A 57,297-nucleotide genomic window follows, 5' to 3' on the forward strand; every position below is an offset into this window, starting at 1 on the left:
CGGTGCAGCCACAAATGCTTCCTCCCCATGATCAGTCGATCATGTTTGAGAAGCTCCACGAAAGCGGGGGGAACTCACCGAAGGTGCTTCCAAGCTTTCGGGTCAGCGACAACACATGAGCGAACACTGCGCGAACGAGGAACACCCGGTGATACGCGGTTTCGAGCCGGGTGAGACGTGGCGCTGGTGTGTCGTGGACGGCGTTCTCAGTTAGTCGTCTCCCCGTGAGTCTTGACCCTGTTCGAAGAACATGGTGTCTCCTGGGTCGGCCGACCCGATGAAAGGAACTGACTTGAAACCCACCATCGTTCTGGTTCACGGCGCGTTCGCCGAGTCCGCCAGCTGGGGCGGCGTCATCCAGCGGCTGCTCGACGACGGCTGTCCGGTCATCGCCGCGCCCAACCCGTTGCGCAGCCTGTCCGGTGATGCCGCCGTGGTCTCCAGCCTGCTGAGCACGATCGAGGGGCCGGTTGTGCTGGTCGGTCACTCGTACGGCGGGGCGGTCATCTCCAATGCCGCCGTCGGGCACGATCACGTCAAGGCGCTCGTATTTGTTGCCGCGTTCGCGCCCGAGGCCGGTGAGAGCATCGGCGCGTTGTCCGGCAAATTCCCCGGCAGCACCCTCGGTGGGACTCTGCAGGAGGTTCCCCTGCCGGACGGCACAATTGACCTGTACATCCGGCAGGACAAGTTCCATCAGCAGTTCGCCGCCGACCTTCCGGCCGGGCGGGCCGCCATCGACGCGGCTGCTCAACGTCCGCTGAACACCACCGCTCTCAACGAGGCCTCCGGCGAGCCGGCGTGGAAGAGCGTGCCGTCCTGGTTCCTCTATCCCGAGCTGGACTACAACATCCCGCTCGAGGCCCACCGGTTCATGGCCGAACGCGCCGGCGCCCGCGCCGCCGTGGAACTCGCCGGCGCGTCGCATGCTGTTCCTGCCTCGGAGCCGGTCGCGGTGGCCGAGCTTGTCCTTGACGCCGCTCGCTCGATCGGCTGACGGCGATGGAGAAGACGTGGCCCCGGTTGCGTGTGGCCGACTGGACCGAGACCCGTAACACCCTGCACATGTGGACCCAGATCGTCGGCAAGATCCGGATGGCGTACGCGCCGACAGCGAACCATTGGTGGCACGTCACGCTCTATCCCACTGCCCGCGGCCTGACCACCTCGGCCGTTCCGTACGACAATGGTGTCTTCGACATCGAGTTCGATTTCGTCGACGAGCGGCTGCGCGTGCGCACCAGTGACGGCGGCTCCCGCGAGGTGGTCCTGGAACCGAAGTCCGTGGCGGCGTTCTACGGCGAGGTCTTCGAGGCGCTGGCCGCGCTCGGTCTGGAGCCGAGCATCCACCCGGTGCCCAACGAGGTCGAGCCGGCGATCCCCTTCGCCGAGGATGACCGGAACTGCTCGTACGACGGGCAGGCCGTGCGGCTGTTCTGGCGGCAGCTGCTGCAGGCCGAGCGGGTGCTGGGCCGTTTCCGCTCCGAGTTCGTGGGCAAGGCCAGCCCGGTGCACTTCTTCTGGGGTGCGATGGACCTGGCGTACACCCGTTTCAGTGGCCGCGAGGCTCCGCAACACCCGGGTGGCGTGCCCAACTGCCCACCGTCGGTGATGCACGAGGGCTATTCGCACGAGCTGGCCAGCTTCGGTTTCTGGCCGGGCGGCGGTGAGGAGGGCGCCTTCTACGCGTACGCGTATCCGGAGCCCCCGGGCTACCGGGAACGCACGAAGGCGTTCTACGACAAGGATCTGCAGGAGTGTGTGCTTCCGTACGAGAGGGTGGCCGACTCGGCCGATCCCGACGCGACACTGCTCGATTTCCTCCGCGTGACGTACGCGGCCGCCGCCGATCTGGCCGGCTGGGACCGCTCCGCCGCGGAGGCGTGACGCTCCGCCCGGAGCCAGTGGTTCTCGGCCAGGACAGTGATGGACGTCGGATCCGACGGTCTCGCTGACCGGGCGGGTGGGGACCACTGCGGTCGCGTCCCCTGGATGGGGGGTCCAGGGGACGCGACGACCTCATCGCGTGAGGGAGCGCATCAGCCCTTCCAAATCACGTTCCCCGTCAACCGTCTGGGCACCCTTGGCCACAGCGTCCGCCATCAACTGCTGGGTCTCGGGACGGCTGATCAACGCACCCCACGCGGACTCCTCCCGTGCGAAGCCCTCGGTGAGGTCCTCAGGAGGCAGCACACTCTTCATGCCGGCGACGACGCCTTCGGGCAGCGCGGCGATGCTGTGAGCCACCCGCTCGACGTAGGAGTCCAGTTCCGCCGACGGCACAGCGCGGTTGATCCAACCGTAGGCGGCCGCGGTCGGCGCGTCGAACAGGTCGCCGGTCAGCAGAATCTCCAGCGCCCGGTTGCGGCCCATCCGCTGACGCAGGTATTGGGTGGCGCCGCCGCTCGGGACGATACCCATCAGAGCCTCGATCTGACCCAGCCCAGCGGTCTCGGCCGCAGCGAAGGTCATGTCGGCGGCCGCGACGAACTCCGCGCCGCCCCCACGTGCCTTGCCGGCCAGCTTGACAATCGTCACCTGCGGCTGATGCCGCAGGAGCTCACCGACGGCCTGGAACACGTTGGCGCCGGCAGGCGCCTGAGCCGCCATCGCTTGCAGCTCTTCCATCTGCTCGACCACGTGCATGTCCACGTGGGCGATGAAGATCTCCGGGTTCGCGCTGGAGAAGACGATCACCTTCGTCGCCGGATCGTGGCGAAGGGCGTCCAGGACCGTGCGCAACTCCCGCATCATCGTCACGCTCAGCGCGTTCACCGGCGGGTTGTCCAGCACGATCTGGGCCACGCCGTTGTCGACGCCGACGCGCAGCGTCGAGTAGAGGTCGGACATGAAGAAACTCCGATCAGGTAACCGCGAGGCGGCTAGGTTTGCCTCGTATACCTAGAATCGGCGAAGACGCATGACGCGACAAGAACGCACTTGAGGAGAACCAGGGATCGTGAGTGATACCTTCCGGTTCGAGACCGACGTCGACGGGCAGACGGTCTTCCGCGTCGACTGCCCCAGCCGGCCGATCCTCGATCAGATCGCCGACAAGTGGTCGATGATGGTGATCGCCGTTCTGGAGCGCCCGACCCGGTTCAACGAGATCAAGCGTCGCCTCGACGGAGTGACTCAGCGCGTCCTTACGCAGTCGCTGCGCCGCCTGGAGCGCAACGGGATGATCGTGCGAAGGGTGTTGCCGACCTCGCCGGTGGGAGTGGAGTACTCCCTGACGCCGCTGGGGGAGTCGCTGCGTGAGCCGTTCATGCACCTGTACTCCTGGACGGTCCAGCACAGCGGCCAGATCCAGCGTAGCCAGCAAGCGTTCGACGACCGCTCCCGGAAGGCAGCGGGCGACGGCATCACCCCTTGATTCCCTCGACCATGTGGTGAGAACAGAGCTTTCGCGGACTGACCCGGGGAAGGCTGACGCATGACGAGCGCATCAGCCGTACGTGTTCGTGCCGCCCGCCTGACGCGGCGGTAGGCGGCGGCGTGCGTCGTGTCCCTGCTCACTGCGAGGGGCGAGCGCAGAGTTTGACCTTGTCCTGAGAACACGGTCTTCACTCGTATCAACGCATCCCGCCAGCGAGGAGCCGGTCGTGAACCCCATCGAAACGCTCGTTGAGAACTTCCGGGAGCTGGTAGCGCAGGTGCCTGACACCGTCCAGCCTTTCATCGTCATGCTGGCCGGCGCGGTCCCGTTCATCGAGGGTGAGGGAGCCTCACCGATCGGTGTCGTCGGCGGGATCAACCCGGTCGTCGCGGGGATCGCGGCAGCTTCGGGCAACTTTCTCTGCGTCTTGATCGTGGTGCTGATCAGCTCGCGAGCCCGTGCCGGCGCCCTGGCTCGCGGGCATCGAACCGAGGACCATGAGCAACGAAAGCCCGAGTCGAAGGGCCGTCAGCGCCTCCGCCGGTACCTGGTCCGATTCGGCGTCCCCGGAGCGAGCTTGCTCGGGCCGATGGCCGTACCGACTCAGATCACGGCAGTGATGCTCGTCGCCTCGGGCATATCACGCGGTTGGGTCCTGCTGTGGCAGGCGATAGCGATCGTCCTGTGGACGACGCTGACCACGACGGTGGTCTGGGGCGTCGTCTCTTCGGTGGTGGCTTGAGGCTCATGGTACGCGCCCGCTCCGACTTCCGTACCCATCGGATCTGATGTGCTAGCTTCCCCGGTAAGGACCGCCCGGCACGTGCCTGGTGCGATCCGGAAAGGGGCTGACGTGGCCTGGAGCACCCAGGAGCTCGCCGAGCTGGCCGGCACCACAGTCAACACGATCCGGCACTACCACCGGATCGGCCTGCTCGAGGAGCCGGAGCGCCGGCACAACGGATACAAGCAGTACGGCGTACCGCATCTGGTCTGCCTCCTGCGTATCCGGCGTCTGGTGGAGCTCGGGGTGCCGCTGTCCGAGATCGGTGTGGCCAGGTCGAACGGCGATGTTCCCCCGGAAGTGTTGCGCCAGGTCGACGCTCAGCTCGCCACCGAGATGGAACGCCTGCGCGCGGCCCGGGCCGACATCGCTGTCCTGCTGCGCGACGGCGCACCGGCCGACACGCCGGCCGGTTTCGAGTCGGTCGCGTCGCGCCTGTCCGAGGCCGACACCTCACTCATCCACGTCTACACCCGGCTGTACGACGAAGACGCCATGAAAGACCTGAAGCGCATGGCGGAGACCGACACCGACCCGGTCAACGCGGAACTGGACGCTCTGCCGCCGGACGCGGACGAGGCCACCCGGCAGGACGTGGCCGAGCGGCTCGCGTCGCTCATCGCCCAGAACCTCAACGATTATCCGTGGCTGAACGATCCGGCTGGTCGCCTGTCCAAGAGCAAGAACGTCACCATGCAGACCTTCGTCGACGCCGTGGTCTCGCTCTACAACACCGCACAGATCGACGTGCTCACCCGGGCCAGCCTCCTCGCGCACGAGCCACGGCGCCTCGCCCAGCCGGACGAGGACGGCGCCGGCGCCGGTTGACCCCGGATGGGCGCTCCGGCTCCTCGGGCAGGCCGAGCCGGTGGTAGTCCGCAGAGCGAGGCGATGGGGGAGCGCCCGGTCAGTAACGGCATCAGCGAAGGTTCGCTCGGACGGCCGCGGCTATCGGCGTCGAACCCTGGTTGAGTTCGAGGATCTGCCGACCGATCCGCGGCTCGTGAAGCAATTCCGTCAGAGTCGCGGCGACGTCCTCGCGGGGGATCTCGTCGTGCGGTTGTGCCGGGCCGAGGGCAATCGCACCGGTTCCAGCCCGATCGACGAGCATGGACGGCCGGAGGATCAGCCAATCGAGACCGGACTCGCTGACCGCGACGTCGACGAGCTTCTTCACCGCGAAGTAGAACTCCTTGGCGTCGTCGACGTGCCGCCCGCGCTCAGCTTCGGGCAGTACGGAAAGCAACGCGAAGCGTTTCACACCCGCTCTGCTCGTCGCCTCCAGAGCTTTCACCACACCGTCACCGTCGATGGCGGCGGTGACCTCACGAGACCCTCCGTTCGATCCGGCGGCATACACGACGGCGTCGAATCCGCTGATCATGGAGGTCAGGGAGTCGGTGGTAAGGTCCGCGATCTCACCGACGTACGCATCGACGCCCTGCGCGGCTAGTGCGGCTCGCTGATCGTCGCGGCGCACCAGACCGGAGACCACGTCACCGCGATCGGTAAGGTTACGCGTCAGCAGTCTTCCGACGCCTCCGCTGATCCCGAAGATGAAGACTCTGAACAGGTGCGTCATTCCGTTCCAGCCTTCTTGGGGATCGGCACTGCTCGTGGGGGAGGGCAGTGCCCTCAGGTTCGCACCGGCGCCGGCCCCTTCGCGTCGGTAGAAATCCCTTATTCAGCGCAGGCGCAGTTCCTTGAGCTGCCGGCGGGAGGTGATGCCGAGCTTCCGGAAGATGTTGCGCAGGTGCGCTTCGATCGTGCGCGGGCTCAGGAACAGCTGAGCGCCCACCTCCTGAGAGGTCGCCCCGGTGGCCACCAGCCGCGCGATGTGCAGCTCGTGGGCTGTGAGGGTGTCGGCCGTCGACGTCTTCCGTTTACGGGGATGCTCGCCGGTGGCCCGCAGCTCTCGCGCGGCGCGCGCCGCGAAGGCCTCCAGGCCCATGCCCGACAGCAACTCGTGCGCGGTGCGGAGCTGTTCGCGAGCGTCCAGGCGCCGGCCCTCGCGGCGCAGCCACTCGCCGTAAACCAGGTGGGTGCGGGCGAGGTGACCGGCCATCCGGCAGGCCTGCAGCCATGCGATCGCCTCGCGGTAGTGCTTGTCGGCGGTCGGGCCGGTGCTTGTCAGCGCTTGCGAGCGCGCCGCCAGGCCGAGCGCCCATGGGCTGCCGCTGGCCCGGGCCCGCTCCTTGAGCAACTCCACGGCGGCGGCCGCGCGCTCCGGGTGACCCGCGCGGGATGTCGCCTCGATGAGCTCGGGCAGCGTCAGATTGCTGTACAGCGTCTCGTCGGTTCGGGCCGCGCTGGCCGCGGCGTCCAGTGCGGCGGGATAGTTGCCCAAACCGTTGTGCAGCAGGGTCAGGGCGTACTGGGCCATCGTCACCGCGGTGCCCTCGCCTCGTGCGGTCGCCTGTTCGACGCTTGCCGCATGCAGCTGGGTGGCTTCGGCCTCGCGGCCGCGCCATGCGGCCAGCACGAGCTGGGCGTGCAGCAGATGCACGCCCCCGGTCGCCTGCGAAATGCCGACCTCCTCGGCGGCCAGCTCGTCGGCGTGCTCGATCTCGCCGGCGAACACCAGCACGACGGATTGGAAGAGGAGCGCGGCCGGCAGCACGGCAAGGGCGCCCGCTTCGCGTGCGAGCCGGACGTTGCATTCGGCCAGCGCCAGGACCGAGTCGTCGTCGAACAGCGCCAGGGCGATGCGGCTGGCCAGCCAGAGCCACCGGTGGTTGTCGGAGTCTCCGTCGTCCGGCTCGTCGAGGAAAGCCTTGATCGCGCGGCGCAGTTCCGGCACGCCGGGTTCGTACCCTTGGATGAACGCGGTCACCAGCGCATCGAGCAGCATGTCGGCCGGCCTCGGCGGCCCGGGCGGGGCGGGCGCGGCCTTGGCGCTCAGGGCAACCTCCAGCACGCCACGTTCCTGGCCGACCTCGCCGGTGATGATCGCCGCATCGAACGCGTGCAGATAGGTTTCGCGGGCGAGCGCGGCGTCCAGCGGGCCCAGTGTCCTGGCCGCCTCCAGCAGCATCCCCGGCACGTCGCTGCCTCGGGTCAGGTAGAAAGCGATCCGAGCGCGAGACAGTTGCAGTCGACCGCGTTGCCGGGCGTCCAACGGACCGGCCGCCGCCACCGCCAGCAGCTCCAGCGCAGCCTCGGACGCGCCGGCCTCATGCTTGGCATCGGCGGCTTCCAGTGCTCGCCGGGCCCGGTCGGCAGGATGGGGAGTGAGCTCGACCGCCTGCTGCAGGAACGCCGCCGCGGCCGCCGACCCGCCACGAGCACGCGCCCGGCCGGCCGAACGCTCCAGGCCCGCGGCAACCTCCTCATCGGGTCCCAGCACCGCCTGCGCGAGGTGCCACACCTGCCGGTCGGGATCGACCAGAGGGTCGATGGCGGCGGCCAGCGCCCCGTGGGCGCGGCGGCGGTCCGGTGGTGAGGCCGCCCGATAGACCGCCGACCGCACCAGTGGATGGCGGAACCGCACCCGTGCGCCGATCTCCAGCAGTCCGGCGGCTTCCGCGGGTGCGGCCGCCTCCCGCGCGATGCCCAAATTCTCGCCCGCACGCCACAGCAGCGCCACGTCGCCGGTCGGCTCTGCCGCCGCGACCAGCAACTGCATTTGACTCTCGGCCGGCAGGCTGCCCGAGCGGAGCTGGAAGCTTTCCTCGACGCGGCGCGGAACGCTCATCACGTCGGGTAGCTCGAACCCGCCGGCCAGCCGGCTCGGCTGTACGCTCCGGGGCAGCTCGAGCAGCGCCAAAGGGTTGCCGCGCGCCTCCGCGACGATGCGTTCGCGCACTCCGTCGTCCAGAGGTGCCGGAACCGCACCGGTCAGCAGCGCCCGCGCGTCTACCTCGTAGAGTCCGTCCAGGCGCACCTCAGGCAGCCCGTCGAACACCCGGACGTCACTCTCACCAGGGTCCCGCAGCGCGAACAGCAACGCCAGCCGTTCGGCCGCCACCCGCCTTGCCACAAAGGCCAGAACCTGGGCGGACGCCTGATCCAGCCACTGCGCATCGTCGACCAGACACAGCAGCGGCCCCTCCTCGGCCACCTCGGCCAGCAGGCTGAGAGTCGCCAGCCCGACCAGGAAGCGGTCCGGCGTCACGCCGCCCTGCCGCCCGAACGCGACACCGAGCGCGGCCTGCTGAGGTTCGGGAAGCGACCCGGCGCGGTCCAGCAACGGCCCGCACAGTTGATGCAGGCCCGCGAAGGCGAAGTTGCTCTCGGACTCCATCCCGACCGAGGTTTCCACCCGGAACCCCGACCCGCCCGCGATATCGCGGGCATGTGCCAACAGCGCGGACTTGCCGATGCCGGCCTCGCCGCGCACCACCACGGCCCCGCTGTGTCCGGACCGCGCCCGAACCAGCAGCTGTTCAACTGCTTCGCGCTCCCTGCGGCGGCCCAGCAGGTCCACGAGTTCCGCTCCCGTCCAGATCCGGACGGCGCGCCGTAGCACGTCGCTGCACCCCAGCGCGGCTGATTTAGGTACCGTCCGGTACTTAAGAGACAGCAGCCTATCAGCGTGACCGTGTGCCAGGAACACTGTGTGACTCAGCTCGGTCGGGCAGTTGGCACTGATCGCCCAGAAGCCCCATATGGCGCCCGTGGTGTCCGGTGCCCACACGTAAGGGTGTTTCACCGACGCGAACGTCGCCGTGCCGATGCGAGCGTGGAGTCACAGCCGTACAAGGGGGAGGAGCTGACGTGGCCTGGAGCACTCGGGAGCTCGCGGAGCTGGCCGGCACGACAGTCAATACCATTCGGCACTATCACCGGATCGCCCTGCTCGATGAGCCCACGCGCAGATACAACGGATACAAGCAGTACGGAGTGCTCGACCTCGTCCGTCTGGTGCGCATCCGGCGCCTGTCCGAGCTCGGCGTGCCGCTGTCTCGGATCCGCGAGATCTGCGCGGACGGCGCTGCCGCGCCGGACGTCCTGAAGCAGGTCGACGCCGGCCTCGCCTCGGAGATCGAGCGATTGAGCAAGGCCCGGACCGACATCGCGACCATCCTGCGCACCCGTGCGCCGGTCGGGGCCGACCTATTTGACTCTGTGCCGGGAACACGGTCTTCAATTGCCGGAACGTAAGTCGCGCCCCTGAGCGGCCCATCGCGTCGAGGTGAGAGGGGAGCACGGTGGCTGAGCGAACCCGCGAACCCGCGCTCGGGCCCGCGATCCTGGCGGAAGATCTCCTGCTGGTTCTGTTCCAGCCGGAATCGCCGGCGCGGGACACGGGAGTCGTCGTCGGTGAGAGCACACTTTCCGACGTCCTCGCGGGGGCGGTGCTCGCCGATCTCGGGCTCGGCCGGCAGGTGCGAATGCTGCCTGGCGGGGGCGGGTCGACCATGGTGGAAGCCGTCGCGCATCGTCCCCCGACGGACGACATCCTGCGATCGGCCTGGGATTATCTCGCGGCCGGGCCCAAGGGGTTCCAGGCCGCTCTCGCCGCGATCGGGCCGGCCCTGCGTGGCGTGCTGCTCGACCGGCTCGTCGAGCGCGGGGACATCCGCCGTTCCAGTCGCACAGCGCTCGGCCTGGTCCCGGTGGAGGTCCTGGAGGACGGCGGAACCGGACGCCGGGCCGAGCTGCTTTCCGCCGTACGGTCCGTGCTTGTCGAAGGTGTGGAACCGCAACCGCGACTGGCCGCCCTCGCGGCTCTGCTGTCGGGAAGCGGAACGCTTCCGCAGTTCGGCCCCGGGATCCCCTGGACGGCCTCCGTGATCGCCCGCGCCAAGAGGATCGAGCAGGAGAACGGGGGAGCCGAAGCCGCTGCCGAAGCAATCGCCCGCACGGTCGCCTCAGCCATCGACAGCACCGGCATGGCCGCCGCGACCGCCGTCCCGAAGCAGCAGTCGCACGGACCCTCAGGCTCCGCCGGATGACTCCCGTGACGCACCGTCAGGGTGATCGCCGGTCGTTGTCGTGACGGTGCTCGGACTCGTCCTCCAGCTCGATTCGCTCCTTGCGTACTTCGCCGCTGACCGTCTCCGTGCCCGCGACAGTCTCCTTGCGCATCCGTACGCGTTCGACCGGCACGGCCTCGGTGGTGACGACCGGCCGCTCCGCCCACAACGTCATCCCGGGATCCGGCCCGGCTGGGCTGTCCTCGACGGCCCGGGTGGTGGCGCCGGAGGCGGGCTCCTGCTCCAGCCGGACCTCTTCCCGGGTGACCGGCACGCTCACCTGCTGTTCCTCGGTGACCGTGTATTTGCGGAGTCGTGCCTTGCCCGTCTGCTCGGTGCGGGTACGGGGGACGAGTCGTTCCTCCGAGAGGGTCATGGCGTCGTCGTCGGTGCGGCCGGGCGCGTCCCGGCCGTCGGATTCGTCGGCGCCGTGGTGGTCCGTGTGGTCCGGCCCCGACTCGTCGTAGTAGCGGTACAGCTCCTCCTCGTCGTCCGGGCTGAGTTCCCGGTCGTGGTCGATGCGGGGCGCGTGCTTGACCTTGTCCTTGCTGAAGGGCACCTCGAGGCGGTCGCCGTCGAGGGTGGCGTCCCGGACGGGGACGAAGGACTCCTTCTTGCCGAACAGGCCGGTGCGAACCGCCACCCAGGCCGGGTCGCCGGTGTGGTTGTCGAGATACACCTGGCCGGCCGAGCCGATCTTGTCGCCGTCGGTGCTGTAGACATCGGCGCCGTACACGTGACGGACAGCGTCGCGATTGATCATGAGTCCTCCTCGCTCGGGTGCGGCGGTCAGCGTCCGAGGCCGGCCTCGTCGACCTTGCGGTGGTACCGCATGCCGGCGAGCCCGCCCAGAACGGCGCCGACCAGGGCGGCGACCAGGGCGATCACGACGGCGACGATGCTGCCGGTCGTGACGTTTTCGCCACCGATCGGCAGGCGGGGGAAGCCGCCCACCCGGTCGAGCAGGTCGTACTTCTCGCCGAGGGCGGCGCCCGCTACGGCGACGGCGGCGACGATGACGATCGCCCAGATCCACACGGCGATGCCCTGCTTGACGCCGCTGAACCGGGCCATCCGCCCGGCGACGTAGCCGCCGCAGAAGTAGGCGACCAGGATCACCGCCAGCAGGGTGAGCCCGCCGACGAGTCCGATGGTCGCGGCGTTGTCGCGCGTGTCGCCGGCGTCGGCGGCGATGCCCACTGTGGCGCCGGCCGCCACGAGCAGGCCGGTCAGGATGACGGCGGTGCCGGTGGCGGTCAGCCAGCCGAAGAACGCCGAACCCCACTTGATGCCGCCGTAGCGGTCCTTCTCGCGGGCCACGACCTCGCGCCGATCGTTCGAGGCGACGGTCGCGCCGCTCCGCTGCGACGGAGCCGAGGCGCCGCCCGCGCGATCACCGGCTGAGTGAGCGCCGGCTGGATGAGCGCCCGCGGTTTCCGCGGTACTGGATGAAAGGGGACCTTTTCGATCAGGCGATGTGCTCATGGCAGACTCCGACTCGGGCGCAACCATCGACTCATGTCAGTCGTGCAGGCGGGTGGATGCCCGTCGGCTTCTCCGGTAAACGCCGGTGGCCTCGCCGGTATCGCTGTGTCAGCTGTCGAGGTTTTCATCGGAGCGGGCAGCCCTCGGCCGGCCCGGGAAATGATCGTTCAGGAATCGCCCGGCCGGTGCCGAGTCTCGTTCCCGGTTGCGTCGAGGAGATCGAGCAGGTGCCGGGCCATCGCGGCCCGGTTCGCGAAGAGTGGGCGAAGGCTCTTGTCGGCGTCCGTGGCTGGGTGCTCGTAGGGGATCGACGGGACGGCGTGGAAGATCGTCATGGCTATGGCGTGCGCCCGTCGTACTTCGTGGATCGGGATGGTGCGTCCTTCGTCGCGCAGGCCTTGTGCGTACGCCGGTAGGCACGCCTGCTCCAGTTCCAGGAACGTATCGGCGGGACGCCGTCCGAGCTGGATGTCGCCCAGCAGAAGCTGGCCGAGGTCGAACCCGATCGGTGCCGTGCCCCAGAAGCCGAAGTCAATCATGACGAGGCCGGGGTCGTGCTCGGTGCGGAGCAGGTTGTCGGTGCAGGCGTCGCCGTGCGCGGTCATAGTGGGGAAGGACTCCAACTCGTCGACCAGTGCGGGCAGGGCGGCTGCGGCGCGTTCGATCCTGCGTCGAAGGGGCTCGTCGAACGTCACGGCGACGCACGGGTGGCGCCAGAAGCCGTCCTCCGACAGCGCCGGAACGATGTTCACCGCCAGCCAGTGGTCCGCGAACCGGCGCGCAGTCCGCCCGACGGGGATGTCGGCGGCGAATGGTGCGACGGAGCGGCTGGCCGCGAGGCGCCCGAGGAGATAGGCCGCGTGACGGTGTTGCTCGACGTCCCACGGGACGTGGCGCACCGGCACACAGCCGAGCCATATGGCTGCTGACTGCTCGTCCAGGTCGGCTACGTGGTAAGCGCGCGGAATGCTGAGCCCAGGGGGAAGACACCGGCGAAGATCTCCGCGGTAGATATCCGGCTCGGTACGCCAGGGCATGAGCGGTGCGAGCTGCGAGCGCAGCGGCTCGGGCACCTCCCGGAAGAGCGGTGACCGGCTCCACGCCTGGACGAGTTTGACGAAGAAGGCGTACTCATGGGTCTGGCCGGTGTTGTCACTCGCGGTGCCGCAGACCAGGTACCGGCCGGCCGTCGTCAGGGCGGGCCGATCGTACGGGTGGGCTTGGACCTGCGCGGTGAGTACGCGTACTCGAGAACGGCCGAGCTGCGCCGCCACCACGTCCTCGAGCAAGGCCGTCGGCCGCCGGCCCAGGCCGAGAGCGGTCAGGTCAGTACGGGTGGCTTCGTCGAGCCGCTGGTCTGCGACGTCACCGGTCTCCCGCACGGCTCAGGCCACGATTCCGCTGCCGTGGGGCGGGAACGTGTCCGCAAGCCTCGGCACTCCGGGCCCCGTCACGTCGCGCAAGCCGGCGGGCCGGCCGGACACCACCAGGAGCAGCGCGGCGATCGGTCCTTCAACCCGGACACCGGCACCGGCGCGCCACGGCGCGTCGGTCGCCGACAGCTCGAAGCCTCGCAGCCGGCGTCGCGCCCGGAACGGAAACGACCGTGCCCAGATGTGGTTCGCTGCCGCCACGGCGGCGGCAGCAGGCATCGGATGAGACCGTCCGATCGGGCGGGCTATGTCCTGGGTGTGGCACAGGATGTCGATCAGAGGCTCGAGCGCGGTGAGGAACGGCGCGGTGCGGCGGGAGCCGACCATGGCGCGCAATCGTCGCGGGTATTCCTCCACCGGCAGGCGTGCCTGCCTGATCGCGGTGTCCCGGATCATCCGGTTGAAGCCGCCACCGGCGCGGACCAGGGAGATCGTCGCAGAGAGCGGCCCCGTGTGGGCGAGCGTCAAATGGGCGGCGACGTCGCGAACCGTCCAGTCCCGGCAGAGTGACGGCGTGCGCCACTGGGAATCATCGAGGCTCTCCAACATGTCGGCCAGCCGGGCGCGCTCTTCGTCTATCGCGCGCCACACCGCATCCTCATCCACGGCGCTCCCCTTTAGTTCGAAGATGGTACTAGAATGGTTCGAAAATCTGACTACTGTCAAGGAGTGGTGCGTGCCGAACCGACCTGATCAGGGGACGTCCGCGGCGGACTCGGAGGACACCTCGGCCGGCGGTGGGCCGCTCAACATCGGGCTGTTGTGCTTCATCGTCCAGCGCTCCATGGAAGATCGCGTCCTCGCCGATCTCGCCGCGGCCGGGTTCGACGACATCACGGTGGCCCAGGCGCGTGTGCTGGCTCGGGTCGGCGCCAAGGGCACCCGGCTCACCGATCTCGCCGAGCAGGCCCGTGTCACCAAGCAGACCGCCACGTTCATGGTCGATCAGCTCGAGCGCGCCGGTTATGTGAGCCGCCTTCCGGACCCTGTCGACGCGCGAGCACGACTGGTGACCTTCGCCGACCGGGGACTCGCCGCTCGGGAGGTGGCGCGGCGGACCGAGGTCGTGGTGCAGGAGGAATGGACCCGTCACCTCGGCCGGCGAGCCACCGTACGACTGCACCAGCTCCTGACTCAGCTCCGCGAGATCACCGACCCCTATCAGTGACCGGGCCGTGGATCGATGCTGCCGGCGCGGGTCGACGGCTACCGCGTCGCCGGCGGCGAATGCCGGGCCGTCGTGCCGGTGAAGCGGCGCAGTCGGAGACTGTTGCCGACGACGAAGACCGAGGAGAACGCCATCGCCGCGCCGGCGATCATCGGGTTGAGCAGACCGGCCGCGGCCAGCGGCAGGGCGGCGACGTTGTAAGCGAAGGCCCAGAAAAGATTGCTCTTGATGATCCGCAGCGTGCGACGGGACAGCCGGATCGCGTCGACCGCGGCGAGCAGATCCCCGCGTACCAGAGTGAGGTCGGACGCCTCGATGGCGACGTCGGTGCCGGTGCCCATGGCCAGCCCGAGGTCGGCCTGAGCCAGCATGGCGGCGTCGTTGACGCCGTCCCCGGCGGCGGCGACGACCTTGCCCTCGGCTTGCAGCCGCTTGACCACGTCGACCTTGCCGGCGGGCAGCACCTCGGCGATCACATCGTCGATGCCGACCCCGGCGGCCACCGCCCGGGCGACGGTCTCGTTGTCGCCGGTCAGCAGAATCGGGGTGAGGCCGAGCCGGCGGAGGCCGGCGACCGCCTCACGGCTGGTGGGCTTGACCGCGTCGGCCACGGCCAGAACCCCGCGAGCTGTGTCGCCCCAGCCGGCGACGACAGCGGTTCGCCCGGCCTGCTGCGCGGTGATCACGGCCTGCTCGACCTCGGCGGGTACCGCGTACCCGCGCTCGCGGAGCAGTTGTGGCCTGCCGACCAGTACGGTGTGGCCGTCGACGGCGCCGGTGACACCCAGGCCTTCCAGGTTGGCGAAGCCGCTGACCGGCGGCAGTGGCGACTTCCCGGCGCCGGCGCGGACGATGGCCTGCGCGATCGGGTGCTCCGAGGCGGCCTCGACGGCGGCCGCCAGTCGCAGCAGTTCTGCGCGGTCCTGCCCGGCGGCCGGGGTCGCGTCGATCAGGGTCATCCGGCCGGTGGTGACCGTGCCGGTCTTGTCGAGCACGATGGTGTCGACCGTACGGGTGGACTCGAGCACCTCGGGTCCCTTGATCAAGATGCCGAGCTGGGCGCCGCGACCCGTGCCGACCAGCAGCGCGGTCGGCGTGGCCAGGCCGAGCGCGCACGGGCAGGCGATGATGAGCACGGCCACGGCGGCGGTGAACGCGGCCGTCCAGCCGCTGCCGGTGCCCACCCACCAGCCCAGTGTGGCGACGGCGAGGCCGATGACGATCGGTACGAAGACGCCGGAGATCCGGTCGGCGAGACGCTGGGCGGCGGCCTTGCCGGTCTGTGCCTGCTCGACCAGCGTCGCCATCTGCGCGAGCTGTGTGTCGGCGCCGATCCGGGCGGCCCGCACGACCAGCCGCCCGCCGACGTTGACGGTCGCGCCGGCCACGGTGTCGCCGGGGCCGACCTCGACCGGCACGGATTCGCCGGTGAGCATGCCGGCGTCGACAGCGGACGCGCCGTCCTCGACGACGCCGTCGGTGGCGATCTTCTCGCCCGGCCGGACCACGAACCGGTCGTCGACAGCCAGATCGGCGACCGGGATGCGCTGTTCGGCGCCGTCGCGCAGCACGGTGACGTCCTTGGCGCCGAGCTCGAGCAGGGCGCGCAGGGCAGCGCCGGCGCGGCGCTTGGAGCGGGCCTCGAAGTAGCGTCCGGCCAGAAGGAACGCGGTTACCCCGGCCGCCGCTTCCAGGTAGATGGCGCCGGAGCCGTCGGTGCGGGCGATGTCGAAGGTGAACGGGTGCGTCATGCCCGGCGTCCCGGCGGTGCCGAAGAACAGGGCCCACAGCGACCAGCCGAACGCCGCCAGGGTGCCCAGCGACACCAGGGTGTCCATGGTGGCGGCGCCGTGCCGCAGGTTGGTCCAGGCCGCCTTGTGGAAGGGGAGGCCGCCGTAGACGACGACCGGCGCGGCCAGCGTGAGGGACAGCCATTGCCAGTAGGTGAACTGCCAGGCGGGAACCATCGCGAGAACGATGACGGGGACGCTGAGCGCGATCGCGGTGAACAGCCGGGTTCGCAGTGCGCGCAGCCCGTCGGCAGGCTCGGACTCGGCCCGCGCGTCGGCGGCCGCGGGCGGTGGTGGCAGGACAGCGGTGTAGCCGGTCTTCTCGACCGTGGCGACCAGGTCATCGGGCGTGATGCCACCGTCGTACGCGACCGAGGCCTTCTCGGTGGCGTAGTTGACCGTGGCGGTGACGCCGTCCATCCGGTTGAGCTTCTTCTCGATCCGCGAGGCGCAGGAGGCGCAGGTCATGCCGCCGATCGACAACTCGATTCGGTTCGGCGCCTGTTGCAGCGGCCGGGCTGTCGCCATGGACGCTCCTCCTTACTCGTGGGTGTGGCCGTCGGCGCCGTGCTCGGACGGGCCGGGCGCGGGTGCCGGTGTTGGTGGGGACGTGACGTCGGTGTCCGGTCCGACCGTGCCGGCGACCGCGGTGAACTCGGCGGTGCGTACCTTGCCGGCGTGCTGGAAGTCCAGGTACAGCCGGTAGGCGCCGGTCGACGGCACGTCAGCGTGGAAGGTGATGCCGGGCCCGGCCGGGGTGCGCCCGTCGTCCGGGGTTCCGTCGGGGTGCACGTGCAGGTAGGCCAGGTCGCCCTCGCGCAGCGCTACGAGGTGCCCGTAGGCGCCGAGATAGGGCTGCAGATCGGTGACGGGCTTGCCGCCCTTGCTCACCGACAGGGTCAGCCGGGACGAGGCGCCGGGCTGGAGCGCGCCGGTCAGGGTGACGGTGTAGCCGTCCACCGTCGAGGTGTTTCCGGCGGGCGGTAGTGGCCGGGGCTGGTAGTCGCCCGGCGCGGGTACGTCCGCTCCCAGGGTGAGCCCGTCCGGGCGTCCGGCCGGCTGGAAGTCGGCGAAGACGCGGTACTGACCCGGAGCCGCCACGGCGAGCGGGACCGACCACGTGCCGTCGGCCGACAGGCTCGGATGAAGGTGCTGGAAACCGGACAGGTCGCGGCGCACCACGATGAGGTGCAGATCCTTGTCATGGCTGGTGGTGTAGGCGGTCACCGGTGTGTTCCCGGGCCCGAGCACCTTGAACTGGAACGTTCGCGGGCTGCCGGTGGACAGCTGTCCTGTCAGCGGTAGCAGCCGATAGCCGTCCTCGCTGACCTGCAGTCCGGCGGGCAATCTCTGCTGGTTCGGGGCCTCGCCGCTGGTGTCGCCGTGTTGGGCGTGTGTGGCGGCGGGCGCGGGTTCCGGGCCGACGGCGCGGCCGAGGCCCAGGGCGGCGGTGAAGACGACCGCCAGGCCCAGGCCGAAGGCGCCCAGCCGTGCTGGAGTGTTCACGGTTACCTCGCCACCAGCTCGTAGCCGGCCTCGTCGACGCGGTGCGCGCAGGTCATGCCGGTCACGGTGTAGGTGTCGGTCGCCATGGCGGGCGGTCTCCTCGTCTGTCGTGCCGTGGTGCGCCTCAGCGCGGCGCACAGGAGACTATACCCGTACCCCCCAGGGGTATCAATCGTCCGGGCTACGGCGGATCGAGCCACCGGTCCGGGGCGGGGACGAGCGTCTCCAGTTCGGCCCAGAGCTCGTCGGGGACCGGTGCGCCGGCGAGGTCGAGTGTCTGCTGTACCCGCTCGGGTGAGGAGACTCCGACGACCGTCGAATCGATGAACGGCGCGCGCAGCGAGAACTGCAACGCGGCCGCGGCCAGCGGTACCTCGAACCGGGCCGCTGCCGACGCCATCGCGGCGGCCGCAGTGGCGATCGCGTCGTCGCGCTCGCCGTAGGCGTACTTCGCCTGTGCGGCCGGCCCTTTGGCGAGCATGCCCCCGCCGTACGGCGCCGCGTTGAGGACGCCGATGCCCCTGTTGTGCGCCGCCCGGAACAGCGGCTCGGCCGACCGGTCGAGCAACGTGTACCGGTTGTGCGTGAGCACCACCTCGAACACGCCGGTGTCCAGATACTGCTGCATCAGGGCGACCGGGCCGCCGGCCACGCCGAGATGCGCCACGAGTCCCTGTCGTTTCAGGTCGGCGAGCGCTTCGACCGGCCCGTCCGCCGCGGTGGCCTCGGCGAAACTGATCCGTTCGGGGTCGTGCAGGTGCAGCAACGGGATCCGGTCGAGGCCGAGGCGTTGCAGGCTCTCCTCGAGCGACGTCCGGACCCGGCGGCCGGAGAATTCGCCGGTCCGCGGATCCGGGTCGACCTTGGTGGCCAGCACGACGCCGGCGGGCAGGCCGCCGCGACCGCGCAGAGCGGTCCCGACGCGCCGCTCGGCGGAACCGTCCTCGCCGTACCCGTTGGAGGTGTCGAGGAAGTTGACGGCAGGGTTGTCCAGCGCCGCCTCGATCGTGGCGACCGCGCGTTCCTCGCTCACCTCGTACCCGTAGAGCTGCGGCATGTTCGCCAGCGGGCTCGTGCCCACGCAGAGCGCGGTCACGGTCAGCCCGGTGGCGCCGAGGGGCCGGACGGTCACGCGACCCCCCGGGCGGCGAAGATCTCCCGGGCGGCGTGGTAGGCGTCGACGATCCGGGCGAGTACCGCCTCGGTGTCGGCGTCGGCCTTGGTGGTGTCGGGGTGGTCCCTTCGCCACTCGACCATCCGGGACGCTGCGCGGTGGAAGGTCAGCCGGGGTAGGAAGCCGGGCACAAAGGTACGGATTTTCGTGGTGTCGAACACCGCGCTGTGCCCGATGTCGCCGACCATCTCGCCGGACCAGAACCACCCGGGGGCCACCAGCGGATACATTTCGGAGGCGACGTGGACCAGCCGGGGCGCCACGCCCAGCGCCTCGGCGACGATCGTGTAGATCTGGTCCCAGGTGTAGACGTCGGAGCCGGTGATGTTGAACGTCTCGCCGATCGCGCGGGGGTTGCCGAGCAGGCCGACCAGGCCCTGCGCGAAGTCCTCGGCGTGGGTGAGGGTCCACAGCGAGGTGCCGTCGCCGTGGACCGGGATCTGTTCACCGCGCGCTATCCGGTCGACCGTCGTCCAGCCGCCCGGCAGCGGCGGGTTGGCGTCGTCATAGGTGTGTGACGGCCGAACCACGGTGAGCGGAAAGCCCTGCGTCACGTGCGCGTCCTGCAGCGTCTGCTCGGCGCCACTTGGCGGTGGCGTACTCGAGGTGGGGGTTGGGGGCAGTCGGCGTCGACTCGGTGATCGGTGTCTGCCGCACCGGCTTCGCGTAGATCGAGCCGGAGCTGATGTGTACGTACTGCTTGGTCCGGGAGGTGAAGAGGGCCACCATCCGGCGGGCGTCGTCGGGGTGGTAGGACAGGAAGTTCACCACGGCGTCGAAGGTGCGGTCGCCGATCGCGGCGGCCAGCGCGGCATCGTCGGCGACGTCGGCGGTCAGCGTCTCGACCTCGTCGGGCAGGCTGCGGTCCTGAGCGTTGCGGCCGCGGTTGACCACCGTGACCCGCATGCCGGTCTCGACCGACAGGCGTACGCAGGATGCGCTGATCGTTCCGGTTCCGCCGAGGTACAGCACGCTCAGACGAGCGGAGTCCTGGTGCAACATTTTTCTCCTCGGTGCTCAGATCTTTCCGGCGTACCAGTCTTCGAACCCGTTCTCGGTCAGGCTGGTGAGAACGTCCTGCGGGCGGATGCCGAGCGGCTCGAGCCTCTCCACCACCGCCTTGAAGAACAGTTGCTTGGTGGCCACGGGATACATGTGTACCGCGATGACCCGGATGACGACAGGCCGCGCTCGAACAACCGCTGGAGGCTCAGGTAGGCGATCACCTCGGGAATCGGAAGGACCAGGTAGATGAAGCCGCGGTACGAGTTCGTACAGCCCGAACCGGGTGGCCGTGGCGAACAGCGGCGTTCTCAGCGGCCGGGTGAACCCGTCCGGCCGGCTGCCGGTCAGCATTCCGGCGACACCGTACGGCCAGCCGTGGACGTACCTGAGCCAGCAGCTCGCCCTCGCCTCGGAGGTTTCCAATTCGGACCCGACTCCCGCGTACGCGTTCGGCGCCGGCCTCGGCTACACGACGTTCCGGTGGTCCGGCTGATCGGCTTCGCCCGGGTTCCGGCCGCGCCGGGCGCCGCCGCCCGGGTACGGTTCGAGGTGCCCGCGTCGGTGACATCGTTCATCGGCCCGGATCTGACCCGCATCGTCGAGCCGGGCGAGATAGAGCTGCGGTTCGGCGCGTCGAGCACGGACATCCTCCTCACCGCAGCCATCACCCTGACCGGACCGACTCTCGTACTCGACCACACACGTGACCGGCACTGCCACGTCACCGTTACGGAGGAGCACCACAGTGGATGACGACAGCCTGCGGCACCGCATGGGCGAGGTCACCGTCACCGTGCTGGGGGCGGACAGGCGGCCGCTCGCCGACCGGGTCGTCACCGTGGCCCAGCAACGGCACGCGTTTCCCTTCGGCAACATCGGCTTCGACTTCGTCCGGCTCGTCGGCGGTCCACCGCCCGAGGCGGCCGGTCCCGTATTCGGCGGCGCGACGGAGCTCGACCTGGACCGGCTGGGCGACCTGTGGCTCAACCTGTTCAACACCGCGACCCTGCCGTTCTATTGGGGGCCGTACGAACCGAGTCCGGGTACGACCGACGTCGAACGCCTGACCAGGACCGCCCACTGGCTCGCCGGCCGTGGCGTCACCGTCAAGGGCCATCCGCTCGTCTGGCACACCGTCCAGCCCGCGTGGCTGCTCGATCTCGACATCGACGAGGTCGAACGGTTGCAGCGCAACCGGATCCGCGAGCTCGTCGGCGGATTCGCCGGTGTGATCGACCTCTGGGACGCGATCAACGAGGCCGTGATCATGCCCGTGTTCGCGAACGGGGACAACGCCATCACCCGGCTCGCCCGGGCCCGGGGCCGCATCGCCATGGTGCGGATGGCGTTCGAGGAAGCCCGCGCCGCCAATCCCGCGGTCAGCCTGGTGCTCAACGACTTCGACCTCAGCTCGGCGTACGAATGCCTGATCGAGGGGGTGCTCGAGGCCGGGATCCGGATCGACGCGATCGGGCTGCAGACCCATATGCACAAGGGGTATCGCGGCGAGGAATACATGCGGGGCATGCTGGACCGGTTCGCCCGCTACGGCCTGCCGTTGCACCTGACCGAGAGCACCCTGGTCTCCGGGCACCTCATGCCACCCGAGATCGAGGACCTCAACGACTACCAGATCCCGGACTGGCCGACGACTGGAGAGGGGGAGGCCCGCCAGGCCGACGAGATCGTGCGGCACTACCGGTCGCTGATGGCACACCCCGCCGTCGCGTCGATCAACTACTGGGGTCTGACCGACGACGGCGCCTGGCTGGGCGCCCCGGTCGGGCTGGTCCGCGCGGACGGCACCCGCAAGCCGTCGTACGACGCGCTGGAGCGCCTCATCAAGGGGGAGTGGTGGCTGCCGCCGACCGAGATGCGAACCGGCCCCGACGGCACGGTCGTGGTGCGAGGCTTCTTCGGCGACTACACGGTTTCCGGGACTCCGTTCGCCATTCGCCCCGGCCGGACCACCGAGTCGGTCCACCTCGAGAAATAACCGAGGCCGATACGCCGGCCGTCTCCGTCGGGCGCCGATCCGGCGCCGTCAGGCCAGCGCGGCGAACTCCGCCAGCAATGGTTCGCTGCGCTCGCTCACCCAGGCCAGAACGACGTGGCTCTCCGGGATGTCGGACACCGGCACATGAACCACATCGGGGCGGGTGTAGAACTGTGCTGTCGACAGCGGCAGTACGGCGATGCCACGGCCGGAGGCGACGTTCTCCAGCTTCTCCTCGACCACGAAGCTCGGAATCGCCACTGCCGTCACCGTGGCGACCTCTCGCCATTCAGGCACCGCGTCCGGGTGCTGCAACAGCCTTTCTCCGGCCAGATCGCGGACCGACAGCTGTTCCTTGCCGGCCAGTGGATGATCCGCCGGGACCACCACCACGCGCGGCTCGGTGAACAACGGCCGCACGGTCAGGCCCTCGGTCGGTGCCGGCAGCCGCAGGTAGCTGACGTCGGCGCGGCCGTCGTGCAACACCGCGACCTGGTCGTCCCAGGTGGTGCGTAGCACCTCGACCGCGAGGTGGGGATGGTTCAGGCGCAGCCGCCGGATCGCGTCGGTGACGATCAGACCCGGCATGAACGCCACGACCAGCCGGGTCTCACCGCGCGCGGCCTGGGCGACCCGCCGCTGCAGTGCGGCAGCCGAGGCGAGCAGGGCCACAGCGTCGGTGAGCAGTTGACGGCCGGCGTCGGTGAGCTCGGTGGCACGGCGGTCGCGGCGGAACAGCTGGGCATGCAGCTCGCCCTCCAGCGCCCGGATCTGCCGGGACAGCACGGGCTGTGCGACGTGCAGCTCGGCGGCGGCCCGGCCGAAATGCAGGTGCCGGGCAACCGCCTCGAAGTAGCGCAATTTCCGCAGGTCGACGTCGATGCGCTCCAGGGTATGACCTGCTCGGGGCACGTGCAACGTGCCCCGAGCAGCCGCGCGAGGACTGAGCCGCTGATGTCCCGTGGGTATCACAGAAGCCGGAACAGGTCTTGGACGCCGGGCCGCGCGCGCGGTCACGCTGGGGGTGCGAATCCTGGATGAAGGAGCACCACGTGAAGGTCTTTCTCACCGGCGGATCCGGTTACATCGGCCGGGCCACCATCGACGCGTTGACCGCCCGGGGACACGAGGTGCGGGCGCTGGCCCGCACCGAGGGCGCCGCCGAGGCTGTCCGCCGGCACGGCGCCGAGCCGGTCATCGGAGTGCTGACAGACGCGGCCACGTTGCACCGCGCGGCGGCCACGGCGGACGCGGTCATCCACCTTGCCCAAGCGTCCACCGCGGAGGAGGACCTTGCCGCGGCGGTGGCAATGATGGATGGGGCCGGCTCGGGGGTGTACGTGCACACCGGCGGCACCTGGGTCTACGGCGACACCGACGGGATCGTCGACGAGACCGCGCCGTGGAACCCGCCACCGGTCGTCGCCTGGCGTAAGCAGGTCGAGGACTCGGTGCTCGAACGCGGGCAGCACGCGGTGATCGTTCAGCCCGGCCTGGTCTACGGGGGCGAGAACCGTCTCATCGACTTCTTCTTCACCCAGCCGGGACGTGAGACGGGCGCCGTGCCGTACATCGGCGACGGAACCAACAACTGGGCACTGGTTCACGTGGAGGACATCGCCACCCTGTATGCGGCAGCGTTGAACGCCCCGGCCGGCGCCGTTTACCTCGGTGTGGGCGGCGTCGGGCCGACCGCGCGAGAGGTCGCCGAAGCGCTCGGCCGCGGATCCACGATCTCGATCACCGTCGGGCAGGCCCGTGAGCGGATGGGTCCTGTCGCCGACGCCTTCGCTCTCGACCAGCGGTTCAGCGCGGCCCGGGCGGTCAAGGACCTCGGCTGGAAGCCGCTGCACGACGATCCGCTGACAGTCTTGGCCGGCTCCTGACCGGCGGTGCGGTCGGTCCGAGCGAGGTCGCGGACGGTGATGGCCCGGCCGGGATCGGCTTCCATGTAGTCGATGGCGAGCTTGACGTGACGCGGCCGGCTCGGCGACGCCGAGCCGGTCAACTCGGCGCGGTACTGATGATCGGTGGTCGACAGCCCCGTAGGGCCGGAACAACGTCGCCCATCCCGGGCCGGGGGCGGTCTGCATGCCGTGCTGACGGGCCTGCACATGGCCCTCACTGCTGAGATCGCCTACGTTGCGGGTTCGCTGTTTGCCGGTCCTGCTGGGGCGCGCCTGGATACGATCGGCGCGGAGGATCGACGTGAGACTGCTTCGGCGAATGCGCGTGACCACGCGTCTGGTGACAGGGTTCCTCCTCCTGGCCCTGTGCGTGGTTGCCATGTGGGTCGCCGCCGAGTGGTCGTCGAAAAGCACCCGCGCCACGGCCGCAGCGCTGGCCCGGTCACAGGCCCGGGTCGACGCCGCTCAGCAACTCAAGTTCCGCGTCACCGACGTGAGCGGGTGGCAGGCCGGCTACGCCTTCAACATCGTCCGCGGCGCACCCGGCGCCAGTGCCGACACGGCGCCCGAACGGGCCGCCTTCCTCGCCTCGATGGACAGCTTCAACAAGGAACTGGACGACACGGCGGCGCTGTCGGTGACCGCCGCCGAGCGGGCGGACATCGCGACGATCCGGACTGCGTTCCAGAAGTTCCAGGAGCTCGACGACAAGGTGATCGCCGGCTACCGGACGGGCCGTCCCGCGCGGATCGACCAGGCCAACGACATGGTGGCCGGTCCCGGGCTCGACCTGTACGCCGTGATCGCCGGCGGCGTCGACGGGTTGCTCGCCGCCGCACGCCAGCAGGAGACCGTCGCGCACCGGCGGGCGGAGGACACGGCCGGCCGGACGAGTCGCGTCGCCACCCTGGTGGGCAGTCTGACGCTGATCATCTCGTTGGTGCTCGCGATCCTGCTGGCCCTGTCGATCATCCGGCCGCTGAGCGCGCTGCAGGACCGCCTCGCGGACATCGCCGAGGGCGAGGGTGACCTGACGCGGCGGCTGGAGACCACCGGGCACGACCAGTTCACCGACGTCAGCCGGTCGTTCAACATGTTCGTCGACAAGATCGCCGCGACCGTACGGGAGATCCGTGAGTCGGCCACCACGGTCGCGCACGCCAGCGAGCAGCTCACCACCACCGCGATTCAGATCATGGTGGACGCCAAGGCGACATCCCGGCAGTCCGGCGAGGTCGTGCTGGCCGCGGACGAGGTCGCGGCCGATGTCCGTACGGTCGCGGCCAACACCTCCTCGATGGGCGGGTCACTGCAGACCATCATGGGCACCGCCGGCGAGGCGGGCCGCGTCTGCGAGCAGAGCATGCGGGCGGCCCGGGCGACCCAGGAGGTGATCGGCCGGTTGACCACCTCGAGCCAGCAGATCGGCGACATCGTCAAGGCCATCAGCGCGATCGCCGAGCAGACCAACCTGCTCGCCCTCAACGCCACCATCGAAGCTTCCCGGGTCGGCGAGTCCGGCAAGGGTTTCGCGGTGGTGGCTGGTGAGGTGAAGGAGCTGGCCCAGCAGGCCGAGGCCGCCACCGACGACATCACGGCGAAGGTGCGGGTCATCCAGCACGACACCACGATGGCGGCCGAGGCGATCGGCGAGATCGTCGAGACAGTCGGTCGGCTGGCCGGCTTCCAGTCCACCATCAGCGCCGCCGTCCGGGACCAGACCGCCATCACCGAGGAGATCAGCGGCCACATCAGCCACTCGACGACGAGCTCGGCCGACATCGCGGCGAACATCGCCACCATCTCGTCGGGCGCGCAGACCACGACCAGCGGCGTGATCGACATCCAGCACGCGACGCAGGAGCTGTCCCGGCTCAGCAACGGGCTGCAGACGCTGGTCGGCCAGTTCCGCGTCTGACTTTCGGCCAGTTCCGCGCCTGGTTCTCGGCCAGTTCCGGGTCTAACTTGAGGACAGCACGCGGTAGGTCACATGCGTCACTCCGGTCGCCGCCCGGGACGACACCTGTTCGAGCTTCATCGGCGGCACGCCTTCGAACAACCGCGTGCCGGCGCCGAGCGTGAGCGGCACGTAGTGCAGTCGCATCTCGGTGATCAGACCGGCCGCGAGGTATTGGTTGACGGTGGTCGCGCCACCGTGGATCGAAATGGCGCCGTCCTCGCCCACTGCCGCGCGGGCCTGCCGGAACGCCGACTCGATGCCGTCGGTCACGAAGTAGAACGTGGTGCCGCCTTCCATCGGCTGGGGGTCGCGCGAGTGGTGGGTGAGCACGAAGACCGGGCCGTGGTACGGCGGATTGTCGCCCCACCAGCCGGTCCACGGCCGGTCCCACTCACCGCGCACGGGGCCGAACATGTTGCGGCCCATGATGAACGCCTTCGTCTCGGCCATCCGCGCGATCTCGGCCTTGTTCTCTTCCTTGTTCTCGTACCACGCGTGCAGCTCGCTGCCCCAGCCGTCCCCGCCGTCGTCGCCGAACGGGCGCTCTTCGCTCTGGTTGTGCCCGGCCGCGTACCCGTCGAGCGACACCGTCAGATCACAGGTCACCTTGTTCGTTCGTGTCGTCATTGCGCCAGCATCGGATGGTCGCGGTACGACGTCCAATGCCAAAACGGCACTGAACGCATTGGTATCTTCAATCAGTGCTGAACCTCGTTCACCTCAAGGTGCTGGCCGCAGTGGCCCGGCACGGGTCGGTGACCGAGGCGGCGCGGGAGCTGCACTACTCCCAGCCATCGGTGAGTCACCACCTGGCCCGGCTGGAGGCCGCCACCGGCGCCAAGCTCATCCAGCGGGTCGGCCGTGGGATCCGGCTGACGCCGGAGGGACGGCTCCTGGCCCACCGGGCCGCCGAGATCGTGGGCCGGGTGGACGCCGCGACCAACGAGCTCGCCGCGCAGGTCGGCCTGCATGCGGGGCGCGTCCGGCTGGCCGCCAACGCGTCGACGTTGAGCACGATCGTGCCGGCGGCTGCCGCCGCGCTCGCCCAGGCGTACCCGGGAATCGAGCTGAGCCCGATCGAGCGGCACCCGGTCGAGGCGTTGCAGATGCTGCGGCACGGCGAAGTTGATGTCGCGCTCGTGTTCGGGTACGCCGACGCTCCCGTCGAGGAGGAGGGCGTCCGCCTGCTGCACATCGGCGACGACTCGCTCAACCTGCTCAGCCGGCAACCCGGCGACCGGCTCACGAACCACAGTGCCTCCGCCTGGATCGGCGGGTGTGACCGGTGCGAAGCGGAGCTGCGCGCCGCGTGCCGGCGCGAGGGCTTCACTCCGCGGATCACCGCGCACAGCGACGACATCGTCGTCGTGCAGTCCCTCGTCGCCGCCGGCATCGGCGTGGCCACCCAGCCCGGTCTCGCGCTCCGGGCCCATCACCGGCCGGACGTGCACGCCACCGAGATCCCCGGGTGCCGCCGCCGGATCAACGCCGCGACGTACGGCGACCCGCCCGACCCGCCGGCCGTCGCCTGCGTGCTCGCGGCGCTCACCGAGGCAGCGGCGGCGCCTGAGTGAACCGGCGCCCCGAGGGTGACGGTGCGCTGTCGGGCACCTGCCGTCGCTTCGCTCACCAGCCACGTGCGCGCCGGAGGCCGGGAGACGGTGTGTACGGACGTCATGTGCGGAGTAGGACCCGAGCAGTCGGCCGATGACATCACCGTCCTCGCCGTCCACCGACGGCCGTAGGCGCGGGATGTCTGCTAAGAGATCGGTGTGCTGGCGCGGTGGGGGTCGGCGCCGGCGTCGGTGTCGCGGGTGTCGCCGTGGCGGCCGTGCCAATCGAGCACCAGCAGGCAGGCGTCATCGGGCAGGACGGGGCCGGAGACCTCGAGGACGAGGTCGCTGAGCACGCGTACGACTTCACGGGCGTGCAGTCCACTGAGGTCCTGCAGCCGCGCCGGCAGATCGATCTCGGCCGCGCCACGTTCCAGCATGCCGTCGGTGACCAGCACCAACCGGTCACCGGGCCGGAGCACGATCGCGGACTCCCGATAGGCCCGATGACGTAACACCCCGAACGGCCGGTTGGCGGGTAAGGCCATCGGCCGGGCGATCGCGTCCCGGATCAACAACGGGACGGGATGTCCGGCGTTGACGACGGCAAGAACTCCGGTGTTGAGATCGAGGCGACCGAGCAGCCCGGTGGCGAAGGTGGACCCGTTCGGCGCGTTGTCGAGCAGGGCGTCGTTCGCGGCCTCGGCCTGGTCGAGCAGGGTGCCGCCGCGGCGGCGGGTGTTGCGCAGGCTACCGACGCACAGGGTCGCGGTCAGGGCACTTTGCACGCCGTGGCCGACGGCGTCGGTGATGCTCAGATGCAGCAGATCGCGGGCCAGGCTGTAGTCGAAGGTGTCGCCGCCGATGTTGGCGGCCGGTTCCAGCCAGGCGGCCAGGGTGAAGGAGTCGGCTTCGCAGGTGAACGCCGGGGGCAGCAGCCGTCGTTGGATCTCGGCAGCAAGGGTGAACGGAGTGGTGCGCTGGCCCCATTCGAACAGATCGGTGTGCCGCCGGTTGGCGATGATGACGAACGCCAGCGTGTGCGCCGCCTGGGACACGGCGTGTACGGCTGTCTGCGGCGGCGCCGTCGGCAGGGCCACCTCCAGCAGCCCGACGGCTTCGCCTCGTTGCGTCACCGGCGCTCGCACCACGAAGACGCCGTCGGACTCCTCGATCAGCACGTTCTGTGTCCGCAGGGCCTGCTCCTGCGGCCCGCCGTCGAAGGGAAGCATCATCGCCACGTCCCGGTCCTGCTGACGCCCTTCGGCGACGGCGCCGATCGGGTCGTACGACAGCCGTACCAGCGCCCGCCCACTCATATCAGCGACCAGGAACGACACCCACAGTGCGCCGAGGTGTGCCCCGACCCGGCGGGTCACCGCCGCCACCGCATCAACCGGCGCCGCCTTCTCCACCTGGAGCAACACGTCACTCAAGCCCATACCGCCGGTTTCACTGTCGGTCACGCCCGCAGCTTAGATCGCTTCCGGGACTGGACGAAAAGGGGCGGTAGCGCGGGCCGTGTGAGCCAGCCCATGCGCACGCAGCCTCAAGCCGTGGTCTCGGCCGTCGATGGCAGCGGCGTGATGCTTCTTCGTGGGCGGCCGTTGTGGCAGTGGTGGCTTCTGTCCGGTGGCTTTTTCGGTGCCGTTTATCTGGCTCTTCCGTCGGACAATCCGTGGGCCTGGGGACTCTACAACGTCATCGGGTTCGCCTCGGCGGCTGCCATCGTGATCGGGGTCCGTCGCAACCGGCCGCGCCGGTCCGGACCGTGGTACTGGTTCGCCGCGGCGCTGGCCCTGTGGGCGGCCGGCGACGTCGTCTATCAGGTGCAGTTCTTCGTCTGGGACTGGCAGACCTTCCCGGCCCCGGCCGACGGGCTCTACCTGCTGGCCTATCCGATGCTGGCCATCGGCGCATTCCAGCTGATCAAGGGCCGTATCTCCGGTCGCGACCGGGCCGGCCTGCTCGACGCGGCCATCGTCTCCACCAGCCTGTCGCTGTTGTGCTGGTCGTTCCTGATGCGGCCGATCGCCGTCGACGAGTCCCTCAGCGTGCTCGAGCGGCTGGCCTCGCTCGCGTACCCGGCGGGAGACCTGTTGCTGCTGATCATGGTGGTGCGGTTGAGCACCACGCCGGGCGCTCGTACGGTCAGTTACCGCCTGGTGATCGCCGGGCTCGTCGCCGAGTTGGTCAGCGACATCGGCTACGCGGTGGTGAACATGTTCACCACCTACAGCGACGGCATCCTCGACGCCGGCTGGATCGGCATGTACGTGCTGTTCGGCGCCGCGGCCCTGCATCCGTCGATGCGAGCGCTGTCGGAGATCGCGCCGGACCGGACGGAACGGTTCACCACGGGTCGACTCACCTTGCTGGCGGTCGCTTCACTGCTGGCCCCCGTTGTCCTGACTGTGCAGGGTCTGACCACTCCGGCCAGCATCGACTGGGCGGCGATCGCGGTCAGCTCGGTCGTGCTGTTCCTTCTCGTGCTCGCACGGATGGCCGGCCTGATCTCGCGCGTCCAGGACCAAGCGGCCCAGCTGCGCGCGCTCGCCCACAACGACGCGCTCACCGGGGTGCCGAATCGCCGTGCCTGGGACCTCGAGCTCAGCCGGGAGATGGCCAAGGCGGTCCGCAGCGGCGATCCGGTCGCCGTCGCGCTGATCGACATCGACCACTTCAAGCGGTTCAACGACACCCACGGGCACCCAGCCGGCGACCGGCTGCTCAAGGAGGCCGCGGCCGCCTGGCGCGACCAGCTGCGTACCGCGGACCTGCTGGCCCGCTATGGCGGCGAGGAATTCGGGGTAGTGCTGGTCGGCCAGTCCCTGGAGACGGCGATCGCCGTTCTCAACCGGATGCGGGCGGCTACTCCGAACGGCCAGAGCTTCTCAGCCGGTGTCGCATTGTGGGACGGCCGGGAGATCCCGGAGCAACTCGTCGCCCGGGCGGACGAGGCGCTGTACCGGTCGAAGCATGACGGCCGCAACCGGGTCACCGCCGCCACATCGGCAACGACAGCACAAGCCGGTGCCCGGTCGCTATGAGCAGATCCCGCGGCCATCAGCCGGGTCGATCCTGCTCGGGATCCGGCTCGGTGCCGCCCGGCCGTGGCACGGGCTGCGCAGTGTCCTCCTCGGCCAGTGAGTCGGCGGCGGCCCGGAGGGCGGCCGCGGCGGCATCGGCGGCCGCCTGCTCGGCCTGAGGGTTCGGAGCCGCTCTCTGGCTGGGGAAACGTGGAGCCCGGGGATCGGGGTTGGCCAATTGCGCTGCCGCATCCGTCGCGGCCTCCGCGGCGACGTTCATCATCCGCCGGACCACTTGCCGGGAACGGTTGGTGACCAGCGGCAGGGTCTGCTCGGCGGCACCGACGACGCGCCGCGCCGCGCGGCGTGGCCCCTTCGTCAGCGACGGCGGGCGCCACGGCTGGGCGGCTGGACGTACCGCCGCCTCGATCTCGACCCGCAGCCGGTCCACGGCGGTGAGCAGCGCGCCGTGTTGCTGCCAGGCCGCCGCATCGGCGTGCGGGTCGACCAGCAGCAGCCGGCCCAGCACCTCACGCCGCTGGTACAGCTCGTTCAGTAGCTCGGCCACGCGGGCACGGGTGATGTCCACCGGCTCACCGCCCGCCGCGACGGTCGCCACCCCGTCCAAGGCCGCGGCGGCGACGTCCAGCACGTCGGCGAGAGCCAGGCGGGCGGCGGGGGGATAGGCCTCGGCCTCCAGCTCCGGCGGCAGATAGAACGTACGGTCGAAAATCTCCCGGCACAGAGTGCGGACGACGATGGTGCAGTATTCGATGGCGGTGAGGGCCGTGCGCAAGCGTGGTTGCGCCATCCGGACCTCGGCCCCGCGCGGGTTGAGCACGGCGCTCTGCTCGGCCCGGACCAGCGAGTGGCCGGCCTCCAGCACCGATGCGCTCAGGCCTCGGGCCGCCGTGAGCCAGTCCTGCGCGTCCTGGCGCGACCAGCCGGCGCGCAGTTGCGTGGCCAGGGATCGTAAGAAATCCCCGAGGCGGGTGGCCAGGCCGGCGACCGCCGATCCGGCGGATTCGACGTGGACGGGCGGCACGATCGCGAAGTTCACCGCGATGCCCATCGCCGCGCCGATGAGCGTCTCGTACACCCGGCCGGCCGCCGCCTGTGGCGCCGCGGCGCCGCCGACGGCAAGGACGAGCATCGCGCTGATCGGCACCTCCAGCGTGTGTGGACCCAGGCGGAGGAGCTGCCCGAGTACGAGGCTCACGCCCACCACGACGCCGAGGCTCCACCAGCTCAGCCCGGCGACGGCGGCGAGACCGACCGCGACCAGGACGCCGGCAAGCACGCTCAGGACGCGCTGCAGTCCTTCGGCGACCGTCTGGTACACGGTCAGCTGCACCACCAGGATGGCGGTCAGCGGCGCCAGGATCGGCGACGCGGTGGTGTTCAGCAGATCGGCGGCGACGTAGGCCAGCACGGCGGCGAACGTCACCTTGGCCGTGCGGATTCCGGGGATCCGTCCCCACCGGGCAAGCACGGCCGTCCAAGGGTGGCGCAGGTAGGTGGTCAGTCTCATCGCTTCTCCTCGCCGGGTCGAGCCGTTCCCGATGGTCGCGTCCGGACCGGCTTGCCCCCATGAGTCGACTTGACTCCGTCACGCCCAGCACCGCAATGCCGGTGGGCGGTTCATGGCGCATCTCGAGCAGGTCCGCTCCACCGGTGACCGGACGAGTCACTGGTCGGCTGCCGCTCCGTTCGGCAAGAACGTTGAGTGGGACGCGGAGATCATCGATGAGACGCCGGGCGAGAAGCTCGGGTGGCGCTCGACCGCAAACGCCGACGTGCCCTACGCCGGTACGGTCCGGTTCGTGCCCGCCCCGGACGGGGAGAGCACCGAGGTCCACGTCGTGCTGGTGTACGACATCCCGGGCGGTGCGGTCGGCAAGGCGGTCGCGAAGTACTTCGGTGAGGAACCGCAAGGAATTCCCGCAGCGCCCGGCGCAGGCGCCTGGATGAACCGGTCACTGACCCTGCGCACCGGCCAATGCCACGTCCAGCGCTACATGAAGCCCCTGCTGCAGCGCATCGAACGCGGCGAGATCGACCCGACCCGCATCATCACCCACACCCTGCCACTCGACGAAGCCGAACACGGCTTCGACATCTTCAAGAACAAGCAGGACAACTGCGAGAAGATCGTCCTGAAGCCGTGACGACACGCTGCGGCCGGCACCGCCCGCCGACTGAGTCGCGGCTATGCCGCGGCCGGATCCAGCCGTCGTCGCGCGACACGTTGGTGGGTCAGGTGCCGGTGCATGTCGTCGGCGGCCATCGGCCGGCCGAACAGGTAGCCCTGAGCAAGGCGATAGCCGTACCGGCGTAGCTGCGCCGCCTGTGCCGCATGCTCGACGCCTTCGGCGACCGCGTCCAGCCCGAGCCCTTCGATGATCGGGATCAAGCCGGCGACGATCACGCTGTCCCGGTCGCCGTCGGTGAGCTCGCCGACGAAGCTCTTGTCGATCTTCAGGACGTCGACCGGGCAGTCCCGCAGCAGTCCCAGCGAGGAGTGCCCGGTGCCGAAGTCGTCCAACGCCACCCGTACCCCCAGGTCGTGCACCGCCCACAGAGTGCCCAGAGCCTGGCCGCCGCCGAACACCGCGGTCTCGGTGACCTCGAGGGTGAGCCGGTGCGCGGCCAGCCCGGTCCGTGTGAGAACCGCGGCGACGGTCTGCGCGAATCCGGGTTCCGCCAGTTGCCGGGCCGAGACGTTGACGCTGATGCGGCCGGGGGCGGCGTCGGCCAGATCGGCGTCCCACCGCACCGCCTGCGCGCAGGCCTGCTGCAGGACCCAGCCACCGAGTTCGACGATCAGCCCGTTGGCCTCGGCGACCGGGATGAAGCTGTCCGGACCGACGACACCCCAGATCGGATGCTGCCACCGCACCAGCGCCTCCACGGCGACCAGCCGGTCGTCGGCGAGGTCGACGATCGGCTGGTAGAAGACCGTGAACTGCTCCGTGTCGAGCCCGGCACGGAGCGCCGCCCCGATCCGCGCCTGCTCGTCGGCCTTCTCATCCAGCTGCGGGTGGTAGGCCATCACACCGCCGGTTCCGTGCTGACGTGCCGCGTGGACCGCCACGTCGGCCCGGCGCAGGAGCTCGACCGGGTTCATTGCCGTGGGCTCGGCGACCGCGAAGCCGGCCACTCCGATGCTGGCCTGCACCAGCAGAGCATGGCCGGCAACCGAGAACGGCTCCGCGAGCAGCTGTCGCAACGGAGCCACGATCGTCTCCACGTCGGCCTGCCGGCCGGCGGGCTGATCGGTGGGATCGAGCAACAGGGCGAACTCGTTGCCGCCGATGCGGGTCAGCATGCCGGCCGGCTCGTACGTGCCGAGCCGATCCGCGACCGCGACGAGCAGCGCGTCGCCGATCGCGCGTCCGTAACGGTTGTCGACCTGGTCGAACCCGTCCAGGTCGATCACCACCAGGTGCGGGTGGCGGCCCGGCTCGGTCAGGAGGTGGGTCAGCCGCTGCTCGAGCGCCCGGCGGTTGCTCAGGCCGGTCACGTCGTCGTGCAACGCCATCTCGGCGAGCCGGGAACTCTGCCGCTGCAAACTCCGGACGAGACCGGTGTAGCGCGCCAGCGACAACAGACACAGGATCACTCCGCCGATTGCCGCGGCCAACCAGTCGACCTGGCCGTCGCCGGTGACGCCCTGCGCCACCAGCAGGCCGGGAGTGATCAGCATGGTCACACCGAGCGCCAGCTGCCGGCCGCGGGATATGGCGGGAGCTTCGCCGGGTTCGCCGAGGCGGCGCATGGACGGATGCCAGGCAGCGGCCGCCCAGAGGACGTAGGACAGCAGCCAGCCCGCGTCCAGCACGGACGGGGAGTAGGTGAACAGGGTGGTGGCCACGCCGTAGGCCACGTCGGAGATCAGCAGCAGGACGACGGCGGTGACCAGGAACCGGAAGCTGGCCGTGCGGACCGCGCTGGTCGTCAGCAGCCACGCCAGCATCCCCAGGATCAGGACGTCGGCGACCGGGTAGGCGACGGCCACCAGCCGGGTGGTCAGCGGCGTCGCCGCGTCGTCCAGCACCGGGCGGATCAGGAAGGTCCACGACAGCAGGCCCAGCCCGGTCACGACGATGCCCGCGTCGAGCAGGCCTGCGCTGTCGAAGGCCCGCCGCCGCGTACGCACCACCATCGCCAGTCCGGCCAACGTCAGCGGATACGACGCCAGATAGAACACATCAGCCGGCGACGGGAACGGTGCGACGTGAAAGACCTTGTCGTACACGCTGTAGAGGACGTCGCCGAGCACCCAGACTGCCTGTCCGGCCGCCATCCACCACCACAACGCAGGCTGTGACGGGCGGCGCCGACGCACCGCGACCGCGATCATCAGCGCCGAGACCAAGCCGATCACGTCGTACGCGACACTGCGCGCCACGGAGTCGGCGGGAAGCAGGAGATAGCCGCCCACTGCGGCGACCGCGGGTACCAGCCACAGCAACCACCCACGTGCCTCGCGCGAAGTCTCCACTGCTACACGATCACCGCACCCAGGTGCGAATCGGGTACATCTCCGGTGCGGCATCGTTGCTGTGCCGGGCGCGCCCCCCGAGCCCGGCAATGCCGACTGCGGCCCGAATCCGGCGCCCGTTCTCTTCGTCATCCCCTCTGATGCGGAGCGCGGTTTCCTGGCAGCCGACTTCGGCAAATCGGTCGGGGGACCCGAATCGGCGCACATAATCACTTTGCCAGCCACAAAGGCGGGGGAGCCGGATCGCAATTTGACTCCGACGTGAACCGGGTTCATGATCTTGGCTCTCTGATACCCGGGCAGGTCAGCTGCCTTCTCGTGGGGAAAACGGTATGGCAATGAGCACCGGTGCCGCGAAGTCGCCTTGGACTGACGCGCTGATCGCTATGGGTTCGATCGCTGTTGTCAGCGTCTTTGCGGTGGTGCGAGATTGGAGCTTCGGCTCCTGGATCTGGGCGGTAGGCGTGTGTATTTTCGGGGGCATTGTGTCCGCCGTTACGCAGGCACGCCGGAATCGGCGGATCGACCTCATGGTCAAACAAGCACGAGAAATGGACAGCAGGTCCGAATCGGATCGAAGCTCACGATGAACCGTCGCCGCTGACCTACTGATCAGGCGCGCTTGCTGGGGTCTCGTCGGTCCCGTGAGGCTCGACGGTTGATCAAAGCGAGGTTGCTGCCAATTGATCTGCCGGGTCGCGGTGTGGAAGACGGGTCAGTCCGGCGCGCCGAGGACGGCGGCGACGCCGTCCACGAACCACCGCTCGAACCGCTCGACCGGCCACCCGCGCTCGCGTACCAGCCAGTCGTAGTTGCGGATGTCCTGCGCGAGCCATAGCACGTCAGCGGCTCGTTCCAGGCTCACCCGAACCTCGCCGGTGGCCGCCAGATCGGCGGCGAACATCGCCATGCCGCGGCGACGGTCCTCGATGTTCTTGCGCCAGATCGCCGCAGCGTCGGCATCGGCTGTTGCCGCGCTGGCCAGCGCCAATATCATGTGCACTTGTCGCGCATGGGTCTCGGCGAGATGCCGGGCGTACCGGGCGAGCTTCGGCCGCAGCCCGTTCAGGGCCCGAATGTCGGCGACAAACGACCGCTCTGCCATCGCCAGCCGCTCGTCGTCGCCGACCAGAGTGACATCGACGAGCTCCGAAAGCAGCTGGCGCTTGCTGCCGAACACTGCGTACACAGTCTGCACGGCAACGCCGGCCTCGGCGGCGACGGTGGTCAGCGGCGTCGCCGCGTAACCCGGGTCCACGAACAGTTTGGCTGCCGCGTCGAGGATCGCCCTCCGCGTCTGCCGGGCCTGCTCCTGACGGCGGGGCGACACGTAACGGCGGTTGACAGCCACGTGGACAGCGTAGTCCACTATTCGATAGAGCTTCACTCTATCGACTCGACTTTCAGGGGACAGCCATGCCGTACGGCGTCGTGCAAGACATGCCCGCAGTCAGCGAACAGGAATACCGGCAGGTGGAGAAGCACCTCGGCCCGGACCGGCCGCCGGGCCTGCTGGCCCACGTGGCCGGCCCGTCCGACGAGGGCTGGCGGATCATCAACATCTGGGTCGACGAGGCCGCGTTCCGCACCTTTCAGTCCGAACGCCTGGTCCGGGCGGCCGGGCTGGCCGCCCAGGAGGACGGCTTCGACCCGGCGAAGGCCGCCACCTTCCGGTCCGCGAGCGTCGACGGCGCCGAGATGCCGTTCTGATGACCGACACCGCCACGCTGCGCGCCCGCAACGCCGAATTCTGGGCCCGGACGGCGCCGGGCTGGGCCCATCAAGCCGACCGGCACGACGAGATCGGCCGGCCTCTGGGCGCCGTGGCACTCGAGCGGCTGCAGCCCCAGCCCGGTGAACGGGTGCTGGACGTCGGCTGCGGGTGTGGCGGCACCACCGCCCAGATCGCGCGGGCCGTCGCCCCGTCGGGCCACGCGGTCGGCCTCGATCTCGCCGAGGCCATGGTGGCGACGGCACGGAACCGATTCACCGTGCCGGGTGCCGCGGGACCGCGATTCGTCACCGGCGACGTCGAGACGCTCGATGCCGTGCCCGGGGCGCCGTTCGACGCCGTCTATTCCCGCATGACGTTGATGCTGCTCGCCGACCCCGTCGCCGGCCTGACCACAATCCGGCGGTCCCTGCGTGCCGGCGGCCGCTTGGCCGCGACAGTGTTCCGCGACGGCCGGGCAAACCCTTGGCTGCCGACTGCGTTGCTCGGTGCGGCGGCACATCTGGGACCGTTGCCGCCGCTGCCGATCGGCGACGACCCCGGGCCCTTCGCATTCGCTGACGCGGCCCGGACAACTCGGCTGCTCGCCGCTGCCGGCTTCACCGACATCGACATCCAACCGCACGACGTCACGCTCGACGCCCCGGACGACCCGGAAGCGGTCACCGAATGGCTCATCGAGATCAGTCCCGCCGGCAACGCCTACCGGGACGTCGAACCCCCCACCCAGAAGCAAGCCCGGGACGGGGTGGCCCGCCTGCTCGAACGGTTCCGTACCGCCGGTGCCGGCTACCGGCTGCCGGCCGGACTTTGGCTGATCACCGCTCACTTAGACAGGATCAGCACGCGATGACCTCTCACCGGCGCCTCGCAGCATTCCTCAGCATGATCATCGGTACCGCCGTGCTGTCCGGCTGCGCTTCAGCCGACACCTCGAGCGGCGACGAAGCAACCCGGGCAAACCGCGAGCCGCCCGCGGCGGCCGGCGGCTCCTATTCGGCGACGGACGTCTGCGCCTACCTGAAGGGCGAGATCCCGGCTCTGAAGGAGATCGGCAGCCCGGTCGGGCGGCACGCCAACCTGGCCGGCAAACTGGCCACCTTCTTCGAAGCCCACGGCAAGCCGGAGAACGGCGCTGTATTGGACGCGGCGACCAAGGCGGAATGCCCGGCCGTGCGTACCGAGGTGCTCACCTTGATCGAAGTGGACAGCTTCAGCTCGTTCTGACCCGGGCGGCGCGCCGCTGCCGTCATGCTTCGCGGGGTCCGGTCGCTTCCGGCGCGTTCTTCGCAGTGTCCGGCTCGGTGGCAGTCACGGGATGTGGTGCTCGAGTGGGGTTGGTGGTGGCTTGGACGAGCACGCCGGGCGAAATCTCGACCTGTGCCTGCCCCCATTCGTCCGCCAGGATAGGGGCCGGCAGGCCGCTGGGTGCGGGGGCGGGGAGGCAGGCGGTGACGGAGACGGTCACCCCGCCGGGGCTGTCGGTGATCAACAGGGTGTCGGTGAGGTGCTGGGCCAGCCAGAGGCCGCGCCCACCGGGCGTCTGCGGTGACGGTAGGCCCGCGGGTGTGGGGACGCCGCCGGGGAAGCCGGGTCCGTGGTCGATGATGTCGCAGAGCAGGGTGTCACCGTCGCGGCGCAGGTCGATGCGGCCGCGGCCACCGCCGTGGCGCACCGCGTTGGTGGCGAGTTCGTGAACCGCGACGACGAAGTCGTCGAGCGCGTCGCCGGCGAGCCCGCAGGCACGGGCGCTGTCGTGCACCGCGCGCCGCAGAGATGCGAGTTCCTCGGCGGTGAAGTTCTGTGCCAGTCCGCCCGGGTCCGGCGCGCTCAGTGGAAGATCGACCGCGTTGATGGCCTCGCTTGTTCCGGGCTCCAACGGGTTCATGGCGGGCCCCTTACCCCGCCCGTGTCACGAGTAACCCAGCGCCAGCCATTCTGACCGGCGGAGGGCCCCCTCGGGGCGTGACGGGGTTCGTCATGGGCTGGAGCTGGGTTGTTTCAGGGCTGGGCGCCCGACTGGTGATGCGCCCACGGGATACAGGACGGCGCGGACGCGGTCGAGCAGTTCGCGGCTGGTGAAGGGCTTCTCGACAAGGATGACGCCGTCGGGCAGGGTTCCGTTCTCGGTGAGCACGGGCTCGGCGTATCCGGACATGTAGAGCACGGGTATGCCGGGGCGGCGCTGTTTGACCTGGGCGGCGACTTCGTTGCCCATCATCCTGGGCATGATGACGTCGGTGAGCAGCAGGTGAATCGGGCCGGGGTGGGTCTGGGCGAGGTGGATGGCCTCGTCGCCGCCGGTGGCGGCGAGCACGTGGTAGCCGGCGCGGGTCAGGACGCGGGCGGTGATCTGGCGCAGGTCGTCTTCGTCCTCGGCCATGAGGATGGTCTCGTGGGGTGGCGTTCCGGTGGTGGCCTCGGCGACGGGCAGGGCCGCCGGCACGGTGCCGGCGTCGGTTGAGATCTCTACGGCGGGCAGGAGAATGGTGACGGTGGTGCCGATGCCGGCTTCGGAGTACAGGCGCACATCGCCACCCGCGGCGCTGGCGATGCCGTAGACGGTGGCCAGACCGAGGCCGGTGCCGGAACCCTTCGGTTTGGTGGTGTAGAACGGTTCGAAGGCCCGTTCGATGACTTCCGGTGGCATGCCGCTGCCGGTGTCGCTGACGCGTAGGCGTACGTACCGGCCGGCGGGCAGGGTGCCGCCGGTGCTGTCGTCGTCGGTGATGTCGGCATTACTGGTGTCGATGGACAGGGTGCCGCCGCTGGGCATGGCGTCGCGGGCGTTGACGGCCAGGTTGAGCAGGATCTGTTCGAGTTGGCTGGCGTCGGCGTGGATCTGCCAGAGCTCTCGGTCGAGGCTCGTGATCAGGTGGATGTGCTCACCGAGCGAGCGGCGCAGCATCTGCTCGACGTCGCCGATGACGTGGTTCAGGCTGAGCACGGTGGCCTGGGTGATGTCGCGCCGGCCGAAGGCCAGCAGTTGCTTGGTCAGCCGGGTGGCGCGTTCGGCGGCTCGGTTGACCTGGCCCAGATCGTTGCGGACCTCGGCCAGGTCGGCGGGGTCGAGGTCGGGGCTGTCGAGAGTGTCCAGGACCATTTCGGTGTAGTTGCTGATCACGGCGAGGATGTTGTTGAAGTCGTGGGCCACGCCGCCGGCGAGCTCACCGAGGCTTTCCAGCCTGCGGGCATGTTGCAGGCGGCGTTCGCTGGCGTCACGTTCGGCCTGGGCGATCAGCCGTTCCCGTTCGGTCTGGGCGATCAGGCGCTCGGTGACGTCACGAATGGACGTCGTCACGATCATGCCCTTGTCGGTGTCGACCGAGGACAGGCTGATTTCGGCGGGAAACTCGGTGCCGTCCTTGCGCACCGCGGTCAGCGCCGCTCCGGCGCCCATCGGCCGGTTGCGGGGATGAGCGAAGTAGCCGTCGCGGTGTTGCACGTGGGTGTGGCGTAACCGTTCGGGGACGAGGACGTCGACCGACCGGCCGAGCAGTTCTTCGCGGGGATAGCCGAAAAGCCGTTCGGCCTGCGCGTTGATCAGCGTGATGGTGCCGTCGCGGGTGACGCCGATGATCGCGTCCGGGGCGGCTTCCAGCAGTCCTTCGAACATCGTTTCGGCGCGCTGTCGTTCGCTGATGTCGCGGGAGATCGACGCGACTCCGGTAACTGCGCCGGTGGCGTCGGTGATCGGTGACAGGGTCAGCGAAACGGTGATCGTGGTCCCGTCCTGGCGGCGGCGCGAAACGCGGTACTGGTCGATGTTCTCGCCGGCGGTGATGCGTTGCATCAGCTGTTGCTCCGCCTGTTCCTGCCCGGGCGGGAACAGCATGGACGCGTGCCGGCCGAGAACCTGGTCACGCCGGTAGCCGTAGAGCTGTTCGGCCCCTGGATTCCAACTAGTGATCACCCCGCTGAGCGTCTTACCGATGATCGCGTCGTGCGATGAATCGACGATCGCGGCGAGGCTCTCGCGTTCCGCCAGCGTCTGCGCCCGCCCGGCCAGCGCTGCGGCGTGACCGGCGAGTTCGGTGAAAGCCTCGACGTCGTCCTCGGAGAACAGGCTGCGGTACCGGTTGAGCAGCAGCAGCGCGCCGCGCCCGCCCGGCGCGTCCACCGGCCTAGCGGTCACGAACCGGGTGTCAGTGGCCTGAGCGAACGTCACCGCCACCGCCGGCGGACGCGTCCAGCCCGCCAGCGCGTCGATCGGGCGATCGGCGGCCAGGAGTTCGTCCAGGTCTGTTGTCGTGCACTCGATCATGCTGACCGGCCCGGCGGTGCAACCCGCCACCTGCACGGACCGATCCGGCACCGGCATCAGGATCACCACCGTGTCCGAGCCCAGCACCGCGGTGGCGTCCCGGCAGTAGCTCTGCCACGTCCGCGCCGACTCGTTGGCCGGCATGGCCAGCAACCGGCGCATCGGCGCATGGGTGGCGCTGAGCGCCCACATTCGGCGGACTCCCCGCGGCGGAACGAAGGCGAACGTATACAGCACGCCGGAGATCACGGCGAGCACTCGCGATCCCAGCGCTGCGCCGGTAGCGGAGATCAGCAGCGCTGCGCCGATGACACCGGTCCCGGTGGCCGCACACCACAACCGGGCCCGTGCCGCGCCACCACGTCGCTGAGCTTCGACGGCGAGCAGCCACGCCGCGACGGCCTCCACGACGAAGAACACGATCACCGCCGGCCAGACCGCCGGTCGTGGAATCGGCCGTGCCGCCGACGCCAGCACCGGTAAGGCGCTCAGCGCCCATACCGTCACCGCCACGGGCAGGCACCAGGAGCGCAACGGGCGCAGCCGGCTGACCAACCGCAACGTGAACACCGGTTTCGCCAGTAACAACCCGATGGCGAGGATCATCACCGGCCGCGGTGGCGCACCCACGAACAGGCGGACGAGCCCCACCACGAACAGCATCGCGACCGACGCGAACATCCACATGACGTCACGCAGCAACGGATCCCGGCGCCGGAGATACCGCCACGACACCCACGACAGGATGAACACGAACAGCGAAGTGATCAAGATCAGCGCCATGACAACCTCTGTCCCGCCGATAGGCGCGCCCCCATATCAGCGCAATACCTCTCAGGCTATGACAAGTCGACGCGAGGAACGCTCAGAAACGGCAACTGCTGGACGGGGCCGTCGTTCACCGCCCCGACGGAGGTACCCCGCTGGTGGTCGTGACGGGCGACTGTCTCGTCGGACTGGGAATCGTGGCGGGGCTTCAGCGCGCGGGCACGGACCCGGGCATCGTCTGGTTCGACGCGCACGGCGACGTGCAGAACTGCGACACCCGTGCGCTCGAGAGCCCGGTGGGTTGCCGCGGCCCGTCCGACCATTGCGGTGAGCCGCATCGCGAACCCGTCGAGGGTGACCGGATCGGTGTAGACAGCGGAGGACCGGCTCGAGCGCCGCGACGCGTCCCCACGCAGAACGCGCTCCGCCGGGTCCACACCGACATCGGCGATCACATTGTCCGCCGAGTGACTGCCGTGAGGATCAGGACCCGACGTGGATGCCGGGGCGGCGGGTCTGGTCGGGTTCGTGTCTGCGGATGATTTCGCGGGTGACGGGGGCGGTGTCGCCGCGGCCGAGGAGGAAGTAGCGGATCATGTGTACCAGGGGGCTGCCTTCGGCCCAGGCGAAGTAGCAGTGCGGGCGTACGCCGGTGGCGTCGCGCAGGGAGAGCAGGATCGCGGCGATGGCGTTCGGCGCTGCCGGCGCTTCGGTGCGCAGGATTCGGTAGCCGTCGACGTCGACGCCGCGGACGACCAGGCTGTCGCTGAAGGCGGAGGGGTCTATCACGTCGACCTCCAGGAACAGGATGTCGTTGGCACCGGGGACCGGGTTGTCGCCGCGCTGTTCGCGTTCCTTGAACTGGTATTCGGCGGCGTCGCCGGTCTGGCGGCGGTGGGCGACGAGGTCGAGGGCGCCGTCGAGTTCGATGGATTCGGTGATGAACCGGCGGGCGGTCTCGTCGAACTCGATGCTGTCCACGCGGAGCTCGGTGGTGCGGCTGACCCGGGAGATCAGTGAGACGGCGACGATGCCGGCGATGAACAGGCCGGAGATGGCGATGCCGTCCGGCTTCTCGATGATGTTCTCGACCAGCGCATAGCCGAGGATGAGCGTGAGCAGCGCAAATCCGGATGTGGCGCCGCGCCGGCGTTTGCGCAAGGCCCAGACGGTGACGGCGAAAGCGCCGGAGACCATCATCGCGAGGATGCCGGTGGCGTAGGCGCCGGCCTGGGCGTTGACGTCGGCGCCGAACGCGATGGTGATGATGACGCTGATCGTGGTGTAGACGAGCACCACCGGGCGTACGGCGCGGCCCCACTCCGGTGCCATGCCGTACCCGGGCAGGTAGCGGGGCACGATGTTGACCAGGCCGGCCATGGCCGACGCGCCGGCGAACCACAGGATCAGGATGGTGCTGATGTCGTAGGCGGTGCCGACCGCCTCGCCCAGCTGCTCGTGCGCCAGCCAGGCAAGGGCCCGGCCGCTGGCTTCGCCGCCCGGCTCGAATTCCTCGGCCGGGATGAGGACGGTGGTGACGAAGCTGGCCGCGAGCAGGTAGACGCTCATGATGAGCGCGGCCGTGGTGAGCAACTTGCGGCTGTTGCGGATGCGGTTCTCCAGTCGCTGCCCGGCGTCGGCGCCCGAGGCGGCGACCAGCGGCATCATGCTGACCCCGGTCTCGAAGCCGGACAGGCCGAGCACGAGCAGGGGGAACGCCACCACGGCGGGCTGGAGCAGTCCACCGACGCCTCCGCCCACGTCGCCGAGCGCGGAGGTCCAGGCCGACCAGGCGGCGCCGTCGGTGATGACGTGGACGAGGCCGTCGCCGATGACCAGCGCGTTGAGCCCGAGGAAGATCGCCACCAGGGGGATCGCGACGCTGACGGCCTCGCTGAAGCCGAGCAGGAAGACGAAGCCGAGCAGCAGGAGCAGCCCGACGGTCAGCGCGACCTCGTGGCCGTGCAGGAACGACGGGAAGAACGGGTTCTCCACCACGTGCACGCTGGCGTCCGCGGCCGACAGGGTGATCGTGATGAGCCACGACGTGGCGACGAAGCCGAGCAGCACCAGGACGAACAGTTTGCCCTGCCAGAACGGCAGCAGCCGCTCCAGCATCGCGACCGAGCCGGCGCCGTGGGGGCTCTCCCGGGCGACCCGGCGATACATCGGCAGGACGCCGAACAGGGTGAGCGCGACGATCAGCAGGGTGGCCAAGGGAGAGACCGCCCCGGCCGCGGCGACGGCGATCGCCGGCACGTAGGCCAGGCTGGAGAAGTAGTCCACTCCGGTCAGGCACATCACCTTCCACCACGAGTGCTGTTCGGTGTGTCCCTCGCCGGCTGCGGGTCCGACCGGTTGCACCCGATGGCGCAGCAGCCAGCCGGGCAGGCCCTTCGAGGGTGGCGTCTCGTGGGCCGGGGAAGCCATCACCGCGGGTACGCCGTACTCGGGCGGCGCCTCGACCGGAGCCGGTTGCTCATTCACCGGACCAGGGTCGCTCGGCCGGAGCTTTCCGGCCCTGGGCCCGGCGTTAATATCGCGTCAAAATCTAAGCCCGGAGCGCTGCCGGTGCGTGAACGCGCATGACCAGCGCCACCCCGATCACCTGACCGTGCTGATCCGGGCGGTCGAGCGGCAGTGAGCGTTCAGCCACGCTCGGCAACTTCCGGGCGGGCGCTCGGCTTCCTCGGCGAGCCCGCGGTCAACGTCCTGGAACTCAACCTCGCGCTCGACGGCACGTAGGACTCGACGGCAAGCAGGAAGGGAGGCGGCGCCGACATGGCTCGCGGAGAACTGCGCATCTTCCTCGGCGCCGCCCCGGGCGTCGGCAAGACCTGCACGATGCTCGAGGAGGCGCACCGGCGCGCCGAACGCGGCACCGACGTGGTCATCGCGTTCGTGGAGACCCACGGTCGCAGACACACCCAGGCGATGATCGGCGATCTCGAGGTCGTGCCCCGCGCCGAGATGCGCTACCGGGGCGCCGGCTTCACCGAGATGGACCTCGACGCGGTGCTGGTCCGCCGGCCGGAACTGGCCGTGGTGGACGAGTTCGCCCACACCGACGTGCCCGGCGCCCGCAACGCCAAGCGGTGGCAGGACGTGCAGGAACTGCTCGAGGCCGGCATCTCGGTGCTGACCACGGTCAACGTCCAGCACCTGGAATCGCTCAACGACGTCGTCGCGCAGATCACCGGCGTCGAGCAGCGCGAAACCGTCCCGGACGCCCTGGTGCGCGCGGCCGAGCAGGTCGAGCTGGTCGACATGACCCCGGAGGCGCTGTGCCGGCGGATGGCGCACGGCAACATCTACCAGCCCGAGAAGATCGACGCGGCGCTCGGCAACTACTTCCGTACGGGAAATCTGACCGCTCTGCGGGAACTGGCTCTGCTGTGGCTCGCCGACAAGGTCGAGGAGCAGCTCGACCGGTACCGGCCGACAACAAGATCAACGCGACCTGGGAGACCCGCGAACGGGTGGTCGTCGCCCTGACCGGCGGCCCCGAGGGCGACACCCTGATCCGCCGACCCGGCTGCCCTGGCCCGCCAGCGCGTCCTGGTGGAAAGCCTCAGCGATTCGTATCACCAGGTCGTCGGCTCCGACGTGCCCCGGGCGCTGCTGGATTTCGCCCGCGCGGTGAACGCGACGCAGATCGTCCTCGGCGCGTCCAGCCGCGGCCGGTTCGCGCAGATCTTCTCGGCCGGTGTCGGGGTCACCACCACCGCGCTGTCCGGTCGATCGACGTGCACCTGGTGACCCATGAGCGCGCCGGGCAGGGCCGTCGTCGCCGCGCGCCCGCGGCCCTGTCGCGCAGCCGGCGCATCGCCGGCTTCCTGACCGTTCTCGCCGGGCTGCCCGCCCTGACCGCGGTCGGCCATCCGGTCTGCACCCGATCGGCGGATGCGGACGCCGAGGTCAAGGCGGACGACGACCTCGTCCTGCTCGAGACTGCCGACGTCTCCCTCGACCGGCTCATCCGGCTGATCACCAACCTGCTCGACATGAGCCGGCTGCAGGCGGGCGCCCTCGGCGTCGAAGCCGTCGACGTCGGCGCGGAGGAGATCGTGCCCCGTGCCCTGGACGACCTCGGCCCGCCGGGACGCGCGGTCCAGCTGCACATCCCCGACGACCTGCCCTACCTGCACGCCGACCCCGGGCTGCTCGAACGCGTCATCGACCACGGCCCCGGCATTCCCGAGGACCGCTGGGACGACGTCTTCCTGCCGTTTCAGCGCCTCGGGGACCGCGACAACCACACCGGCGCCGGGCTCGGACTGGCCCTCTCGCGCGGACTCACCGAGGCGATGGGCGGCACCCTCACACCCGATCAGACCCCCGGCGGCGGTCTCACCATGGTTGTCTCTCTGCCTTCCGCCCCGCCCCGGAACAGCCCCTAGACTCACGGTCACCGCGATCATGAGGGACCGAAGATGCTGCACGTACGGGTGATCAGCCCGGAATCGAACACCGACCACGCCTTGGCCGCGCTGACCGGCGACGTCGCGGTCACCCACATTGTCGTGCTGGCCGGCGCCGCTCGTGAGCCGCGCGGCGACGTGATCGAGTTCGACGTCGTGCGGGAGGGCGCCAGCGCCGTGCTGGACCGGCTGCGCGGTCTGGGGCTCGACCGTGAGGGCGCCATCGTGATCGAGCGCGTCGACACGACGATGTCGGCGTCGGCCGATCGCGCCGAGCGGCATGTCCCCGGGCTGGGCGTGGATGCGGTGGTGTGGCACGAGATCGAGCACCAGACGGGCGAGGAGACCACGCTGTCGGTGTCGTTCCTGGCGTTCATGACGATCGCCACCATCATCGCCGCCATCGGTGTCCTGCTGGACTCGCCGATCCTGATCGTCGGTTCGATGGTGGTGGGCCCCGAGTTCGGGCCGCTCGCCGCGCTGTGTGTCGGCCTGGTTCAGCGCAAGGCGAGCCTGCTGCGCCGCTCGGCGCTGGCGCTGGGCGTCGGTTTCCCGTTCGCGATGATATTGACGGTCGGCGTGGTGTGGCTGCTCACCGCGGCTGATCTGGTCAGCCGGTCGATGCTGCTGGACGAGCGGCCGCTGACCGACTTCATCTGGCGTCCCGACGCGCTGTCCTGGGTCATCGGCTTCCTCGGCGGTGTGGCGGGCATCCTGTCGCTCACTTCGGCCAAGGCGGGGACCCTGGTCGGTGTGCTGATCTCGGTCACCACCATCCCGGCGGCGGCGAATGCCGCGGTCGCGCTGGCCTACGGCGTCCGCGACGAGGCCGTCGGCTCGGCCCTGCAGCTCGTGATCAACGTGGCGGCGATCGTCATCGGGGGAGCGCTCACCTTGGTCGTACAGCAATCGGTGTGGCGCAAGCGTCATTGAGAACCGGCTCTCGCGACGGCCCGGTACCTAGTGGTACGTTGTACCGGTACTCAGTGGTACGAGGTACCGGTCGGAGGGCGTGGCGGTGGAGGATCTGACCGAGATGCTCAAGGGCACGCTCGAAGGGTGCGTGCTCGAAATCATCGGGCGTGAGGAGACCTACGGGTACGCCATCACGCGCCGACTGAACGACCTGGGCTTCGCCGACGTGGTCGACGGCACGGTCTACACCATCCTGCTGCGGCTGGAGCGCAACGGCCTCGTCCAGGTGACGAAGCGACCGTCCGAAGTGGGCCCGCCGCGCAAGTTCTACGCGCTCAACGACGCCGGGCGCGCAGAGCTGGCGACGTTCTGGACGAAATGGCAGTACGTCTCATCGCGGATCGACACCCTCAAGGAGGGCGGGGCATGAAGTTCTGGGAGACCATCACGGGCAACGATCTCACCCGGGAGTGGAAGGTGTTCGAGGCCCGGGCGCAGGCGTTGCCGGCCGATTATCAGGCCGCGTGGGGGCAGATCGTCAGCCACCTCTTCCCGTACGGAAGCTTCACCGGACGCAACCTGACGCCGATCGCCGACGCGGCGCTCGGACTGCTCGAGGAAGCCTCGGCCGACGGGCAGAGCGTGCACGACGTGCTCGGCGACGACATCGCCGGCTTCTCGGCGGCCCTGGCCGGTGGGGCGGGGGCCCGCACCTATCGCGACCGGTGGCGCGAGCAGTTGAACCGGAACGTCGCCCGAAAACTCGCCCGGCTAGGAGACTGACGTGGGCATTCAGGACATCATCGAGGGCAAGAAGCAGTGGCGGGCGCACCTGGCCCGGGTCAAGGCGCTCCCGCCCGACTACCAGATCGTCTACCAGGAGATGCAGCGGTACCTGTTCAAGGTCGGGCCGATCGACCTGGTGGAGGGGAACCTGCTCTCCGGGATCGTCGACTTCTTCGAAGAGGGCGCGGCATCCGGCCGGGGGGTTCTGGAAGTCACCGGCACTGACGTCGCCGCCTTCTGCGACGACCTGATCAAGGACTCGCGGACGTACGCCGAGATCTATCAGGAATCCGCCGGGCGCTAGCCCCGTGCCGCCGGCTCGCCCGGCGAGCGAACACGTCCCCGCATCACGGACGAGCCGACGGCGGCCGCCCGGCGATGACCCATGCCCAGCACGCAGGAGGCGGCACATGCCAACAACGAGCCCGGCAATCCGGGTCAGCGGATTGCGGAAGTCCTACCAGCAGCTGGCCGTACTCAAGGGCGTCGACTTCGAGGTGGCGCGGGGGAGCATCTTCGCGCTGCTCGGGTCCAACGGCGCCGGCAAGACGACGGTGGTGCGCATCCTGTCCACGTTGCTCAAGCCGGACGGCGGCACGGCAAGCGTCCACGGGTTCGACGTCGGGTCGGAGCCGCTGCGGGTGCGCGAGTCGATCAGCCTGACCGGGCAGTTCGCCGCCGTCGACGAGATCCTCACCGGCCGGGAGAACCTGGTCATGGTCGGCCGGCTGCGGCGGGTCGGCAACGCGCGCGACGTCGCGGACGAGCTGCTCGCCCGGTTCGGCCTGGCCGACGCGGGCGGACGGCGCGTGGGGACGTACTCGGGTGGCATGCGCCGCCGGCTCGACATCGCCATGAGCCTCATCGGGGACCCGCCGGTCATCTTCCTCGACGAGCCGACCACCGGGCTCGACCCCGAGGGCCGCATCGAAGTGTGGAACGAGATCCAGAAGTTGGCCGGCGGCGGGACGACGGTGCTGCTGACCACGCAACACCTGGAGGAGGCGGAGAAGCTGGCCGACCGGATCGCAATCCTGCACGAGGGCGCCATCATCGTCTCCGGCACCCTGACCGACCTGCGGAAACTGTTGCCGCCCGCGAAGGTCGAGTACGTGGAACGGCTGCCCACCCTCGAGGAAGTCTTCCTCTCCGTCATCGGAAAGCGGGCCTGACCATGGCCACCCATGTTCTCGGCGACTCCGCCGTGATGCTCGGCCGGTCCATCAAGCACGTGAGCCGCAGCCTCGACACGATCATCACTGTCACGATCATGCCGATCGCGTTCCTGCTGCTGTTCCGATACGTCTTCGGCGGCGCGATCCAGACCGGCAGCAGCAACTACACCAACTACCTCATGCCGGGTGTCCTGCTCATCGCCATCGCCAGCGGAATCTCGTACACCGGATTCCGGCTCTTCAACGACATGCGGAGCGGCATCTTCGAGCGCTTCCACTCCATGCCCATCGCCCGCTCGTCGGTGCTGTGGGGGCACGTGCTGACCTCGATGGTCGCCAACGCGATCTCCGTGGTGGTCATCCTGCTGGCCGGGCTGGGCATCGGCTTCCGCACGTCGGCCGGTGTGCTCGCCTGGCTCGCCGTCGCCGGTGTCCTCGCGGTCTTCACGCTCGCCCTGACCTGGCTGGCGATCGTCGCCGGCCTGAGCGCCTCCACCCCCGACGGCGCGTCTGCCTTCTCCTACCCGCTCATCTTCCTGCCCTTCATCAGCTCGGCCTTCGTTCCCACCGAGACGATGCCCGGCCCGGTGCGGGCGTTCGCCGAGAACCAGCCGGTCACCGCGATCGTCAACTCGATCCGGGCCCTGTTCGACCAGCAGCCGGTGGGCAACGACATCTGGACCGCGCTCGCCTGGTGCGCCGGAATCCTGATCATCGCGTACGCGGTCGCGATGGCCGCCTACCGCCGCAAGATCGCCTGAGGGTGGCAACGCCTCATCTCAGGCCGTCGAGCAGGAGAGCGCAGATCACGTCGAGCTCCTGCTCGATGCCCGGCTCGGTCCAGGCGGCGGCCAGGCCGGGGTGGTGGAAGCGGGTGGTGGCGGTGAAAACGGCCTGGGCGGTCTGGGCCGGGTCAGCCCGCCGGAACGAGCCGCCGGCCATGCCATCGGTGAGGATGAGTTCCAGCTGACCCAGGAGGTCGGCCACGTGGTCGATCGCCGCGACGCTGTTCTCGGTGACCAGGAGCTTGTACGCGGCGAAGAGCTCCGGATCGTCGTGAGCCTTCGCCCGCTTCGAGGCCAGCAGGGCAGCGAGCCAGGAGCGCAGCCGCTGCGGCGGTGGGATCTCCGTGTCGCCGGCGATGGCCGCCAGGGCATCACGATCGCGGTTCAGCCAGCGCCGGGAGACCGCTTCGCGCAGCGCGGCCTTGGAGGGGAAGTGTTTGTAGACGGCGGCATGGCTGACGCCGAGCTCCTTGCCCACGTCGACCACCGTGGCCTTGGCGGGCCCGTGACGACGCAGGACATCCTCGGTGGCCGACAGGATCGACTCCGCATCCAGCGGACCGCTTGCCCGCATCAGACGGTGTGGTTCGGCGCGGCGAGCATGGTCGGAGCCTACCGTAGTTACAGGTTTCAGATTGTGTAAGATGTAACTACGGCGGCCCGTACGGGCGGCCCTCCGACGGAAAGAGGCCACACGTGACCATCTTGGTGACCGGCGCCCGAGGGCATGTGGGAGCTGCGGTACTGGACGAGCTGATGGCCGCCGGGGTGCGGGTCCGCGCGTCCAGCCGTGCCCCACGTCCAGGCGACTTCCCGCGGGACGTCGACGTGGTGCGGGCGGACCTCACCGATCCGACGACGTGGCGGGATGCTCTGACCGGTGTACGCAAGATCTTCCTCTATGCCCACCCGGAGACGGCGGCCGAGTTCGCGGCGGCGGCCCGCAGCGCCGGCGTCGAGCATGTCGTCCTGCTGTCGTCCTACACGGTGATGGCTCCGGACGCCGCTGCCAATCCGATCGCGCTGCGGCACAGCGCGGCGGAACGGGCGCTGACCGATGCCGGTTTCGCCCGGACCTTCGTGCGGCCGGGCTACTTCGCCACGAACTCGTTGCGCTGGCAGTCGATCCGCACGGACCGCGTGCTGCGCACCGCCTTCCCGGACGCGACGACCGCGCCGGTCCACGAACGCGACATCGCCGCGGTGGCAGCTCGAGCGTTGCTGGACGACGCGAAGGACGCCGCCCATCCGGTGCTGGGGCCGGGCCCGCTCACGATTCGAGACCAGGTCAGCGCGATCGCCGAGGCGCTCGGTGAGCCCGTCCGGCTGCAGGAGGTGGACGTCGACACCTACCGCGCCGACCTGCTGACCCAGCTCCCGGAGCCGCTGGTCGACCTCTTGCTCCGGGCCGGCGGCAGCGTGCACCAGCTGCCGGCTGCGGTCGCCACGGACGCCGTGCCGGAGCTCCTGGGGCGGCCCGCCCTGACCTTCGCTGAGTGGGCGCGCGACCACGCCGACGACTTCCGTTGACGGAGCGCTAGGCTCCGCGCATGATCGGGAACATCGCGGCCGTGCTGGTCCTGACGCCTGCCGCCGGGCTGACCGCCGCGCTCGCCCCTACCGTGCCCGCGCCGTCGGACGTACGTCTGGCGTGGACCTCCGCCGCGCAGACCGACGTGGCGATCACCTGGGACGAGACCGGCGCGACGCGCAACCGGCTGACGCTCGTCCGCGCCGGCGACGGCGGGACCGCGAACGTGGAACCGAAGCTCGTCGAGGCCGACCAGCCCGACCGTGCGCTGCTGTGGCAAGGCCTGCACGACACCGATTTCCGGGTACGCGTGGTGGCGGTCGACGCGGCCGGCGCCGAGATCAGCGAGCCGGCGTTCTCGCCCGTGTTCGACACCGACCGCGGCCCGGCGGCACGCGTCGTCAGCGTGGTTCCGCGCGAGGACGGGTCGATCCTGATGACCTGGCGGCCGGGCACGTACACCGACCCGAACCCGGGCGACCCGCTGGACACCCCGGGCCCGTTCCGCTACATCCCCATCGCCTCGATGTTCGAGTTCAACGAGTACGAGCAGTTGGCCCCGCCGACCACCGCGACGTCGTTCGTCGTGCCGCCGCGCCCGGGGCCGGTCGACGTCGGTCTGCGCACCGCGCCGAACGGCTGGTACGGCTACACGGACGTCGGCGCGCCGGTGCAAGGTAACCGGCTGACAGCGACGATTCCGGGGGAGGCCACCATCGGCGGCACGGTGACCGTGACCGGCAGGGCGTTCAAGCTCAACCGGCTGTGCGACCGGGGCCCGTGCCCGACCGTGGAGGAGGACGACGCGGGCCGCGAGCTGCGGCTGCAGGAGCGCGCGGGGACCACTGCCGGCTGGCGGACGGTCGCGACGACGAAGGCCCGCCAGGACGGTACGTACACGCTCGAAGTCCCGTTCACCGGCACTCGCCACTACCGCGTGGTCGCACCGGTCGTCGGGCTGCCCCCGGCCCGGGTGGCCCAGCTGTTCGCCGCGACGACCGCCACCACCACGACCGGTGTGAGCGGCCCGGCCGGCGGCGGCGGTTCCGGCGGGGGCCTGCCGATCACCGGCGCGCCGGTGGTGGCCGTCGCGCTGGGCGGCGGGCTCCTGGTCGCGGTGGGCGCGGTGCTGGCGCTGACCGGCCGACGCCGACAGCGTCCCTAGCCAGGCGCCGAACCGTCCGTCGCCGGCTGTGCGACTTTCGTTGTAAAAGAGGTGTCGCCGAGTCCGCTCGCGCCCCTCGGGAATCAGTGACGCTGAAAAAACGTGTCGGGCGGACTCAACATCGGCGGGCCCCGCACCGTCATAGGGAGCGGCCCCTCAGTCCGGTGTGCGCGCTCCTCGTCGCTCACCGGTACGTCGGGTCGTCGCGGCGTGGGGCTGCGACGACCCACCCGGCCGGACGCGTGCTGAGCCGCGCGCGTCCGGCCATCCCGCGGGGTTCCCTGGCCGACGAGTAACGGAATATCACCGGCCCCGGCGCGACCCGGCTTACAACCAAAGTCATACGTCGGGTCGCGCCGGGTCCACCCACGTGCCGATGTGGGAAAGGCCGCCGGATCGAAGAATCAGGAGCGTCAATCGCAACGACGTCTTCGGGAGTGATCATGTCCGTCGCATCGAACGACCGGGAGACCGTCGCTTGGGCCTGGCCCTTCGTCTTTGGTCTACTCATGCTCGTGACGGTGGCCGGTGTCGCGTACGCCGTGGTGTGGTCATGGAATTCTTACGCCGGAACCGTCTAGGCCGCCTGCTCGGTGCTCCTCAGGTCTGGATGCGTTGGAGTTGGAACCTCTGGTTGGCGCCGCCACCGGGGGTCCACTGGGAGATGCGCGCGCCGTCGGCGGTGGCGGCCTGCCACACGTCCATGGCCAGTCCGCTCTGGCGGTTGAGAAGCCTGACCACTCCGCCGCCCTGATCCTCCACCCGCCACTGCTGGTTGGCGGTGTTGGCGTCGGGTTGCTGGGTGATGTCGGCGCCGGTGCTCGTGCCGGCGACCTGCAGCACCAGACCGCTGTGGCGAGCCCGGATCCGGTAGTAGCCACCGTCGGAGGACAGAAAATCGAACTGCTGGTTGAGAGCGTTGGTGGCCTGCCACTGGATGAGCTGCGCGCCGGCGGTGGCCGACGCGCCGTTGATGTCGGCGGACTTCCCGCTGTGCTGAGCCACCAGCCGGTAGTTCACGCCGGTCTCCACCGGCCCCGACCGTACGGCTGACGCGCGGTAGGTGTGGGCGGCCTGACCGGTGAACTGGACGAGGTCGGTCTCCAGCCGTGCCGGCTGGACAGCTACGCCGCTCGTCTCGTCGCGCATGTCGAAAGCGCCGGTGAAGATTCGGCTGCGGACCCGGACCGTACCGGCGCGGTCCGGCGTGATGACGAGTTCTGTCCGGGTGCTGCTCCAGGTAGCGCCGACCGTGTGCCCGCCCCGGCCCCGCAGACCGGTGAAGCTGCCGGTCGGCCAGGCCGACGGCAGTGCGGGCAGCACGTGCAGCTCGCCGTTGTGGCTGTGCAGCAGCATTTCGGCGATCCCGGAGGTGGCGCCGAAGTTGCCGTCGATCTGGAACGGGGGATGCAGGTCGAACATGTTCGGCGCGAGCCGGTCCGTCCGCACCAGGTCGCGGAGGAGTTTGTGGGCGCGCGCACCGTCCTCCAGCCGTGCCCAGTAGTTGATTTTCCAGGCCAGCGACCAACCCGTCCCGTCGTCGCCGCGCAGTTCCAGCGTCTGGCGCGCGGCCTGGTAAAGCTGGGGCGTTCCCCGCCGGGTGATCTGGTTGCTCGGATGCAGGCCGTACAGGTGGGAGACATGCCGGTGGTTGCGCTCGGTCTCCACCCAGTCGGCGAGCCACTCCTGGATGTTGCCGCGCGAGCCGACCCGGGTGGGCGCCAGCCGGTCGCGTGCCGCCAAGACCTGGGTGCGGAAGGCGGTGTCCACGCCGAGGACCTCGCCGGCGCGCGCGACGCCGTTGAAGAGATCGCGCAGGATCTGGTTGTCCATGGTCGGCCCGGCGCACACGCTGGCGTTCGCGTGGTGCGGCAGCTCCGGGGAGTTCGAGGGGTTGGTGACCAGATGGCCCAGGGCCGGGTGGGCCACCAGGGAATCGAGGAAGAACTGTGCGGCGCCCTTCATGGCGGGGTAGTTGGCGCGCAGGAACTCGACGTCCCCGGTGAACAGGTGGTGGTCCCAGATCATCGTGGCGAGCCAGGCGCCGCCGGTCTGCCACATGCCCCACAGCGCGCCGTCGACGACCGAGGATCCGCGCCAGGCGTCGGTGTTGTGGTGGGTCACCCAGCCACCGGCGCCGTACTGCGCGGTGGCGGTGCGGGCCCCGGTCACCGTCAGGTCCTTGATCATGTCGAAGACGGGCAGGAAGCATTCGGAGAGGTTCGTGGTGTCGGCCGGCCAGTAGTTCATCGGCAGGTTCGCGTTGATGGTGTATTTGGAATCCCAGGACGGGGCCATCTCCTGGTTCCAGATGCCCTGCAGATTGGCCGGCTGGGTGCCCGGTCGCGACGAGGCGATCAGCAGGTAGCGGCCGTACTGGAACAGCAGGGCCGACAACTGCGGATCGTTGACGCTCGCGTGCTGGGCGATCCGCACGTCGGTGGTCTGATCGGCCGCCGTCGTACGCCCCAGATCGATCGACACCCGATTGAACAGCGCCTGATGGTCGGTCACGTGCCGGGCGCGCAGCTGGTCGAAGCCGGCGGTGCGGGCAGCGGCGAGGTGCCGTCGCGCGATGCCCTGATAGTCACCGTTGACGGTGCGGTAGTTGACGTAGCTGGTGCCGATGGACACCAGCACGGTGACACTTGTGGCGCCGGAGACCCGTAGCGTGCCACCGGAGCTGCTGACCGTGCCACCGGTGACGCTCGCGCCGGCCAGGGCGAGGAACCGGACCGAGCCGGCGATGCCTTCCATGTCGCCCGAGATGCCGTCGAGCGCGATCGTCGTGGAGTCGGGGCTGGACACGGTCGTGCGTTGCGGGCTGTCGAACGTGGCGGTGAAGGTGATCGCATTGGCGCGGTCGGCCGTCAGCCGGACCGCCACCACCTGGTCCGGCGCGCTCGCGAACACCTCCCGTTGATACCGCACGCCGTTCAGCACGTACGTGGTGGTCACCGTGGCGGTGGTCAGGTCGAGCGTCCGGTTGTACTGGGACGCGCCGGTGGCGCTGCCGACGGCGAGCCGGAGGTTGCCCACCGGCTGGTACGCCAGCTGCCCGACCGGGTTGCCGAGCATCGTCTGGTTGATCAGATCCTGGGCCGGGACCCACTGGTCGGCGAAGACCCGTCGCCGGATCTCCGCGAGGTTGGCTGCGCCCCGCGTGTTGGCCGAGTCATAGGGTCCGCCCGCCCACACGGTGTCCTCGTTGAGCTGGAGCCGTTCGGTGTCGATGTTGCCGAACACCATGGCGCCGAGGCGTCCGTTGCCGATGGGCAGGGCGCGTAGCCAGTCCGTTCCCGCTGGCTCGTCGTACCAGAGCGCGAGGTCCCCGGCGGCCAGCACACCCGCCGGTGGCGCCGCACCGGCCTTGGCGACCGCTGTCCACCCGGTCGGCAGCAGAGCCGCCCCGGCCCCGGCCATCCCGGCCGCAAGGAGCTTTCTGCGTGTCAGGTCGGTCATGACGGAAGGGCCCAGCGCTGGTTGGCGGCGCCGTGGCAGGTCCAGATGATGAGTTGAGTCCCGTCCGCGGAGCCCGCGCCGTTGGCGTCCAGGCACTTGCCGGACTGCGGGTTCACCAGGGAGCCGTTGGCCCCCGGAGCCCAGTTCTGGCCGCCGGAGCCGTTGCAGGTCGACAGCTGGACGAGCGCACCGTTGGCGGTGCTGCCGCCGGCGACACCCATGCACTTGTTGAGCGAGCGCAAGGTGGTCCCGTTGACCGTCCACTGCTGGTGGGCGCTGCCGGTGCAGCTCCACAGCTGGATCTTCGTACCGTCGGCGGAGCTTCCGCCGCTGACATCGACGCACTTGCCCGCGGCGCCGGTGATCGGGCCGGTCCGGGGCGTCGTACCTCCCGACTCCTTGATCCGGATGTTGCGGAACGACACGTCGTCGCCGGCGCCATGGTTCTGGATGCCGATGTAACCGGAGGTCAGCGAGCGCGCGGGATCCGTGTTGGTGAAGTCGTTGACGACGACGCCGTTCAGGAAGACCTGCAGCCGTTCCCCGTCGACCAGCAGCTCGTAGGTGTTCCACTCACCCGGCGGATTCAGCGCCGCGTCGCGGGCGGCGATGTCGGCCGACTTGACCCCGTACACGGAGCCGGTGGTCCGGTCCGCCGTGTCGGTGGCGTCGATCTGTACCTCGTACCCGTTGGTCATGGCCGAGTTCGGGTCGCTACCGGCCGGGAACCCGATCAGCACGCCGGAGTTGTCGTCGCCCGGCATCATCCAGTCGAGTTTCAGCGAGTAGGAGCGGAACTCCTTCGTGCTGTACCAGAGCATGCCCAGCCCGCCGGACGAGGTCAGGGTCGCGTTGCTGTTGCTGAACCCGCCCGGCCCGGCCTGGGACCAGCCGGTGGTGGCGCCGTTGTAGAGGGCGGTGTAGCCGGTTTCCGGCCGGCAGTCGGCCTTGGTGCGGTTGGCCGCGTACCTGATGCCGCCGAGGACCAGCGCCCGGAAGCCCGGCTCGGTGTAGCCGGCCTGGGTGTGGCCGTTCCCGGTGTAGAACGACCGTCCACCCTGGAGGGTCTTGCACCAGGTGTACGGGTGGTCGCCGCCCATCGTGCCGCCGGAGTAGCTCGACTCGTCCAGCGCCGTCAGCACCCGGGCCGAGGATCGCGGATTGGTCCGGAAGTTGTACCACTCGTCGGTGCGCGTCACCGTCGGCGCCAGCCCGGCGGTCGCGGCGTGCGCCCGGTTCTCCACCCGCTGGGTGGCCTGCTGGATCGCCGGGTGCGAGGAGAAGTACGCCCCGACCAGCTGGCCGTAGAACGGCCAGTCGTACTCGGTGTCGGAGGCGGAGTGCACACCCACATACCCGCCGCCGCCACGGATGTAGTTCTCGAAGGCGGTCTGCTGGGTCGCGTTGAGCACGTCGCCGGTGGTGTTGAGGAAGACGACGGCCTCGAACTGGGCCAGGTTGGCCGCGGTGAACTGGTTGGCGTCCTCGGTCGCGGTGACCGTGAAGCTGTTGGCCGCCCCGAGGTCGCGGATCAATTGGATGCCGGCCGGGATCGCGTCGTGCCGGAAGCCGGCCGTCTTGGAGAACACCATGACGTCGTACGGTGCGTCGGCGGCATTCGCCGGTCCGCCGGTGCCGGCGAGGGTCAGCAGCACCGCTGCCGCCGCGCCCAGGATCGTGCGGGTGAGTGTTCGCATGGTCG

General features: G+C 69.7%; 51 protein-coding genes and 3 pseudogenes. 30 read left to right on the plus strand and 24 right to left on the minus strand.

Annotation, left to right across the window (positions count from 1 at the left end):
- Window positions 1-292 precede the first annotated feature (292 nt).
- Together KXC43_RS26985 and KXC43_RS26990 are read left to right on the plus strand one after the other, a co-directional pair.
- Complete coding sequence (locus KXC43_RS26985) at window positions 293-997, plus strand: alpha/beta fold hydrolase (RefSeq protein ID WP_255644911.1); 705 nt, start codon at window positions 293-295, stop codon at window positions 995-997.
- Window positions 998-1,002: 5 nt separating this feature from the next.
- Complete coding sequence (locus KXC43_RS26990; protein ID WP_221378965.1) at window positions 1,003-1,887, plus strand: DUF5996 family protein; 885 nt, start codon at window positions 1,003-1,005, stop codon at window positions 1,885-1,887.
- A gap of 132 nt (window positions 1,888-2,019) precedes the next feature.
- Here the strand turns inward: KXC43_RS26990 and KXC43_RS26995 are convergent, their stop codons facing one another.
- Window positions 2,020-2,850 carry an enoyl-CoA hydratase/isomerase family protein gene (locus KXC43_RS26995; RefSeq protein ID WP_221378966.1) on the minus strand — a complete coding sequence of 277 codons (831 nt, stop codon included), beginning with the start codon at window positions 2,848-2,850 and terminating at the stop codon, window positions 2,020-2,022.
- A 109-nt stretch (window positions 2,851-2,959) separates the two neighbouring features.
- On the opposite strand from KXC43_RS26995, the gene KXC43_RS27000 reads away from it, so the two are divergent.
- From KXC43_RS27000 to KXC43_RS27010, 3 genes are all read left to right on the plus strand, one after another.
- Window positions 2,960-3,376 (plus strand): winged helix-turn-helix transcriptional regulator, encoded by a 417-nt coding sequence (locus KXC43_RS27000; protein ID WP_308129269.1) that lies wholly within the window; start codon window positions 2,960-2,962, stop codon window positions 3,374-3,376.
- A gap of 229 nt (window positions 3,377-3,605) precedes the next feature.
- Entirely contained in the window at window positions 3,606-4,121 is a 516-nt protein-coding gene (locus tag KXC43_RS27005; protein ID WP_221378967.1) for a hypothetical protein, read from the plus strand.
- Between the two features lie 111 nt (window positions 4,122-4,232).
- Window positions 4,233-4,991 (plus strand): helix-turn-helix domain-containing protein, encoded by a 759-nt coding sequence (locus KXC43_RS27010; RefSeq protein ID WP_221378968.1) that lies wholly within the window; start codon window positions 4,233-4,235, stop codon window positions 4,989-4,991.
- A gap of 91 nt (window positions 4,992-5,082) precedes the next feature.
- Here KXC43_RS27010 and KXC43_RS27015 read toward each other — a convergent pair whose 3' ends face one another.
- Together KXC43_RS27015 and KXC43_RS27020 are read right to left on the minus strand one after the other, a co-directional pair.
- On the minus strand, window positions 5,083-5,745 hold the full coding sequence (locus tag KXC43_RS27015; protein WP_221378969.1) for an NAD(P)H-binding protein: 663 nt from the start codon (window positions 5,743-5,745) through the stop codon (window positions 5,083-5,085).
- Window positions 5,746-5,847: 102 nt separating this feature from the next.
- On the minus strand, window positions 5,848-8,589 hold the full coding sequence (locus KXC43_RS27020) for an ATP-binding protein (RefSeq protein ID WP_308129270.1): 2,742 nt from the start codon (window positions 8,587-8,589) through the stop codon (window positions 5,848-5,850).
- Between the two features lie 290 nt (window positions 8,590-8,879).
- Here KXC43_RS27020 and KXC43_RS27025 point away from each other — a divergent pair, with 290 nt between their 5' ends.
- Together KXC43_RS27025 and KXC43_RS27030 are read left to right on the plus strand one after the other, a co-directional pair.
- Window positions 8,880-9,266, plus strand: a complete 387-nt coding sequence (locus tag KXC43_RS27025; RefSeq protein WP_221378970.1) for a MerR family transcriptional regulator — start codon at window positions 8,880-8,882, stop codon at window positions 9,264-9,266.
- 47 nt (window positions 9,267-9,313) lie between these two features.
- Window positions 9,314-10,060 carry a GOLPH3/VPS74 family protein gene (locus KXC43_RS27030; protein ID WP_221378971.1) on the plus strand — a complete coding sequence of 249 codons (747 nt, stop codon included), beginning with the start codon at window positions 9,314-9,316 and terminating at the stop codon, window positions 10,058-10,060.
- Window positions 10,061-10,076: 16 nt separating this feature from the next.
- Here the strand turns inward: KXC43_RS27030 and KXC43_RS27035 are convergent, their stop codons facing one another.
- The 4 genes from KXC43_RS27035 to KXC43_RS27050 form a co-directional block, all read right to left on the minus strand.
- The gene (locus KXC43_RS27035; RefSeq protein ID WP_221378972.1) at window positions 10,077-10,844 is read right to left on the minus strand and encodes a DUF2382 domain-containing protein; all 768 of its coding nucleotides are present in this window, start codon (window positions 10,842-10,844) and stop codon (window positions 10,077-10,079) included.
- 26 nt (window positions 10,845-10,870) lie between these two features.
- Window positions 10,871-11,401 (minus strand): hypothetical protein, encoded by a 531-nt coding sequence (locus KXC43_RS27040; protein ID WP_221378973.1) that lies wholly within the window; start codon window positions 11,399-11,401, stop codon window positions 10,871-10,873.
- Between the two features lie 332 nt (window positions 11,402-11,733).
- Window positions 11,734-12,948, minus strand: coding sequence for a phosphotransferase (locus KXC43_RS27045; protein ID WP_221378974.1), 1,215 nt, complete (start codon window positions 12,946-12,948; stop codon window positions 11,734-11,736).
- A 3-nt stretch (window positions 12,949-12,951) separates the two neighbouring features.
- On the minus strand, window positions 12,952-13,665 hold the full coding sequence (locus KXC43_RS27050; protein WP_221378975.1) for a maleylpyruvate isomerase family mycothiol-dependent enzyme: 714 nt from the start codon (window positions 13,663-13,665) through the stop codon (window positions 12,952-12,954).
- A gap of 10 nt (window positions 13,666-13,675) precedes the next feature.
- Between KXC43_RS27050 and KXC43_RS27055 the strand changes: the two genes are divergently transcribed.
- Window positions 13,676-14,167, plus strand: coding sequence for a MarR family winged helix-turn-helix transcriptional regulator (locus KXC43_RS27055; protein ID WP_221378976.1), 492 nt, complete (start codon window positions 13,676-13,678; stop codon window positions 14,165-14,167).
- Between the two features lie 38 nt (window positions 14,168-14,205).
- Here the strand turns inward: KXC43_RS27055 and KXC43_RS27060 are convergent, their stop codons facing one another.
- The 5 genes and pseudogenes from KXC43_RS27060 to KXC43_RS51295 all read right to left on the minus strand — a co-directional run bounded on the left by KXC43_RS27060 (window position 14,206) and on the right by KXC43_RS51295 (window position 19,993).
- Window positions 14,206-16,485 carry a heavy metal translocating P-type ATPase gene (locus KXC43_RS27060; protein WP_221378977.1) on the minus strand — a complete coding sequence of 760 codons (2,280 nt, stop codon included), beginning with the start codon at window positions 16,483-16,485 and terminating at the stop codon, window positions 14,206-14,208.
- Window positions 16,486-16,497: 12 nt separating this feature from the next.
- Window positions 16,498-17,463 carry a DUF8832 domain-containing protein gene (locus KXC43_RS27065; protein WP_221378978.1) on the minus strand — a complete coding sequence of 322 codons (966 nt, stop codon included), beginning with the start codon at window positions 17,461-17,463 and terminating at the stop codon, window positions 16,498-16,500.
- A 181-nt stretch (window positions 17,464-17,644) separates the two neighbouring features.
- The gene (locus KXC43_RS27070) at window positions 17,645-18,595 is read right to left on the minus strand and encodes an aldo/keto reductase (RefSeq protein WP_308129271.1); all 951 of its coding nucleotides are present in this window, start codon (window positions 18,593-18,595) and stop codon (window positions 17,645-17,647) included.
- A pseudogene (locus KXC43_RS53255) lies at window positions 18,592-19,639 on the minus strand (NAD-dependent epimerase/dehydratase family protein). The gene KXC43_RS27070 and the pseudogene KXC43_RS53255 overlap by 4 nt, the downstream one beginning before the upstream one ends.
- A 15-nt stretch (window positions 19,640-19,654) precedes the next feature.
- Complete coding sequence (locus KXC43_RS51295; RefSeq protein ID WP_255644912.1) at window positions 19,655-19,993, minus strand: tautomerase family protein; 339 nt, start codon at window positions 19,991-19,993, stop codon at window positions 19,655-19,657.
- Here KXC43_RS51295 and KXC43_RS51300 point away from each other — a divergent pair.
- Genes KXC43_RS51300 through KXC43_RS27095 form a run of 3 tightly spaced genes read left to right on the plus strand, consistent with a single transcriptional unit; the run spans window position 19,926 to window position 21,638 of the window.
- On the plus strand, window positions 19,926-20,135 hold the full coding sequence (locus KXC43_RS51300) for a glycoside hydrolase family 3 C-terminal domain-containing protein (protein ID WP_308129272.1): 210 nt from the start codon (window positions 19,926-19,928) through the stop codon (window positions 20,133-20,135). The two genes, KXC43_RS51295 and KXC43_RS51300, sit on opposite strands and share 68 nt — an antisense overlap.
- The gene (locus KXC43_RS51305) at window positions 20,123-20,395 is read left to right on the plus strand and encodes a fibronectin type III-like domain-contianing protein (RefSeq protein ID WP_308129273.1); all 273 of its coding nucleotides are present in this window, start codon (window positions 20,123-20,125) and stop codon (window positions 20,393-20,395) included. Before KXC43_RS51300 ends, KXC43_RS51305 begins: the two co-directional genes overlap by 13 nt.
- The gene (locus tag KXC43_RS27095) at window positions 20,388-21,638 is read left to right on the plus strand and encodes an endo-1,4-beta-xylanase (RefSeq protein WP_221378982.1); all 1,251 of its coding nucleotides are present in this window, start codon (window positions 20,388-20,390) and stop codon (window positions 21,636-21,638) included. The genes KXC43_RS51305 and KXC43_RS27095 overlap by 8 nt, the downstream gene beginning before the upstream one ends.
- A gap of 48 nt (window positions 21,639-21,686) precedes the next feature.
- On the opposite strand, the gene KXC43_RS27100 is transcribed toward KXC43_RS27095, so the two are convergent.
- Window positions 21,687-22,550 carry a LysR family transcriptional regulator gene (locus KXC43_RS27100; protein WP_308129274.1) on the minus strand — a complete coding sequence of 288 codons (864 nt, stop codon included), beginning with the start codon at window positions 22,548-22,550 and terminating at the stop codon, window positions 21,687-21,689.
- Between the two features lie 140 nt (window positions 22,551-22,690).
- Here KXC43_RS27100 and KXC43_RS27105 point away from each other — a divergent pair, with 140 nt between their 5' ends.
- The gene (locus tag KXC43_RS27105) at window positions 22,691-23,524 is read left to right on the plus strand and encodes an NAD-dependent epimerase/dehydratase family protein (protein WP_308129275.1); all 834 of its coding nucleotides are present in this window, start codon (window positions 22,691-22,693) and stop codon (window positions 23,522-23,524) included.
- Window positions 23,525-23,885: 361 nt separating this feature from the next.
- Entirely contained in the window at window positions 23,886-25,463 is a 1,578-nt protein-coding gene (locus KXC43_RS27110) for a methyl-accepting chemotaxis protein (RefSeq protein WP_221378985.1), read from the plus strand.
- 42 nt (window positions 25,464-25,505) lie between these two features.
- On the opposite strand, the gene KXC43_RS27115 is transcribed toward KXC43_RS27110, so the two are convergent.
- Window positions 25,506-26,132: a dihydrofolate reductase family protein gene (locus KXC43_RS27115; RefSeq protein WP_221378986.1), complete on the minus strand. Its 627-nt coding sequence runs from the start codon at window positions 26,130-26,132 to the stop codon at window positions 25,506-25,508.
- 74 nt (window positions 26,133-26,206) lie between these two features.
- Here KXC43_RS27115 and KXC43_RS27120 point away from each other — a divergent pair, with 74 nt between their 5' ends.
- Window positions 26,207-27,079, plus strand: coding sequence for a LysR family transcriptional regulator (locus tag KXC43_RS27120; protein ID WP_221378987.1), 873 nt, complete (start codon window positions 26,207-26,209; stop codon window positions 27,077-27,079).
- A gap of 185 nt (window positions 27,080-27,264) precedes the next feature.
- Here KXC43_RS27120 and KXC43_RS27125 read toward each other — a convergent pair whose 3' ends face one another.
- A complete protein-coding gene (locus KXC43_RS27125; protein ID WP_308129276.1) occupies window positions 27,265-28,524 on the minus strand; it encodes a PP2C family protein-serine/threonine phosphatase in 1,260 nt (419 codons plus the stop codon).
- A 69-nt stretch (window positions 28,525-28,593) separates the two neighbouring features.
- On the opposite strand from KXC43_RS27125, the gene KXC43_RS27130 reads away from it, so the two are divergent.
- Complete coding sequence (locus KXC43_RS27130; protein ID WP_221378988.1) at window positions 28,594-30,108, plus strand: GGDEF domain-containing protein; 1,515 nt, start codon at window positions 28,594-28,596, stop codon at window positions 30,106-30,108.
- A gap of 16 nt (window positions 30,109-30,124) precedes the next feature.
- Here the strand turns inward: KXC43_RS27130 and KXC43_RS27135 are convergent, their stop codons facing one another.
- On the minus strand, window positions 30,125-31,618 hold the full coding sequence (locus KXC43_RS27135) for an FUSC family protein (protein WP_221378989.1): 1,494 nt from the start codon (window positions 31,616-31,618) through the stop codon (window positions 30,125-30,127).
- A gap of 112 nt (window positions 31,619-31,730) precedes the next feature.
- On the opposite strand from KXC43_RS27135, the gene KXC43_RS51310 reads away from it, so the two are divergent.
- Window positions 31,731-32,255 carry an SRPBCC family protein gene (locus tag KXC43_RS51310; protein ID WP_255644913.1) on the plus strand — a complete coding sequence of 175 codons (525 nt, stop codon included), beginning with the start codon at window positions 31,731-31,733 and terminating at the stop codon, window positions 32,253-32,255.
- A 41-nt stretch (window positions 32,256-32,296) separates the two neighbouring features.
- Here KXC43_RS51310 and KXC43_RS27145 read toward each other — a convergent pair whose 3' ends face one another.
- Both KXC43_RS27145 and KXC43_RS27150 read right to left on the minus strand, forming a co-directional pair.
- A complete protein-coding gene (locus KXC43_RS27145; protein ID WP_308129277.1) occupies window positions 32,297-34,591 on the minus strand; it encodes a putative bifunctional diguanylate cyclase/phosphodiesterase in 2,295 nt (764 codons plus the stop codon).
- Between the two features lie 715 nt (window positions 34,592-35,306).
- On the minus strand, window positions 35,307-35,942 hold the full coding sequence (locus KXC43_RS27150; protein WP_308129278.1) for a TetR/AcrR family transcriptional regulator: 636 nt from the start codon (window positions 35,940-35,942) through the stop codon (window positions 35,307-35,309).
- 65 nt (window positions 35,943-36,007) lie between these two features.
- On the opposite strand from KXC43_RS27150, the gene KXC43_RS27155 reads away from it, so the two are divergent.
- From KXC43_RS27155 to KXC43_RS27165, 3 genes are read left to right on the plus strand one after another with little or no spacing between them, the layout of a single operon-like run.
- Window positions 36,008-36,301 carry a hypothetical protein gene (locus KXC43_RS27155; protein ID WP_221378991.1) on the plus strand — a complete coding sequence of 98 codons (294 nt, stop codon included), beginning with the start codon at window positions 36,008-36,010 and terminating at the stop codon, window positions 36,299-36,301.
- Window positions 36,301-37,176: a methyltransferase domain-containing protein gene (locus KXC43_RS27160; protein WP_221378992.1), complete on the plus strand. Its 876-nt coding sequence runs from the start codon at window positions 36,301-36,303 to the stop codon at window positions 37,174-37,176. Before KXC43_RS27155 ends, KXC43_RS27160 begins: the two co-directional genes overlap by 1 nt.
- Window positions 37,177-37,208: 32 nt before the next feature.
- Window positions 37,209-37,550, plus strand: a complete 342-nt coding sequence (locus KXC43_RS27165; protein WP_221378993.1) for a hypothetical protein — start codon at window positions 37,209-37,211, stop codon at window positions 37,548-37,550.
- A gap of 22 nt (window positions 37,551-37,572) precedes the next feature.
- Here the strand turns inward: KXC43_RS27165 and KXC43_RS27170 are convergent, their stop codons facing one another.
- Together KXC43_RS27170 and KXC43_RS27175 are read right to left on the minus strand one after the other, a co-directional pair.
- Window positions 37,573-38,211, minus strand: a complete 639-nt coding sequence (locus tag KXC43_RS27170; protein WP_221378994.1) for an ATP-binding protein — start codon at window positions 38,209-38,211, stop codon at window positions 37,573-37,575.
- Window positions 38,212-38,301: 90 nt separating this feature from the next.
- A complete protein-coding gene (locus KXC43_RS27175; protein ID WP_255644914.1) occupies window positions 38,302-41,370 on the minus strand; it encodes a hybrid sensor histidine kinase/response regulator in 3,069 nt (1,022 codons plus the stop codon).
- A gap of 182 nt (window positions 41,371-41,552) precedes the next feature.
- On the opposite strand from KXC43_RS27175, the gene KXC43_RS27180 reads away from it, so the two are divergent.
- Complete coding sequence (locus tag KXC43_RS27180) at window positions 41,553-41,897, plus strand: hypothetical protein (RefSeq protein WP_308129296.1); 345 nt, start codon at window positions 41,553-41,555, stop codon at window positions 41,895-41,897.
- Here KXC43_RS27180 and KXC43_RS27185 read toward each other — a convergent pair.
- Window positions 41,839-43,785, minus strand: coding sequence for an APC family permease (locus KXC43_RS27185; protein WP_221379279.1), 1,947 nt, complete (start codon window positions 43,783-43,785; stop codon window positions 41,839-41,841). The genes KXC43_RS27180 and KXC43_RS27185 overlap by 59 nt on opposite strands.
- A gap of 234 nt (window positions 43,786-44,019) precedes the next feature.
- Here KXC43_RS27185 and KXC43_RS27190 point away from each other — a divergent pair.
- The 8 genes and pseudogenes from KXC43_RS27190 to KXC43_RS27225 form a co-directional block, all read left to right on the plus strand.
- Window positions 44,020-44,100 (plus strand): annotated as a pseudogene (locus tag KXC43_RS27190) (potassium-transporting ATPase subunit C); the annotation flags it as partial.
- Window positions 44,101-44,136: 36 nt separating this feature from the next.
- Window positions 44,137-45,755 (plus strand): annotated as a pseudogene (locus KXC43_RS52420) (ATP-binding protein).
- A gap of 33 nt (window positions 45,756-45,788) precedes the next feature.
- Window positions 45,789-46,709, plus strand: a complete 921-nt coding sequence (locus tag KXC43_RS27200; RefSeq protein WP_221378995.1) for a DUF389 domain-containing protein — start codon at window positions 45,789-45,791, stop codon at window positions 46,707-46,709.
- 85 nt (window positions 46,710-46,794) lie between these two features.
- Window positions 46,795-47,121, plus strand: coding sequence for a PadR family transcriptional regulator (locus KXC43_RS27205; protein WP_221378996.1), 327 nt, complete (start codon window positions 46,795-46,797; stop codon window positions 47,119-47,121).
- A complete protein-coding gene (locus tag KXC43_RS27210; RefSeq protein ID WP_221378997.1) occupies window positions 47,118-47,474 on the plus strand; it encodes a DUF1048 domain-containing protein in 357 nt (118 codons plus the stop codon). Before KXC43_RS27205 ends, KXC43_RS27210 begins: the two co-directional genes overlap by 4 nt.
- A gap of 1 nt (window position 47,475) precedes the next feature.
- The gene (locus KXC43_RS27215) at window positions 47,476-47,781 is read left to right on the plus strand and encodes a DUF1048 domain-containing protein (protein WP_221378998.1); all 306 of its coding nucleotides are present in this window, start codon (window positions 47,476-47,478) and stop codon (window positions 47,779-47,781) included.
- A 106-nt stretch (window positions 47,782-47,887) separates the two neighbouring features.
- Complete coding sequence (locus tag KXC43_RS27220) at window positions 47,888-48,649, plus strand: ABC transporter ATP-binding protein (RefSeq protein ID WP_221378999.1); 762 nt, start codon at window positions 47,888-47,890, stop codon at window positions 48,647-48,649.
- Between the two features lie 2 nt (window positions 48,650-48,651).
- A complete protein-coding gene (locus tag KXC43_RS27225) occupies window positions 48,652-49,413 on the plus strand; it encodes an ABC transporter permease (protein ID WP_221379000.1) in 762 nt (253 codons plus the stop codon).
- Window positions 49,414-49,426: 13 nt separating this feature from the next.
- Here KXC43_RS27225 and KXC43_RS27230 read toward each other — a convergent pair whose 3' ends face one another.
- A complete protein-coding gene (locus KXC43_RS27230; RefSeq protein ID WP_221379001.1) occupies window positions 49,427-50,011 on the minus strand; it encodes a TetR/AcrR family transcriptional regulator in 585 nt (194 codons plus the stop codon).
- A gap of 122 nt (window positions 50,012-50,133) precedes the next feature.
- Between KXC43_RS27230 and KXC43_RS27235 the strand changes: the two genes are divergently transcribed.
- Entirely contained in the window at window positions 50,134-50,967 is an 834-nt protein-coding gene (locus tag KXC43_RS27235) for an NAD(P)H-binding protein (protein WP_221379002.1), read from the plus strand.
- A 20-nt stretch (window positions 50,968-50,987) separates the two neighbouring features.
- Window positions 50,988-52,133, plus strand: a complete 1,146-nt coding sequence (locus tag KXC43_RS27240; protein ID WP_221379003.1) for a hypothetical protein — start codon at window positions 50,988-50,990, stop codon at window positions 52,131-52,133.
- 600 nt (window positions 52,134-52,733) lie between these two features.
- Here the strand turns inward: KXC43_RS27240 and KXC43_RS27245 are convergent.
- A complete protein-coding gene (locus KXC43_RS27245) occupies window positions 52,734-55,595 on the minus strand; it encodes a glycosyl hydrolase family 95 catalytic domain-containing protein (protein ID WP_221379004.1) in 2,862 nt (953 codons plus the stop codon).
- Window positions 55,592-57,292, minus strand: a complete 1,701-nt coding sequence (locus KXC43_RS27250; protein ID WP_221379005.1) for a ThuA domain-containing protein — start codon at window positions 57,290-57,292, stop codon at window positions 55,592-55,594. The genes KXC43_RS27245 and KXC43_RS27250 overlap by 4 nt, the downstream gene beginning before the upstream one ends.
- Window positions 57,293-57,297 lie beyond the last annotated feature (5 nt).

The organism is Paractinoplanes polyasparticus (genome assembly GCF_019710575.1).
In the GTDB taxonomy this organism is placed as follows: domain Bacteria; phylum Actinomycetota; class Actinomycetes; order Mycobacteriales; family Micromonosporaceae; genus Actinoplanes; species Actinoplanes polyasparticus.

Bases quoted from the DNA above. Each gene is read 5' to 3' on its own strand.
- KXC43_RS27035 (WP_221378972.1), bottom strand. From the start codon at position 10,844: ATGATCAATCGCGACGCTGTCCGTCACGTGTACGGCGCCGATGTCTAC.
- KXC43_RS27170 (WP_221378994.1), bottom strand. From the start codon at position 38,211: ATGAACCCGTTGGAGCCCGGAACAAGCGAGGCCATCAACGCGGTCGAT.
- KXC43_RS51295 (WP_255644912.1), bottom strand. From the start codon at position 19,993: ATGCTGACCGGCAGCCGGCCGGACGGGTTCACCCGGCCGCTGAGAACG.
- KXC43_RS27160 (WP_221378992.1), top strand. From the start codon at position 36,301: ATGACCGACACCGCCACGCTGCGCGCCCGCAACGCCGAATTCTGGGCC.
- KXC43_RS27225 (WP_221379000.1), top strand. From the start codon at position 48,652: ATGGCCACCCATGTTCTCGGCGACTCCGCCGTGATGCTCGGCCGGTCC.
- KXC43_RS26990 (WP_221378965.1), top strand. From the start codon at position 1,003: ATGGAGAAGACGTGGCCCCGGTTGCGTGTGGCCGACTGGACCGAGACC.
- KXC43_RS27115 (WP_221378986.1), bottom strand. From the start codon at position 26,132: ATGACGACACGAACGAACAAGGTGACCTGTGATCTGACGGTGTCGCTC.
- KXC43_RS51310 (WP_255644913.1), top strand. From the start codon at position 31,731: ATGGCGCATCTCGAGCAGGTCCGCTCCACCGGTGACCGGACGAGTCAC.
- KXC43_RS27135 (WP_221378989.1), bottom strand. From the start codon at position 31,618: ATGAGACTGACCACCTACCTGCGCCACCCTTGGACGGCCGTGCTTGCC.
- KXC43_RS27245 (WP_221379004.1), bottom strand. From the start codon at position 55,595: ATGACCGACCTGACACGCAGAAAGCTCCTTGCGGCCGGGATGGCCGGG.
- KXC43_RS27130 (WP_221378988.1), top strand. From the start codon at position 28,594: ATGCGCACGCAGCCTCAAGCCGTGGTCTCGGCCGTCGATGGCAGCGGC.
- KXC43_RS26995 (WP_221378966.1), bottom strand. From the start codon at position 2,850: ATGTCCGACCTCTACTCGACGCTGCGCGTCGGCGTCGACAACGGCGTG.
- KXC43_RS27165 (WP_221378993.1), top strand. From the start codon at position 37,209: ATGATCATCGGTACCGCCGTGCTGTCCGGCTGCGCTTCAGCCGACACC.
- KXC43_RS27155 (WP_221378991.1), top strand. From the start codon at position 36,008: ATGCCGTACGGCGTCGTGCAAGACATGCCCGCAGTCAGCGAACAGGAA.
- KXC43_RS27250 (WP_221379005.1), bottom strand. From the start codon at position 57,292: ATGCGAACACTCACCCGCACGATCCTGGGCGCGGCGGCAGCGGTGCTG.
- KXC43_RS27175 (WP_255644914.1), bottom strand. From the start codon at position 41,370: ATGGCGCTGATCTTGATCACTTCGCTGTTCGTGTTCATCCTGTCGTGG.
- KXC43_RS27210 (WP_221378997.1), top strand. From the start codon at position 47,118: ATGAAGTTCTGGGAGACCATCACGGGCAACGATCTCACCCGGGAGTGG.
- KXC43_RS27200 (WP_221378995.1), top strand. From the start codon at position 45,789: ATGCTGCACGTACGGGTGATCAGCCCGGAATCGAACACCGACCACGCC.
- KXC43_RS27220 (WP_221378999.1), top strand. From the start codon at position 47,888: ATGCCAACAACGAGCCCGGCAATCCGGGTCAGCGGATTGCGGAAGTCC.
- KXC43_RS27015 (WP_221378969.1), bottom strand. From the start codon at position 5,745: ATGACGCACCTGTTCAGAGTCTTCATCTTCGGGATCAGCGGAGGCGTC.
- KXC43_RS27230 (WP_221379001.1), bottom strand. From the start codon at position 50,011: ATGCGGGCAAGCGGTCCGCTGGATGCGGAGTCGATCCTGTCGGCCACC.
- KXC43_RS27185 (WP_221379279.1), bottom strand. From the start codon at position 43,785: ATGGCTTCCCCGGCCCACGAGACGCCACCCTCGAAGGGCCTGCCCGGC.
- KXC43_RS27240 (WP_221379003.1), top strand. From the start codon at position 50,988: ATGATCGGGAACATCGCGGCCGTGCTGGTCCTGACGCCTGCCGCCGGG.
- KXC43_RS27060 (WP_221378977.1), bottom strand. From the start codon at position 16,485: ATGGCGACAGCCCGGCCGCTGCAACAGGCGCCGAACCGAATCGAGTTG.